Source organism: Bacteroides sp. AR20 (assembly GCF_964250605.1).
Taxonomy (GTDB): domain Bacteria; phylum Bacteroidota; class Bacteroidia; order Bacteroidales; family Bacteroidaceae; genus Bacteroides; species Bacteroides uniformis.
This window is the reverse complement of sequence record NZ_CAXUGK010000006.1, coordinates 1-57,671: the sequence shown is the minus strand read 5'-3', so window position 1 is coordinate 57,671 and position 57,671 is coordinate 1. Positions and strand designations below refer to the sequence as shown.

Here is a 57,671-nt window from a genome sequence, read left to right as displayed (position 1 = left end):
AAAAATATTTTCTTTGAAAAAGTAATATATCATACAGTCACAAGACTTTCCAAACGGATGTTGACTAAATTTATACTAAATGAAAAGACAATATTCGTAAGAGAAGAGATTATGGAGGTAATGACTGCAAATACCGAAATGACGGCAGTAACCTACAGTACATAATGACAATATAAGAAACTAAAAGTCCGTATCATCTCAGTGCCCATAAAGGCTGCAGATGTACGGACTTGATGAAAAGTAGGCACAAAGGAGATTACATGAACTGCATGAAGAAAAGCTATGACGCGGGTACTCCCGTCACAATTCCCCGGCCATGTGTCCCTATATAAACCCGTCCATATTCCTGCATGTCACCGCAGATATGCAATACCAAGCCATATTGATGGGCATCATCGTTGATACGTACCCAAGAGTTAGCCGCATCGTCAGAACGGAAGAAACCATATTGCCCGTTGATTACGCCTATCAGATAGATGGCAGGATAATCATTACCCGGCTTTGCCTTGCCGAAGCCAAAAGCATAGATGGTACGTACCTTATCCAAAACACGGAAATCAAATTTTTCTGAAGTGACAGAGTGGTACAAACCATCATAAGCTGCAATCCACAAATCTTTTTCACGACCGGGAGTAGCATAGATACGGTCTTGCCCTCCACGCAGATCTCCTCTTCGTACAGCGGCACCGGCATTACCGCGTTGGGACCGTTTAACCGTTAAATTCAATGTGTCGGCATGAAAAGTCGCCCCACCATCCTCGCTGCTATACAATATTTCGGCCACAGCATCTACAGCATAAAAACGTTTGGGGTTCACCTTATCTGCTATGACGCGGATATTCTTAGGCAAACCACGGCAAACTTGCCAAGAAGCCCCCTTATCACGGGTCAGATAAGCCTTCGAGCGGTCGGGTATCCAAATCCAAGAAGAGCCATCTGCTGCCACGGCGATATGCCCATTACGAGACTTCTCTGTTGGAACGGTGGCACACATAGTCCAGTGCCTGCCCCCATCTTCTGAATATGAGATAGTCTTTGCATCCGGCTGATGGCCAAACAGTGTACCAACCCTGACTACCAAATCCTGCTTCAGCCAAGCGCCTGTCACTCCATTCGTATTTCCGAAATGAGGATTGGCATGGCTGCCCAACGAATCGGGTCGATTGAGGTCGAAATGCGTAAAGCCACCATAATCACCGATACCGGAAATCAGGCGCGCCCCTTTTTCGGGAGCATAAAGTTCGAGAGGCACGGTCTCTTCGATACCGGCAGACATGATACTCCATTTCACCGGTTCCTCGCGTTCCACGGCAGAGAGATTAAAAGTTTCCCAGCCACCGAAACCGGTGGTAAACATGGCATGTTCAGCGTCGGTAGGGTCTATCTCTATGTCGAACATCCAGTGTAGGGGCGCTACCTTTGTATAGGGAGCTTTGGAATAATCATACTCATATCCCGTCTTGAAAATCGGTTTCCAGCTCTTGCCACCGTCAGTCGTACGGAACATCTCATCACTTTTATAACCGTGCTTGCCCCCTAGACTGTGTGTACTGGCAATCAGATGCTTCGGATTACGAGAATCTACAGATACGGCTGCATAGCCAAATCCTGCCTTTTCGCCACCTGGCAGTCTGACGGGAGAAATGTCTGTCCATTTGCCTTTACGGATATCGTATTTCCACACACCTCCATCCCCCATCTGGCTTGGACCGGGAGTATCTCCATACGTCAGAACCAATTGCCCGTCACCGGTCAAGACCATATGCGTGGGGCGATACTGCATCGGCTGTCCCCCGACCGGCTGCCAACTTTCACCATAGTCGTGACTCACAAACAGATTTTCCCTGCCCATCAATGACACTGCCACATAAATGTCACGGGTGCCACGCTCGTCGCGAGTGCCTTGTGCATCATAGGCAACACAGACAATACCACTGCCGCGATTCCCCCATGCGGCACGGTCGACGGGATTAAGCTTCTCGGAGACATTCGGGAAAGACGCTACCCGTGCCCAGCTCCTCCCCTTATCCGTACTGCGCCATAAGCCATGCAAACGGGTTCCCATATAAATGATATTCCCATTCTGCGGGTCCACCATCATCCGTTCCCCATTACCACGCCCATTCTCGTTGCCACCCATCGTAAAAGGCACATCAACGCGAGCAAAGGTTCTGCCGCCATCATAAGAACAGAGTATGGCCCCATTGGAGCTACTGGTATACGTACCGCAGGCAATATACACGTTCTGTGGATTCTGCGGGTCAATGGCAATGCTCTCCACTCCCTGCAGATTGCTTTCATCCAGACTTATCCAGTCCAACAAGGGCGTCCACTGGCAGGAAGCAGCATCCCACCGATAGGCCCCTCCCATATCGGTGCGGCAATAACGGATACCGGGAGCTTCTGGGTGAAAAACAATACCGTCCACAAAGCCTCCTCCCACTATCGGTACGCTCTTCCATTCGTAAGAAACGGAATTCACCGGAGATATATCTTGGGCAAGCATTGACATGCCCCCCAGCATCAAACTTATTCCTGCTAAAAACAACTGTCTTTTCATAAGCATCAGAGTTCTAAAACAAACGTTCTTGATATTTTCTTCAAAGATAGGAATATTTCATTGATATTTCAGACTGAAACTTTTGCTCAGTGCACATATAATCCTAACAACCAACGTTTTAATAAAAACAAGAAACTAAATCAAGCCATAAAAAGATTAAAACGGCACCTATCACAGTTCTTCTCTCTAACAGTTTTTGTAACAACAATGCAACATATATGACACAAAAACACAACACGTATGTCCGAACTTTGTCGCCGACAAATCATTCGACAACAACAGATTATGAAAAAAAGTGCATTGACAGTACTGATTGCCCTGCTGCCGTTGGCCGCAATTGCCCAAACGCCCTCCATCAACGAGGACGGAAAAAAGATTGAAAAGGAGAAGATGGAAACCAAAGACTACCTGCCGGAAGTCCACGGAACCATCCGCGCCAAATACGAATATCAGACCACCATGGGTGCAGGACGTTTCGAAGTACGCAATGCCCGCGTCAGCGTGACGGGTAACGTATTGCCCAGCGTAGCCTACAAAGCCGAGATAGACCTCTCCGACGAAGGTCAAATCAAGATGCTGGATGCCTACGCCCGGCTTTTCCCGACAAAAGGACTGACAGTCACCGCCGGACAAATGCGCGTCCCCTTCACCATCGACGCCCACCGCTCACCGCACCAGCAATACTTCCCCAACCGCTCGTTCATCGCCAAGCAAGTGGGCAATGTACGGGACGTGGGGTTCACAGTAGGATATACCCTGCCTACCGGTGTACCTATCACTGTGGAAGGAGGACTTTTCAACGGTTCCGGACTGACTAACCAGAAAGAATGGCACAAGGAAGTGAACTACTCCGCCAAAGCCCAATTTCTCTTCACCAAAGGACTGAACCTAACACTGAGCGTGCAGAGCATCCAGCCGGAAGAAGTACGTATGCAATCCTACGACATCGGTGCCTACTATGAAACCGGCCGTTTCCATATCGAAGGCGAATATTTGTACAAGCAATATTCCGACAACGCTTTCAAAGATGTACACGCTGTCAACACCTTCATCAACTACGATCTGCCGTTACGGAAAGTATTCAACAAAATGTCTTTCCTGCTGCGCTACGACATGATGACCGACCAGAGCGACGCCAAAACCGCCGATGAAGAAACCGGCAGATTGACGGTGACCGACTACAAACGCCAACGCCTAACGGGCGGCATCACCTTCAGCCTCAGCAAAGCATTCCGCACAGACCTCCGGTTGAATTACGAGAAATACTTCTATGCCAAAAACAGCATAGCGAAGGAGTCGGAACAAGACAAAGTAGTATTGGAATTGATGGTACGCTTCTGATATTTCTTGGCTTCCCCTTGTTTCTTTCATTCCAAAAATGTATATTTGGAATAAATTATTCCGAGCTATGGCAAATCCAATCATACCCGGTATACCGCAGACTGAACAAGACTTATTGTATAGTAAACTGAATGCATACAATCAAGGGAGAGCCTCTTATAAGGAAGTAGGGGCCTATCTTATCGTACTGCCCCGGCCTGAGTATCTCCAATATACTTTGTGGATTTACTCTCCACTGCCCGGGAGACAGTCCATCTTCTACATTTGCGACCTTTCCACCGACATTCACGAAACGTTGCGGATGGCAAGCACGCTATGCTTCTACTCACCGCGCAGCCTGCTGCTTGTGGAGTACAATGCCAAAAGAATGCAGAGCAAAGGGGACGACATTATCTCCATAGGCAAATACCACGGACATTTCCTGCACGAAATTCTCCGTATAGACCCTGCCTATCTTACGTGGATAGCCTTCAAATTCCAGCCACGCATCCCCAAGCAGGAACGTTTCGTACAGATTGCCAAGATTTACCATTCAGTCCACCTCGACATACAACGAAGAAAAACGTACCAAACCACCGGCGGACGTTTCCTGGGGAAGGAAGGGGAAAAAGTGGAGAACCTGACACTGACCGTACTCAGCGTGCGACTGGAAGACAACCCCTACAAGACGCAGCTCAAAGGGACCACTCCTTATTTCTATGTACGCCAAGTGTTGAAACTGAAAGACTCCATCGGCAACTTCGTCAGCATCCGGCTGAATGCACGCACGGCAAGCCGGAAATCATGCCAGCTGCCCGCCGTGGAACATGCCTACCAGATGGGAGAAGTAATGAAGATAGCATCGGCACGCATCGCGCGTACCTATATAATAGGAAGTACGAAATACACCCGATTGACACATGTAAAGTTACACGTCCCTACCGGGTAAAAGATTTTCTATCAGATACGAACCACACGCTGCATACGGCTGCTTTCCCAGGCTGCCTCAATCAAGCGGATGACTCCGACCACCTCGCGGGCATCGCTCTGCAAAGGTTCGCCGTGGTGGATATGCCGATAGATATTCTCATAAAAAGCTGCATAATCACCGGGAAGACTTGGATAGGGTTCATAAACAATTCTACCGTCTTTTTCCGTATAAAGCAGTCCCCAAGAGGATTTGTCCTCCTCGCCCCAGTGCGAAGTGCCGGGCAATACGCCCTCGGTCAAGGCGGCTTCCTGCGGGTCGAAACCATATTTCACGTAAGAACCTTCCCTACCGTGGAGGACGAAACGGGGTTCGCTCGCACACATCAGATAGCTGGATTTCAGCGTTATCTTCACTTCGGGCGCCTTTGAGGGACGTAGCAAATGGATGATGAAATAGTCGTCTACCTTGCTGTCCTTGCGCAACGTGGCAATATCTGCAAAGACGGCTTCGGGCATACCGAACAGCTGCACAGCCTGGTCTATGACGTGGGCACCCAGGTTATAGGTCAAGCCGCCCCCATCTTGTCCGGTTTCCTTCCAAGTATTCGGCTTGATAAAATTACGATAACGGGGGAAGGTGGATTCAAACTCCACCAGATGCCCCAGCAAGCCTTTGGACAGTATTTGCTTAACTGTCAGGAAATCGCAGTCCCACCGGCGGTTCTGGTAAACGCTCAAGGTCAGCCCCCGGCTTGCGGCAAATGCCACAAGTTCCTCAGCTTCTGCCACGGTGGTGGTGAAAGGCTTCTCCACAACCACATGCTTACCTGCTTCGAGGGCGCGGCGGGCATACTCATAATGAGTGCTGTCCGGCGTGTTGATGACAACCAAATCCAGCTCTTCCACTTCGATAAGTTCCTCAAAACTCCGCACAATACAAGCGTCGGGATACTTCTCCCGGGAGAGTTCCTTACTGCGCTCCGTAACGGCAGTCAATTCAAAATGAGGGTTAGTGGAGATGAAGGGGGCATGGAAAACACGTCCCGACATTCCGTAAGCGGCTAATCCGGTCCTTATCTTGTCCATATCGTTCTTTTTAAGTTCACCATTATTCCGTCACCAACGGACGCTTACGCCAATCGTCCTTCATATAGCTGTCTGGGTAGACCGTCTTATCAATAATTTCGCCACCTTTCAGACGAATCCAGGTGGTGAAAGTACGGGCACCTTCCTTCATCAAAATGACACGTGCACCGTTGGACAAATGGTTGTACTCGGTATTACCACCGGTGAAACGGCCGTAAGCCAGCAGGATACCTTTCCACATTACGGCATAATCGTTGTCATGATCGTGCCCGACAAACATACCCATCACATCACCAGCCTCTTTCATGGCAGTGAACATGCCCGTATTCAGTTCCGGAGCGCAAGCCTTTTCCATGCGGGTACCTATCAGTATGGCGTTCTCGTCGGAAGCGGCTTCGTTATATTCCGGCAAAGGAATATGGAAAAATGCTAGTGCAGGCAAAGGTTGCCCACCGTTCTTTGCTTTATAAGTGGCACTCTGCTGGCGGTACCAGTTCACCTGGTCGAAAGTGAGCCAGTCGTACCCCTTTACGTCGGGTAGTTTGGAGTAGGAATGGGAATCCAGACAGTAAAGCAGGGCTGCATCCTTCTTGCCGTCCGAGGATTTCAGTGTGAGGACATAGTCGGGAGATTCTACTCCGCCACGGTCGGGCTGGATATTGAAAGGCATGGAACGGATAACGTCATAAAGCTCAGCACGTGTTTTTCCCTGCTCGTTGTCGTGGTTGCCAAAGGTTACGACAAAAGGAATCTTACGGTCCGTAGCATAGGAAAGCACCTTGCGCATGGCTGTATCGGCAGGTGCGGCATAAACCACATCGCCGGTAAAGACTACTAAATCGGGGCACTCAGCATCAAGCACCTCGCCAATACGCTTCAAAGCAATGTCTGAAGCCGGATTACCATACTTAAAGTGGATGTCTGTAAACTGGACGATTTTAAACTCTCCATTCTTGTTGAACTGTAAAGGCGATACTTGTGCCGGGCAGAACAAGGAGGATAAAAGTGCCAGACAAAAGGTCAAGGAGATTTTCTTCATATAAGTGGATGATTAAATTGAGTTGATATTATTTCATGTCATTCCTTCACTATCAATACAGTGGCATAGGCGGATATACCTTCCTCCCTGCCCGTAAAGCCGAGTTTCTCCGTGGTGGTGGCCTTGATGGAGATGTCATCCTCGTCTATTCCCATCACCGCGGCAAGCGTACGTTGCATTTCGGGAATATAGGACTTCAACTTAGGCCGCTCAGCGCAGATGGTAGCATCAATATTACCCACCAAATAGCCTTTAGCAGCTATCAGTTCTATTGTTTTCTTTAACAGAATCTTGCTGTCTATATTCTTGAACTCACCGGCAGTATCGGGAAAATGATAGCCGATGTCGCGCATATTCGCCGCTCCCAGCAATGCGTCACAGATAGTATGGATGAGCACGTCTGCATCCGAGTGCCCCAACAATCCCTTTTCATGTTCCAGGCGGATACCGCCCAGCCAAAGCTCGCGCCCTGCCACCAGTTGGTGGACATCAAAGCCGAAACCTACACGTATCTTCATATCGTTACTTCTTTAAGTTGATACGAAAGTACGGAAAAAATAGGAACAAGAGAAGGAACAAGACACAAATTGCACGGATTACGCCGTTTTTTGCTCCCCTTGTGGAAAGAAAATCGAACGTAAACCGTGCAATCGGTATGGAGTATGAAGAATATGTTACGGTCTGTCGGGCAGACTGTCTACAATTCCTTTATAAAAAGCTCTCACATCTTGCCAGTGATAGAAAGGAGCCATATCCGTCTTCACCGGGATACTTACTTCATGCTCGTGCAGCAACAGTTTTACAATCACATCTTCCGGCGAGCCTTTCTTGCGGAAGAACACCAGCTGTATATTTCCTGCCATCGGCGCAACCTTGTAGTTGCACCACGCCTGATAGAACTTATCGGGGTCGGCCTCCTCGTTATAGCAGTTCTCCAACTTCATCAATCCTGCCAGGGGGATAATGTTTCCATCATGTGCAAAGCGGAAAGTAGCCGAGTTTCTACCCGAAGCAATAGCCTCGTCGGCAGCGGCAATGATGTTCTCCAGTGTCGGTTTGGCGTTTGCCACCATCAGTCCGTTGGTCATGGGCGAGGGACCGTCGCACACGTAGTTCTTGTAGTTGTGTATCTGCCAAATGTCGAATAACTCTTGCTTCTCAAAAATATCATAGAACGATACTTCCTGCTCCACGTCCTGCATGTCCGAGGCTATCGCATAAAGACCGCGCATCAGTTCCTCCGGATTCACACGTTTATGGACAAACTCTTTATCGGAGAAAAGTGAGTTCATCAGACGTTCGGGACGAACATGGCTCTTCTCGAATTTGCGGAACTCCTCGTACCAAGGGCCCTTGTGCGAAGTGAACTTCATGGCTTCCTGCGTATGAAAGTTCAAGTAAGGCATGTATTTGTTGCTAGATTCACGCTCAATCTTCAGTTGGGGATTGAATTCCTTCAGACGTTCGCAGAAGGCATCCATACTGAGTACGCAACGTATTACGAGTGTAGCACATGCCGACATCTCCGGCGCACCTTTAAAGACTTCGGGAAATGCCTGATACATACGTTCGGCAATACCGCGCTGCTGATCCACGCCCACTGGGCTCAAGTCTCCACCGCGTCCTTCGGCATCTGCCCAGACAATAGCCAACCGCTTGCGCACATCTTCGCCCAGCGGAGTAAGTTTACCTGCCTGATGTGCCTTTTCAAACACTTCCATCACACGGATATACTCCTCGTCAGAAATCAGCCAGCGCGAGCCATGACGTCCGAAGTGACTGATATAGAAAGGCTCGTAACCCTTCGGTGCCTTGGTCTGTACACCCGGTGCCAGATAGGCATAATACACTCCTCCGGTAACGGCAATGTTATCGAAGATTTCTTCGCGCGTGGCTTGTGCATACGACGATGTATGCACAGCCGATGCGGCAAAAAGAATGGTAGAAAAAACGATTCGTTTCAATCTAAAATTCATAGGATAATAAAGCTTTTCAGTTCAAGAAATCAGGATTTTGTGTCAAATTAGGATTGGTGGTAAACTCGTCCTGCGGAATGGGGAAGAGGTTGTATTTGTCGTCCACATCCTTACCTATGTAAGAACCTGCCACGCCATTGTCACTACCTTTCCAGTCCCAGTTATATCCCTTGGTGAACTTACCAAAACGAATCAGGTCTGTACGGCGAACCAACTCCATGTGCAACTCGCGGGCACGTTCATCCAAAAGGAAATCAAGATTCAACCGACTGTCGCTGATGCGTCCCGATACGCCATTACCATATTTGCCGGACATGTAAGCACGGTCTCTGATTTCATTCACATACTCCAACGCTTCGGTACGCGAACCACCTTCGGCGCCACGCAGAATAGCCTCAGCCGCCATCAAGTAGGCATCTGCCGTACGGAACATCGGATAATCGACAGAGGAGTACTTCGTGCCGCCTGGTTCCAGTTCACTGCCGTCTTTGCGCACGTTTCTCCACTTGATGCAGGCGTAGCCGTTATTGAAATCGCTCTGGAACTCCTTGCCTTCTACCCAAGTTTCTTTGGTGTGGCCAATAGAGAAGAATTGGGCACGCTTGTCTTTCTTGCCGTTCCCCCAGATGTCGTCTGCCACAAAAGTCTGGTCTTCTTCTTCGAACATATCCACCAGCTGTGTCTTTACGCGGGCATTGCCCCAGGTGCCGTTCACACCTATCCGGATATAGTTGCCCATATCTCCATTCATCAACGCCTTAATCAGGAAGTTAGTACCTGCGCTGCCTTGCGCATAGTCTGCATCCTGCACCAGCGGCCAGATGATTTCGGAACAAGTTTCATTGTCTGCCAAGAAGATGTGGCGATAATCGGAAGCCAGCGGATAATTACCTTCCGTAATTACCTTTTTGGCATATTTGTATGCGTTTGTGTATTCATTCTTTCCTACCCAAGTTTCGGCATTCAAGTAAACACGTGACAGCAAGAACCAGGCTGCTACACGGTCCACACGGGCATATTCGTTCTTTTTGGGTTCTTTCAGCAGGGTGGTCAATTCTTCCAGTTCGGACACCACAAAGTTGTAGATTTCCTCGCGAGTGGCTTGCTCGGGCATGTCACCTACTTCCATCGTTTCGTCCACGAAGGGTGTAGAACCGTAAAGGTCGCAGAGCATACTGTAACTATAAGCACGGATGAAGCGGGCTTCGGCACAATAGTATTGATACTCGTCTTTCAAGGCTTCATACACACCTCTCTCCTGCAATTTGCTCTCTGTACATTCACGTAGGAACTCGTTGCAATAGTTAATGGTCATGAAAAGACGGTAATAAGGATAACCCACAATCTCAGTAGAAGCATCCCAATTCAAGTAAAGCATGGCACGTACACCCTTGCTGCCACCGGACTGGAATACGATTTCATCCGTACAAGCTTCCTGCAAGTAGAACAAGGCACGAGTATAACCAGAATATCCTTCATCGATGCCCGACACATCGCCGTCTCCTCCGTCACCACCCTTCTGCCCTGTCTGTATCAGGGCAGCATAACACTTGGCAATCATGCCGATATAGCCTCGGGAGTAGAGTACACCATCTCACCGGTCAGTTCGTTATCATCCAGCGGCAATGTATCCAGGTCGCCCAGGCAAGAAGCAAAAAGTGACACAGCCAGCAAACATACTGTTACTAATTTGAAATATCTAGTTTTCATAATCATGTATCTGTTTTTAGTCATTAAAAATTAAGGTTAACTCCCAGCATGAACGTACGCGGACGCTGATAGATGTTTTTATCGATTCCGTCATAAAGCTCCGGATCAAGACCGGAGTATCCGCTCAAAGTGCATACATTCTGTACGGCGAAGGAGAGACGGAGCGATGTCCCGTCGTTCCACAGTTTATTGAACGTATGACCGATGGTGATATTGTCTATACGGAAGAAGTTGCCTCTCTCCAGGAAATGGTCGGTAAACTGGCGGTCTTGCGTAAACTTGTTTTCGAGCGTAGAACGCAGGATGTTGCTGGAAACGCCGTTGCTGCCATAGAGTGCATCCAAGGAGTTGGAAGCAGCCACATAGTTATAGACATAGAAACCGAAGCTACCGTGTCCGTTGATGCCCAAATCCCAATTCTTGTAGGACAGACGGGTGGACAGACCGCAATAGTAAGGGGCCTTGGAACTCTTACCAGTGACGTACTTGTTAGAGTCTTCTTCGCTAGAAGTGATGGAGCCGTCTTTGGCAATGTATTTACCGTCCAGCGGCTGTCCGTTTTCGTCATAAGCTTGCTTCAGTAGATAGTAGGTATTCGGAGTCTCTCCTACCATGTGTACTTGCAGATAGCGGCCTGTACCTCCGGCGTTACCTGTCTTTACGTAGTTGCTCTCGTTGTCGATGGTGTTCAGCTTGGTAATCTTTGAGGCATTCCAAGTGAAGTTACCGCTGATGTTCCATTCCCAATCTTTGGTCTGGATGGGAACCAAGTTCACACCGATTTCAAGACCTTTGCTTTCCATATCACCGATGTTGGTTTCGATACGGTTGGTGAAGTTACTGCCGGCAGGTACAAAAATGTCGTTCAGCAGGTCTTTCGTGTTACGCCAGTAGTAGTCAATCGTACCCGAGATGCGGTTGTTCAAGAAACCGTAGTCGATACCGATGTTGTAAGTTTCCGTAGTCTCCCATTTAATGTTGGGATCGTAGCCGTTGGGGCGGTAGGTGGTGTACCACTTGTTACCGAACAAGTATCTGGACTCATCGTAAGATGCAGTATAGGTGGACAAATGCTGGTAGTAGGAACCGATGGACTGCTGGCCGGTCTGACCGTAGCTCAAACGGAGTTTTAGGTCGGACACTACTTTGTTGTCTGCCAAGAAAGCCTCATCGTTCACACGCCATGCAGCGGCTACGGAAGGGAAGTAGCCCCAACGGGTCTCGGGCGAGAAGCGAGAAGAAGCATCGGCACGTAACGTAGCAGTCAGCATATAACGCTGTTTCCAAGAGTAGTTCAATCGACCGTAGAAGGAGAGCAGGTAGAGTTCAGCTTCCTCGTGCTTGGGAGAGGTAAGATCCTCACCCTTGGTGTCGGTAGTGGTATCATGGTTCTTGTACCAGAAACGTTGCCAGCCGTAACCAGCCATGGCATTGAGGTTATGGTCGTTGAAGTCTTTGGCATAGTTGGCGTAGAAGTCGAGTAGTGTATTGCGTTTGTCGTTATGATATGTATAACGCTTTCCGGTACCATCCTGTTCGTTGCCGGTGTACATGGCGGGGGCCAAGTCAGGCATGTTATCGTGTTTGTCTTCCGTCAGGAAATCACACCCCATGTTCAGGTTCAGTCGAAAGTCTTCAAAACCGTGTATTTTATAATCGAGGGCAATATTACCGATGGAGCGTTTGGTCTTGTTCTGCTTGTCGGCAAGTTCCAAGTCGGAGACGGGGTTTGAGGCAGCTAGCGTGATGGGGGTATTACTTACACCCATCCACATATAGTACCCCAAACCTACATTACCGTCATAGTTCTGATATACAGGGCGTGTAGGGTCGAAACCTACGGCACTTCCGATGACACTGGTGGAAACCGGCTTTTCGTCCTCGATGCTACCCTTGATATTGATGTCAACAGAGAGATGCTTGTCGAAGAACTTGGGCGACAAACCGATACTGGCATTGAGGCGCTGGTAGTTGTTGTTTTTCAACGTACCGTTCTGGTTGGTATAGCCCACGGACACGCGGTAAGGCATATTCTTCAAAGCACCAGTCATGGAGAGGTTGTGGTCTGTACCCATTGCCACGCGGTAGATTTCATCCTGCCAGTCGGTATTGACATCACCCAGCTTGAAAGCCTCCGGAGCATTGGCATACTTGGCAAAGGCTTCGCGATATTCGGAAGCGGAAAGTACATCCAGTTTCTTATACACATTGCCCACCGTCACGTTGGCACTGTAGCTGAAAGAGGGACGTGAAACACCGTCGGTGTTTCCTTTCTTCGTAGTGATAATGATGACACCGTTGGAGGCACGCGAACCGTAGATGGCTGTTGCCGAAGCATCTTTCAATACCGTAAACGAAGCAATGTCATTCGGGTTGATAGAGCTGATGGAGGCGTTGCTGACAGGCACACCGTCGATAACTATCAGTGGGTCGTTGTCTGCTGACAAAGAAGCTCCCATACGGATACGGATGGTACCGCCGCTGCCCGGAGCACCGCTGCCCGGTACAATGTTCACACCGGCAACCTTACCCACCAGAGCGTCTTCGGCAGTCAATTGCTTTCCTTTGTTCAGCTCGTCCGGCTTCACAGTTAGCAGAGAACCAGTGACATCTCCTTTCTTCACTTGACCGTAACCGATTACAACGACTTCGTCCAGCATCTCCGTGTCTTCCTGCAAAGTGATGACGAGCGGTGTATTGCTGCCGGTAACCGTCAGTTCCTGGCCCTTAAAACCGATACATGTAATGGAGAGAATATCATTGACGGCAGCTTTCAAAGTAAAGTTACCGTCCACATCAGAGATAGTTCCCACAGAGGTACCCTTTATCAAGATGTTAGCCCCAATCAGTGGTTCACCTGTGTGGTCTTTCACATGTCCTTTCACTGCAATATCTTGTGCCGAAAGTGACAAAGACAAGAGCAATCCCAGCAACGGGAGAATACTCTTTGCGATTTTAATCATGCTTTTCATATAATACAATATATAGTTAATAAAAATAATGTTTGCCAAGAAAAGGAACCAAGCACGCCCGGTTCCATGCAATCCTTATACCCAATCTTCTTAACTAATACTTATCAAAAAACTACAGTTAACTTTAATCTTTTGTCGATGTTGCAAAGGTATATGATTAACTGTCCCGCGAAAAAGGCGAGTAGAAGCTTAAAGTAGACGCAAGCAGATTAGCTTTATCTATAAAACATTAAAAAACAGCATATTGTGAAAATCAGCAGAAAGTAAGAAAGTAGATTCACATAAAGGGCATAGGAGGAGTTTTACCCTATTTTCTGCACCATATTCAGGAAATCTTCTTTAGAAAGAAAGGATTTGCTCCGCACTTTCAAGCGGTAATTATATACGGTCTGCGAAGAGTAATGCAGGAAGGTGGCAATCTTTCCGCTATCTGAAATTCCCAACCGAATCAAGGCAAACACACGGAGTTCCGGAGTCAGCAGTTCGCCCTCTTTAGGATAGATGCGCTCGTTCTCCTGCAAAAGGTTATTAAAGTCGTTCACAAACTTAGGATAGAGTTTCAGGAAGACGCTGTCGAACGTATGGAAGAATTCTTTCAACTCGCCGGTGACAAAGGTGGTGGAGTGGATGGTTTTCACCAGGTCGTCCAGCTGCCCGGCCTTCACTTTCCTTGCCAGCATCTTGCGGAATTCTTCCTGCTTGTCTATATAGACGGAACACATGTTGAAGACGTAGCCGATGTACTCCTCCTTCACACGGTTCGACTCCTGCAACCGAGCATTCAGTTCCTGCAAGTCACCGTTGATGTGCTTCAATTCCTTGTTCATGTCATCCATGGTCTTTCTGGCAAGGGAAAGGCGCTTCATCTGATGATAAATATAGACCAAGGCCACCAGCAATACTGCCGCCAGGATGGATATCCATATAAATAAGGTGACCAGCTGTTCTTTTTCCTCATGCAACTTGGCCTCGTAGGTGGAGTTGATGACGGGCAACATCCCCGAAATCTCCATCGTACGGTAGCGAGCATTACAGAAGGTAGCATCTTGCATGGAGCATTCCATATAGGTATACGCACGTTCTATGTCGCCCTCGCCATAGAGCAGGTTGGCAAGTTTCCAAAGCGAAATGTATTCCTTTGTTCCGCTTTGCACGTCGGCTATTGCCGAGATGGTAAGATATTTCTTTTCCTGCTTGTGGTCTCCTTTGGCACCATAAACGCTTGCCAATGCAACAGAAGGAATGGCAAGGCTGAAGTCCTTCTGGCTATGGATATCATAGCAACCCTCCAAAACACCTATGGCTTCGTCATACTTACCCTCATACAGTAGTTTGTCGCCCAAAGTTAGTTGATAGCCTTGCGAATCGGGACGCTTCACACGCAGAATGGAGTCTTTGTACTGATATGCCAGCCGGGAGTATGACGCCTGCAATTCTTCTGAAAAAGCATAGGATGCCATCAGCGTGTACACTTTATGATAAAGATTATAGTAGTAGAACATATCTATCGCACCCAGTTCCTCCTGGGGAATGTCTTCCAAAATTTCCAGTCCTTCCTTATACATTCCTGTACCAATCATCACCTCTGCCACACGCATACGGGCAGAGTAGAGATGCGATGCTACGGACATACGCTGGGCTACTTCCACGCAACGATTTGCTGCCCACAAGGCAGAGTCCATGCGGTAGGCGCTGTATTTGCCGAACAACTCCTGGTAGATTTCCAGTAATTCCGCATCGGAACGGGTAGCCTTCAGCTGGCACTGCAAGGCATTGATTTGAGACTGACGTTCCAGTGTATATCGTTCACGCCCCTGCACAGATGCATCAAGCACCCGAAGCAATGAATCCACCTCTCTATCTTGGCAGAATAAAGGCATAGTGCAAAACAAAGCGAAAAGGATGGCAAACAAACGTTTCATGCAGTACGGTTTCTCTGTCTATAGTTCAAGATTACATCACAAAAGTAAACATTTACCCGTTGATTACAAAGTTCTTTGGACAAAAGATGTTTGGACGAAATTAGTAAAGGGGTACTTTAGCTTTATAAAGCAGAAGTTTAGTAAGCTAACATAGAGGTTTACGGACAAAAATCCCGAATGCCGCTCAGCGGATATTGAAGTCGAGTACTTTCTCTTCCCCAAGATAGCCCTGCAAGTGCTGTCCGATGCTGACGGGACCTACTCCCACAGGGGTACCCGTGAACAGCAAGTCACCGATTTTCAAGGTCATGAAGCGGCTGACATAAGCAATGATTTCATCTACCCGGAACAGCATGTCCGCTGTATGACCGCGTTGCACCTCCTTATCATCAATCGTCAAATGGAAGTCCAAATTCTGTACATTGCCGCCCACTTGTTCCAAAGGGACAAAGGTGCCGATAGCTGCCGAATTGTCGAACCCTTTGCAAAGCTCCCACGGATTACCCGCCTCACGGAACTTACGTTGCAAGTCGCGTGCCGTGAAGTCGATGCCCACCGTCACCGCATCGTAATAGCGATGGGCAAAGCGAGGAGCAATATTCTTGCCCAAACGGCAGATGCGCACCACCACTTCCGTCTCATAATGCACTTCGTTGGAAAAGTCGGGGATAAAGAAAGGTTTGCCATCTTTCAGTATAGCCGAATCGGGTTTCAAAAAAATAACCGGTTCCTTATTCTCATGTGTATGTCCCAGCTCCTTGTTGTGCAGAGCATAGTTCATTCCTACAGCAATAATCTTCATTACTTGATCTCATTAAAGTTCAGTCTGTTAAACATCACGGCCAGATGGGCATAAAGGGAAGTGTTCTGCACGACAATGTTCTCGGGAACACGGATACGGAACGGGGTGAAGTTCCATACGGCCTTGATACCGCCCTCTACCATGGAATCCGTTATCTGCTGGGCTATTTCGATAGGTACCGTCAGCACGCCTATATTGACATCGTACTCCTGCATCTTCTGCTTGAACTTGTCCGAGTGATAGATGGGGATGCCGCTCAGTGTCGTACCCACCAGTTCGGGCTTCACATCGAAAGCAGCTACTATCTCCAAACCGAAATGGCTCAGACCCGAGTCGCGCAGCAAGGCACCTCCCAAGCTTCCGACACCGAACAGAAAGGCTTTGTGTATATTGGTAAATCCCAGGAAATCCTCCAGCACAGCTATCAGTGTGTCCACCTCATAGCCTACACGCGTACGTCCCGAGATATTGACATACGAAAGGTCTTTGGCAATTTGTGAAGCATCAATATTGATTTCCTTGGAAATCTGGGTGGATGATACGAATCGTTCCCCCTTTTGTTTCAGCAACTTTACATTGGAAAGGTACCACGGAAGCCGGCGCAAGGTAGGTTCCGGCACCTTCATGGTTTCTTTTTTCTGTAACGGACTGCTCATAGTTTCTTATTTAAGTTCTCAATATTGCGATTGGCAAAAGTAGTGCTTTTTTTCTAATCAGTAACACGGATGCAACAAAAGCTTAACATAATTTCTAATTGCATAATTCCACATAATATCGTACTTTTGGGAAGTTTAAAAGAAAGAAGTATGAAGAATAATGATTGGAAAGAACGGTTGAATATAGTCTATTCCACCAACCCGGACTACAACTATGAGATGAATGACGATGAGGAGCAAGCTACCCTCCCCCCTGCACAACAACGCCTGCGTGTACAGCTGGACCGCAAGAACCGGGGTGGCAAAGTCGTCACTCTTGTCACCGGTTTCGTGGGCACCGACAATAATCTGAAAGAACTGGGCAAATTGCTGAAAAGTAAATGTGGAGTAGGCGGAAGTGCCAAAGATGGAGAAATCATCGTGCAAGGCGACTTCAAACAACGTGTCATCGACCTCCTGAAGGCAGAAGGATACACGCAAACCAAGCCCGTGGGATAAACGCATCATCCGTCTCACTGCAACTGTAGAGGCATAAAAAAGTGACCGTTTAGGAATTCAACTCCATATACGGCCACTTCTTTTTATAGAATCGTTTCTAAGCGGAATTATTCAGCGCGCAAAGTAAAACGTTTGAAGTCAACAACCTTCAATTCAGGATCAGCTTCTTTCAAGACTTCTCTAACTGTCTTCTTGCCGTCCATGATGTCTTCCTGGTTCAGCAAGCAAACTTCTTTCAAGAACTTGCCAAGACGGCCCTTAGCAATATTCTGAATCATTTGTTCAGGCAGATGTGCAGCTTTCTCGGCAGAAACAGTAGCAATGATTTCCTTTGCCTTTGCCACGTCTTCAGCAGTAATCCAGCCTTTGGCCATGTTGCTTTCCATGTGGTCTTCGCTGTCCACGTGAGCCGGGTTGATACCAGCCTTCTTCAAAGCGGCCTCAACAGCCTTCTGTACCTGTTCAGCTTTTGTCTTCTCGATAGCAACATCTATTTCCTTCTGCTTGATTTCTTCAGATACGCCATCTTCGTCTACTGCAATCGGGTTCATGGCAGCAATCTGCATGGCAATCTGCTTAGCCAGTCCTTCTTCAACAGCCTTGTTGAAAGCAACAATAGTGCAGAGGCCATTTCTGTTCATGTGGTTATAAACCACAGTGCTTGCACCTTCTACAGTCATGTAACCATCCAACTCCATCTTCTCGCCAGTGATACCGCTACGGTCTGTTACAGCATCCTGTACAGTACCGTTGCCCATCGGCAGAGCTTTTACTTCGTCCAGAGTCTTGCACTTGTTAGCCACGGCAAGGTCCAGAATGTCCTGAGTCAATTTCACGAAATCAGCATTCTGAGCCACGAAGTCAGTTTCGCACTTCAGAGCGATGATAACGGCAAAGTCACCCGTAGTCTTAGCCAGCACACAGCCTTCAGAAGCCTCGCGATCTGAACGCTTAGCTGCAACAGCTTGTCCCTTCTTACGGATAATTTCCATTGCCTTGTCGAAATCGCCTTCAGCTTCAGTCAAAGCATTTTTGCAATCCATCATACCAGCACCGGTCATCTTGCGGAGCTTGGTTATATCAGCCATACTTACAGCCATAATATCTTTTTATTTTAATTGTTAATAATATCCTTACAAAGTAATTGAGAGTTGAGAATAGAGAATTGAGAATTGCCGTAAAGTAACTCTCAACTTTCAATTCTCAACTCTCAACAGTATGATTAAGCCTCTTCTTCCTTCATGAAAGCAGCAGCCTTAGCGGCATTGATTGCTTCCTCGTCGGACTTGTCGAGTCTTGCTTTTGTAGCTTTCTTCTTACCTTTGTTGGCAGGAGCTTCACCGGCAGCTTCCATGTCTACCTTTTCGGCCTTACGTTCTTCCAGACCTTCCTGCATAGCAGCGCAGCAAGCATCAAGAATAACTTCTACTGACTTAGTAGCGTCATCATTTGCCGGGATTACGAAATCGATATTCGTAGGATCGGAGTTTGTATCAACGATACCGAATACGGGAATCCCCAGACGGTTAGCTTCACGAACTGCGATGTTTTCCTTCATTACGTCGATAACGAACAGAGCAGACGGCAGACGAGTCAGGTCAGCGATAGAGCCCAAAGTCTTGTCCAACTTTGCACGTTGACGTGAAATCTGAAGAATTTCTCTCTTGGAGAGGTTTGAATAGGTACCGTCGCTTGTCAACTTGTCGATGGTAGCCATCTTCTTGACAGCCTTACGGATAGTCGGGAAGTTAGTCAACATACCACCCGGCCAACGCTCGATTACATAAGGCATATTTACAGATGCAGCCTTATCGGCAACCACCTGCTTAGCTTGTTTTTTAGTAGCAACAAACAGGACTTTCTTTCCTGATTTAGCGATTTGCTTCAAAGCTTCAGCAGCTTCGTCAATTTTAGCAACCGTCTTGTTGAGGTCAATGATGTGAATACCATTGCGCTCCATGAAGATGTAAGGAGCCATTGCAGGGTTCCACTTTCTTTTCAAGTGACCGAAGTGGCAACCGGCTTCTAATAATGTATCAAAATTTGTTCTAGACATTTTCTTTTAAATTAATCGTTTACTTTCTTTTTTGTTTCTTCTAAACCAACCGCCGGGTAGTCTGAATCTGAAGAGTCCCGGTAGTTTAGATACTAAACGCTTTTTCAGTTGAGAGTTGAGAGGTGAAAGTCGAGAATTAAGCAACTTGTCCGCCCCAACCGTTCTCCAACTCTTAACGTTTACTGAACTGGAATCTACGACGTGCTTTCGGTTGTCCCGGTTTCTTACGTTCAACAGAACGAGGATCACGAGTCATGAAACCTTCAGAACGGAGAGCAGCCTTGTCCTCAGCATTGATTTTCACCAGTGCGCGGGCAATTGCCAAACGCAAAGCCTGAGACTGGCCGGTGAAACCGCCACCGCAGAGATTAACTTTGATGTCGTACTTTTCAGCAACACCCAGCTTATTCAACGGCTGTTTAACTACATACTGAAGAATGCTTGATGGAAAGTACTCTGCGAGGTCTCTCTTATTAATAGTAATCTTTCCAGTACCTTCGCTTACGAAAATACGTGCAATTGCACTTTTACGTCTGCCTAATGCATTTACTACTTCCATTATCTCTTATTTAAGTACGTTAATATCAATCATTTTCGGGTTCTGAGCATCGTGTTTGTGCTCGCTGCCGGCATATACATACATATTGCCCAGCAATTTTGCGCCCAACTTGTTCTTAGGCAACATACCCTTTACTACTTTTCTCAGTAACTTGTCATCACCGTTCGGTTTTGCCTGCAAACGGGCAGGAGTGATTTCTCTCTGGCCGCCGGGATAACCTGTATATGACAGATATACCTTGTCATTCCACTTGTTACCGGTTAATTTTACTTTGTCGGCGTTGATAATGATTACATTATCGCCACAATCTACGTGAGGGGTAAAGTTAGGTTTATACTTTCCTCTCAACAGTTTCGCAACTTTTGCGCCCAGACGACCCAATACCTGGTCTGTAGCGTCAACAATGACCCATTCTTTAGTCACTGTAGCTTTGTTTGCAGAAATGGTCTTGTAACTTAAAGTATCCACTCTTAATTGTTTTTTAAAATGTTACTACTAAAATTTTTTCTTCACCGCAAGCCAGTCATCCCGGACAATGGAAGATTAACTCGCTATGAATTAAATGCTTATCCTTTTGAGATAATAATCGGCTTGCAAAGGTACGGTTTTTCTTAGAACTGGCAAAAGTTTTCCACTTTTTTTTAGAGAGCCACTTGGCTGATATACAACAGACAAAGTTATCCTGCGGAGAAAGGGAAGAATCTCCGCAGAACAACTCTTTATGATGCGGCCTTCATCGGTCGGTGCCGTCATAGAAGGCTTTCAAAGCTGCATGAGAAAGAAACGGGAAAGAGAAAGAAATATCAACGGACAAGGTCTTCGGGAAATTTTGCAGGCATGCCCACCCGCTTCCATGTTTCATGGAACCATGTATTCAGTTCATTACCATTCAAGTCCTTAGCTATAAAATACTTCAGGTACATTACCCCGTCGTCCCCTATTTCAAACTCCAGTATATTGTCTTTATGGTCCAACATGGGCAAATGGATGTTTTTCTCAATGCTTTCCTTATAGGAATTATCCGTCAGCTGCTGATAAGTCCCATATCCAGTGATGATGGCATCTTTGCCTGGAATAATTGTAAAATTGACAATACGGCCGTCATCACTCAGCACTTTAAAGGTGTTACTCGGTTTCAATATCCCGGGAACATCCGGGATTTCAGACACATAATGACATAACTGCCAAATTCCTGCCAGTTCCGCAGGCCTAAACTCTGCGCTCTCCTGCGCATTGGCTCCCGCTACCGCAAGCAGCACCGCTGCCAGCATGGTAAAGAAATAGTTCCGTTTCATATTCGTATGATGTTGGTTAACGTTATGTCGTTCCGTTAGACACAAATATAAAGATTTATTTTGAGATTATAACATTTTTGGGTATAAAAAAACCGCACAAACAACAGAATGTTTGTGCGGATGATTTTATCCAGTTTGTATATTCCGAAACTTAGAACTCGGCGTTGCGCGGCGTACGCGGGAACGGTATGACATCACGGATATTCGTCATGCCCGTAACGAACAGCAGCAAGCGCTCAAAGCCTAAACCGAACCCGGAGTGGGGACATGTACCGAACTTACGGGTATCGAGATACCACCACATATCCTTCATCGGGATGTGAAGTTCGTCAATGCGCGTCATCAGCTTGTTGTAATCCGATTCACGTTCGGAACCGCCAATGATTTCTCCAATCTTCGGGAAGAGTACATCCATGGCACGCACGGTCTTGCCGTCTTCGTTCTGCTTCATATAGAACGCTTTGATTTCCTTCGGATAGTCAGTCAGGATAACCGGACGCTTGAAGTGGTCTTCCACCAGATAGCGCTCATGTTCGGAAGCCAAGTCAACTCCCCAGTACACCGGGAATTCAAACTTATGCCCTTTGGCAACAGCCTCTTCCAATATCTTGATACCTTCCGTATAAGGCAGGCGCACGAAGCTTTCTTTCAAGACACCTTGCAGACGTTCAATCAAGCCCTTATCAAACATGTCATTGAGGAACTTCACATCGTCGGCACAGTTGTCCAAAGCCCACTGTACACAATATTTAATGAAATCTTCCGCCAGGTCCATATTGTCCGTAATATCATTGAACGCTACTTCCGGCTCAATCATCCAGAACTCTGCCAAGTGGCGGGGAGTATTGGAATTCTCGGCACGGAACGTAGGACCGAATGTATAGATGGCTCCCAATGCAGTAGCGGCAAGTTCGCCTTCCAACTGTCCGGAAACAGTCAGGCTGGCCTGCTTTCCGAAGAAGTCATCATCGTAAATAATGGAACCGTTCTCATCTTTCTTCAAGTCGTAAAGGTTCTTCGTAGTCACCTGGAACATCTGGCCTGCGCCTTCGCAGTCGGAAGCCGTGATAATCGGAGTATGAAAATAGAAGAATCCTCTGTCATGGAAGAACTTGTGGATGGCAATCGCCATATTATGACGAATACGGAACACAGCCCCGAACGTATTGGTACGGGGACGCAGATGGGCTATCTCACGGAGGAACTCCATGGAATGACCTTTCTTCTGCAACGGATACGTGTTATCGCAAGTTCCCAGCACTTCGATTTCGCGGGCCTGCACTTCGGCCTTCTGACCGGAACCGACAGATTCCGTCAGCACACCGTTTACGCTCAAACAAGCACCGGTAGTAATCTCTTTCAGCATCTCCTCATCGAAGTTACCCAAGTCTACTACAATCTGCACATTATTTATTGTAGAACCGTCATTCAGCGCGATAAAGTTTACTTGCTTACTACCTCTGCGGGTACGAACCCAGCCCTTCACGTTGACCATAGCGCCAAAATCTTCACGCTTCAGCAGGTCAACAATCTTTGTTCTACTAATCTTTTCCATAAAACAGTTATTATACCTTATTATATATTACTCAAAAGAACCCATGCGCAGGAAGTTCACCTCTTGTTCCGTGAGGTAACGCCATTCGCCGCGGCGCAGGCCTTTCTTGGTTAAACCGGCAAAATACACACGGTCCAGTTTCATCACCTTGTATCCCAGCGATTCGAAGATACGACGCACGATACGGTTCTTGCCGGAGTGGATTTCAATACCGACATCATCTTTCTTGAAGTCATCCGTATAGCTGATGGCATCTGCATGGATTTCCCCATCATCCAGTTGAATGCCGGCTGCAATCTGCTCCATATCGGCTTTTGTCAGGTTCTTGTCCAAATGCACATGATATATCTTCTTCTTCAGATACTTGGGATGCGTCAGCTTGGAAGCCAGGTCACCATCGTTTGTCAGCAGCAATACACCTGTAGTATTGCGGTCCAGACGACCTACCGGATAAATACGTTCGTCGCATGCGCCCTTCACCAAATCCATCACCGTGCGACGTGCCTGGGGATCATCCGAAGTAGTCACTGTATCTTTCGGCTTGTTCAGCAGGACGTAAATCTTACGTTCGATGCTGACCGTCTGGTCGTGGAACTTCACTTCATCGCCACGCTTAATCTTGGTTCCCAATTCCGTTACCACCTCTCCGTTTACAGAAACGACTCCAGCAGTGATGAATTCATCAGCCTCGCGACGGGAGCAAACACCGGCATTGGCCAGGAATTTGTTCAGGCGGATAGGCTCGTTCGGGTCCACAAACTGCTCCTTATATTCTATCTGTTTCTTCTTGCTGTACTTAGCATTGGGGTCATAATCGGCCGAACGACGGACTGGACGGCTATAGCTGTCTCTGTTGCCGTATCCGCCAGGTCTTCCACCACCCGAATTGAAGCGTGGACGATAAGGACGGTCACCACCCTCATTATTGTAGCGAGGACGCTGCGGACGGTCGCCATCTTCGCTGTTGTAGCGCGGACGATAGGGACGGTCCGTATTATAAGAACGGTCGCTGTTGTAGGAGCGGTCGCCGTTATAAGGACGTTGCGGACGGTCACCACCTTCATTACCATAACGCGGGCGCTGCGGACGGTCACTATTATAAGGGCGTTGCGGACGGTCGCCACCTTCGCTGTTATAGCGCGGACGGTAAGGACGGTCACCCGAATTGTTTCCATAAGGGCGTTGCGGACGGTCGCCGCCTTCGCTGTTATAGCGCGGACGATAGGGACGGTCGCCATTATCGTTATTGTAACGAGGACGCTGCGGACGGTCGCCATTGTCCGCACCAGGATTAAAGCGCGGGCGATAAGGGCGGTCACTGTTATAAGGACGCTGCGGGCGGTCCCCGTTTTCACTGTTAAATCTAGGGCGATAAGGACGGTCGCCATTATCACGGTTGTAAGACGGACGGCTGTAGCCACCTTCCTTGTTAAATTGGTTACCATCGCGGCCGGCACCTGAGTTCTCCTCTGCGGAAGAAGCATCACGCCAAGTTTCGTTTTCTGTACTCATTGTTTTTTATTCGAATAAAATTAAACCTTGGCCTCACGGCCATTCATTGTCTCTATTATACCTTGAATTTTATATGTTTCTATAACAATTGCCGGAGTAAAAAGTTGAAATTCCTCCGGTACACTTCTGTGGTTGCTTAAATTCCCGTATAAGTATGGGGGGTAATCACCTGCAATTCTTTCTTTATCTCTTCACTTACATTCAGTCCCTCTATAAATTCCTTGATAGACGCTTCCGTAATGGCCTGATTGGTACGGGTCAACGCTTTCAACGCTTCATAAGGATGCGGATAGGCCTCGCGGCGCAGAATGGTCTGGATAGCCTCGGCCACCACGCTCCAGCAATTGTCCAGGTCACGGTAGATGGCCGGTTCGTTCAACAGCAACTTACGCAAACCCTTCAAAGAACTTTGTATGGCAATAATGATATGCCCGAACGGCATACCCACATTGCGGAGCACGGTAGAGTCCGTCAAGTCACGCTGCAAACGGGAAACCGGCAGTTTTACCGCCAAGTGCTCAAGAATAGCATTCGCCATGCCCAGGTTTCCTTCCGCATTTTCAAAGTCAATCGGGTTCACCTTGTGCGGCATCGCGCTGGAGCCCACCTCACCGGCTTTAATCTTCTGCTTGAAATATTCCATAGAGATATATTGCCAGAAGTCACGGTTCATATCAATCATCACCGTATTGATGCGCTTCATGGCATCAAAGATGGCAGACAGATTATCGTAATTGGATATCTGGGTAGTATACTCCTCGCGTTCCAAGCCAAGCTTTTCGGAAACGAACTTATTGCCGAATGCCTTCCAGTCATATTCCGGATAAGCCACATGATGGGCATTGTAATTACCCGTAGCGCCACCGAACTTTGCTGTCACCGGACAAGCCTTCAGCGTTGCCAACTGGCGTTCCAGACGGTAGACAAACACCATTACCTCCTTGCCCAAACGGGTAGGCGAAGCCGGTTGTCCGTGTGTCTTGGCAAGCATGGGGATAGCGACCCACTCTTCCGCATAAGCACGGAGCTGCGCTATCAGTTCCTCTATTTGAGGATAGTACACCTGCTCCAACGCCTCCTTTACAGATAAAGGAACAGACGTATTGTTGATATCTTGTGAAGTCAGGCCAAAATGGATGAACTCCTTATAGTCGTCCATACCACCCAACTTGTCAAACTCTTCTTTTAAGAAATACTCCACAGCCTTCACATCATGGTTCGTCACGCTCTCAATGTCCTTAATGCGTTGCGCGTCGGCTTCGGAAAAGTTACGGTAAATGTTTCTCAAGGTTTCGAAAACACCCTTATCCACCCCTTTCAGCTGCGGCAAAGGCAGCTCACACAGCGTGATAAAGTATTCTACTTCAACTTGTACACGGTATTTAATCAGTGCAAATTCTGAAAAATAGGCAGCCAAAACATCCGTTTTGCCTCTGTATCGACCGTCAATCGGAGAGATTGCGGTAAGTAAATCAAGTTTCATACGTCGTATTTATGATGATAATTATCGGACTGCAAAATTACTGCTTTTTTCTGAGTAACAAGACATAAAGGATAAAGATTTTAAGAAAAGGAAGTTAACGGATAAAAAAATGGCCTTACAATCACTTGCAAGACCACCTTCGAATGAAAATTTCCAGTGGGCGTTGACGGATTCGAACCGCCGACCCTCTGCTTGTAAGGCAGATGCTCTGAACCAGCTGAGCTAAACGCCCTTTTGATGAACGAAAGTGCTTGGATTTTGTGTGGGCGTTGACGGATTCGAACCGCCGACCCTCTGCTTGTAAGGCAGATGCTCTGAACCAGCTGAGCTAAACGCCCGTACACTTCCGTTTCAAAAGCGATGCAAAGGTACAGCTTATTTTGACATTACCAAAACTTTTGCATAATATTTTTCGATATTTTTTTAGTCATTTAGCGACACGCTCTGTTTCTCAAGCATTTAGTACGTTCACTTTTTTGTCTCATTTTTCCGGATGACCTTTGCCGGATTACCAACGGCTATGCTATCGGATGGAATATCTTTCGTCACCACACTACCCGCACCGATGATACAACGGTCGCCGATGGTGACGCCTGGACACAGAATGGCACCGCCGCCAATCCAGCAATCCTCTCCTATCGTCACCGGATAGGCATATTCCTTTTCCGTACGACGCTCGATATAATCCATCGGATGATGGGGAGTGTATATCTGTACGCATGGACCGACCAACGTATGGGCACCAATCGTGATATATCCCCCGTCCAGGAAAGTGCAATTGGCATTGACAAAGACATGCTCACCCAGCCGGATCCCATCCCCGTGGTCGCAATGGAAGGGCGGGCAGATGATGGAAGTAGCGGGAATACCTGGCACCAGTTCCTCCAGCAAACTCCGGTAATCCTCATCGTAAGTACTCATCACACGCATTTTTGCCAGCAAGCGCTTGGCATGCTCGAACTTCACCTGTATCTCCGGAACGGACATATCCGCCAACTGGGAGCTACGCATTTTTTCCACTTCATTCATATTATTTCTTCTTTTGATTCATACAGAGACTCAGCCCCGAACAAAAATACGGAAATAAACGCAGTATACCAAAAGAGCGGAAAACCTTTCGGCTTTCCGCTCCTGCAATCGTTTATAGAGCAAACAATTTATTTGTACTCCTGCCAGCTCTTAATCTGGATATCTTCCAGCTTCATTTCGCAGAATGCCTCGATAAAGGCACTTGCCAGGCGGGCATTGGTAATCAACGGAATGTTGTGGTCGATGGCACCGCGACGAATCTTGTAGCCATTGGTCAGCTCGCGTTTCGTATGGTTCTTCGGAATGTTGACAATCAGGTCGAAGGCATGGTCGGCAATCATCGTCATCACGTTGTTTTCCGCATCCGGGCGTTCATCCGGCCAGTAAACGGCTTCCGTCGTCACGCCATGGGCGTTGAGGAAAGCGGCTGTACCTGCCGTAGCATAAATCTTATAGCCTTTGGCAAAGAGCATGCGGCTGGCATCCAGCAAATCCACCTTGGACTTCATGGCTCCGGAGGAGAACATCACGCCCTTCTCGGGACGGGGGATTCTGAATCCGGTAGCAATCATGGCATTCAGCAATGCTTCGGAGAAGTCGTCGCCAATACAGCCTACCTCGCCCGTAGACGACATGTCCACACCCAATACCGGGTCTGCCTTGTGCAGACGGGAGAAGGAGAACTGGCTTGCCTTCACACCGATACGGTCGATGTCGAATGCCGACTTGTCCGGTTGTGTATAGGGAGCGTCCAGCATGATACGGGTAGCAGTCTCGATGAAGTTACGCTTCAGCACCTTGGATACGAACGGGAAGCTGCGCGATGCACGGAGGTTACACTCGATAACCTTCACCTCGTTGTTGCGTGCCAGGAACTGGATATTGAAAGGACCGGAAATATTGAGTTCCTTCGCAATCTGGCGGCTGATTTTCTTGATGCGGCGTGCCGTTGCAAAGTAAATCTTCTGTGCCGGGAATACCAGCGTAGCGTCACCGGAGTGTACACCGGCAAACTCTACGTGCTCGGAGATGGCGTATTCCACCACTTCACCGTTTTGGGCAACAGCGTCGAACTCGATTTCCTTGGTGTTCTGCAAGAACTGGGATACCACCACCGGATATTCCTTAGATACCTCAGCAGCCATCTTCAAGAAGTTTTCCAGTTCTTCTTCATCGTAGCATACATTCATCGCAGCACCGGAGAGTACGTAAGACGGACGCACCAGTACCGGATAGCCCACCTTCTCTACAAAGCCTTTCACATCTTCCAGGCTAGTGAGTTCCTGCCAAGCCGGTTGGTCGATGCCCAGCTGGTCGAGCATGGCAGAGAACTTGTTACGGTTTTCGGCACGGTCGATGGAGATGGGGGAAGTACCCAACACGGGAACTGACTGGCGGTGAAGCTTCATTGCCAGGTTGTTCGGTATCTGTCCACCCACGGACACGATGACACCGCGCGGCTGCTCCAGGTCGATAACGTCGAGCACACGCTCGAAGGAGAGCTCGTCGAAGTAGAGACGGTCGCACATGTCGTAGTCCGTAGAAACGGTTTCGGGGTTATAGTTAATCATGATGGACTTGTAGCCCAGCTTGCGGGCAGTCTGGATGGCATTCACCGAGCACCAGTCGAACTCTACAGACGAACCGATGCGGTAAGCGCCCGAACCAAGCACAACCACTGATTTTTCATTCTTATAATAGTTCACATCATAACCTTGAACGGCATACGTCATGTAGAGGTAGTTCGTCAGTTCCGGATGTTCGGAAGCCACCGTATTGATGCGCTTCACGGCGGGCAGGATGCCCAGCTCCTTACGACGGGCGCGTACGGCAAGGTTTTCCTTCTCCATATTGCCTTGCGGATTCAGCACGAAGCGGGCAATCTGGAAGTCGGAGAAGCCAAGCACTTTGGCTTCGCGCAGCACGTCGGCGGGGATGTCTTCCACCTTATTATATTGGGAAAGTTTCTGCTTGTAGTCTACGATGTTCTTCAGCTTGCCCAAGAACCAGGGGTCAATCTTGGTCAGCTCAAAGATGCGGTCGATGGCATATCCCTTTTCCAGAGCCTCGGCAATGGCAAAGACGCGCAGGTCGGTGGGATGTGACAGTTCGTAATCCAAGTCATCGAACTCCACTCCCTCATTGCCCACGAATCCGTGCATTCCCTGACCAATCATACGCAAGCCCTTCTGGATAATTTCTTCAAAGGAACGTCCGATAGACATGATTTCGCCTACCGACTTCATGCTGGAGCCAATTTCGCGGCTGACACCTACGAACTTTGTCAAGTCCCAACGCGGAATCTTGCAAATCAGGTAGTCAAGCTGCGGAGCTGCATATGCCGAGTTGGGAGTTCCCATCTCGCCGATTTGGTCGAGCGTATAGCCCAACGCAATCTTGGCAGCCACGAATGCCAGCGGATAACCGGTAGCCTTGGAAGCCAATGCGGAAGAACGGGACAGACGGGCGTTCACCTCGATGACACGATAGTCGTTTGTCTCGGCGTTGAACGCATACTGGATGTTACATTCGCCCACGATGCCCAGGTGGCGGATACATTTGGTGGAAAGCTCCTGCAACATTTTCACCTGCTCGTCGGTCAATGAGCAAGTGGGAGCCACTACGATGGACTCACCCGTATGGATGCCCAGCGGGTCGAAGTTTTCCATGCTTGCCACCGTGAAGCAGTGGTCGTTGGCATCGCGGATTACCTCGAATTCAATTTCCTTCCAACCCTTCAGAGACTCTTCTACCAGAATCTGCTTGGAGAAAGTGAAAGAGCTTTCGGCCAATTTAATGAAGGCTTCCTCGTCCGGACAAATACCGCTTCCCAGTCCACCCAGAGCATAAGCCGAGCGCACCATCACGGGGTAGCCAATCTCGCGGGCTGCCTTCAGTGCGTCTTCCATGCTCTCCACAGCGTGGCTCTTCGGAGTCTTCATCGGAATCTCGTCCAGCTTCTTCACAAAGAGGTCACGGTCTTCGGTGTACATAATCGCCTCAACGGAAGTACCCAGCACGCGCACGCCATATTTCTGAAGAATTCCGTTCTGGTAGAGTTCCGTACCGCAGTTCAGCGCCGTCTGTCCGCCGAATGCCAGCAAAATGCCGTCGGGACGTTCTTTCTTGATGATTTCTTCCACGAAATAAGGAGTTACCGGCAAGAAATAAACTTGATCGGCGATACCTTCCGATGTCTGGATAGTAGCAATGTTCGGGTTTACCAAAACAGAACCGATACCTTCTTCGCGCAACGCCTTCAGCGCCTGCGAACCGGAATAGTCAAACTCTCCGGCCTGACCAATCTTGAGCGCACCAGAACCCAAGACAAGCACTTTCTTTAAATTCTTTTCCATATTCTCTTGTTGTCTATTAAGTTACGAGTTACAAGCTACGAACTACGAGTTGTAGCTATTTCACAAAAAAAATGCGTCACCCAATAAAGGATTAACGCATTACCAAAGAACTAAAAATATCTTTCTCGAAAAAAGAGAAACTGACGGCTCCCGAATGAAATTCATTCGAACGGAGGTTATATTTGCTTCTCATTTCCTGCGATTGCATAGTCTCTTTAAAATTTGTGCAAAGTAACGACTTATTTACGAAAAGAGCAAATTGTGGCATATTTTTTTGTATAAAAGAAACGTCATCCTCCATAATAGAAGAGCGGCCGTCGCCCGCAACCGAAATCTTTTTCCGAAAAATGCGATTCCATATAAAAAAGAAAGACTATATCTCAGTAAAGGCATTTGCGGATAAATATGAAGATTCTCCCCACCAAAACTTGCTTTTCTCGCCACGGAAACTTACCTTTGTGCCTATACAAAAATAGAACAAGGATTCTGTTTCTACAAACAAAGCCTTTATTCTTAAAAATAAAATTTCTATTCCTTGGAATAAAGGCTTTATTCTAAGATTTCTCCGCCACCAAAAGAACTTTGCTCCGCAGGGAAAAGGACTTTGCAACGAAGGAAAGAAAAGAAAGGAGAACGCAACAATGACCACACGCTACCAAATGAAAGAAATGCCCGACTTGCAAGGCACGGGCGAACCAATCACCTACCCCAAGATGGTGATGACCGGACAGACCGGCACGCGCGAACTGGCGGAATACATCGCCATGACCTCGGGATTCTCGAAAGGCGTAACCGAAGGAATTATCTGCGAACTGGGCGAAGCCCTGGCCCACGAAATGGGAATGGGACGCTCGGTGAAGATAGAAGGATTGGGCGTATTCACCCCCGCACTGTCCATCTACCCCGACAAGGAACGCGAACAGCCCCAAGAAAGCACCACGAAGCGAAACGCGCGGAGCATCTACGTAAGTGGCGTGAACTTCCGCACGGACAAGGCCTTGATTAGAGAAACCAACCATTGGTGCGAACTGGAACGTGCCTCCTGGAAACCCGCACGTTCGTCGAAGAAATACACTCCCGAACAACGTCTGGCTCTGGCGCATCAGTATCTGGACAAGCATGCCTTCCTTACTGTCAGCATCTACCGGCAACTGACCGGACTCGTCCGCTCCACCGCCACCGTGGAACTGCGCAAATGGGCACATACTCCCGGCAGCGGAATCGATACAAGCGGCATCGGAAGCCATAAGGTATACGTGAAAAGGAAAGAAAGCGTCATCCCTTGAGGTTTCGATAATTATAGGTATCTTTGCCGGTCCTAATGGCTTTTATACAATGAAGAAACTAAAAAATACATAATATGGCAAAAGAAAAAATCATCCTTACGGGCGACCGCCCCACAGGACGCCTGCACATAGGACACTATGTAGGCTCATTGAGAAGAAGAGTGGAACTGCAAAACTCCGGCTTATACGACAAGATTTTCATCTTCATCGCCGACGCACAAGCGCTGACGGACAATATGGAGAATCCGGAAAAGGTGCGCCAGAACGTCATCGAGGTGGCACTGGACTACCTGGCTTGCGGACTGGACCCGACGAAGAGTACCATCTTCATCCAATCCCAGATACCGGAACTCTGCGAACTGACCTTCTACTATATGGACCTGGTGACCGTGAGCCGCCTGCAACGCAACCCGACGGTAAAGACCGAAATCCAGATGCGTAATTTCGAGACAAGCATCCCCGTAGGTTTCTTCACCTACCCCATCAGCCAGGCAGCGGACATTACCGCCTTCCGCGCCACTACCGTGCCCGTGGGCGAAGACCAGGAGCCGATGATTGAACAAGCTCGTGAAATCGTACGCCGTTTCAACTATATATATGGTGAAACCCTCGTGGAACCAGAAATCCTGTTGCCCGACAATGCAGCCTGCCTGCGCCTGCCGGGAACGGACGGCAAAGCCAAGATGAGCAAGAGCCTCGGCAACTGTATCTATCTTTCGGACTCCGCCGACGAGGTGCAGAAGAAGGTGAAGAGCATGTATACCGACCCCGACCACCTGCGTGTACAAGACCCCGGAAAATTGGAAGGCAACACCGTATTCACTTACCTGGATGCCTTTTGCCGTCCGGAACACTTCGGCCTTTATCTGCCCGAATATCCGAATCTGAACGAACTGAAAGCCCACTACCAACGTGGCGGTCTGGGCGATATGAAAGTGAAGAAGTTCCTCAACGAAATTATGCAGGAGACACTGGAGCCTATCCGCAACCGCCGCAAGGAGTTTGAAAAAGACATCCCCGCCATCTACGACATGCTGAAGAAAGGTTGCGAAACTGCCAGGGAAACCGCTGCCGCAACCTTGGACGATGTACGCAAGGCTATGAAGATAAACTACTTTGATGATGCGGAACTGATTGCAGAGCAAGTAAAGAAATTCGGCGGAGAATAAGGGATAGGAGATACGAGTTACAGAAGTTACGAGTTACAAGGAGCTACCTGTTACAAGTTACTGGTTACAAAAAATGAGGGGCATGCGTCATAATAACGCATGCCCCTTCTCATTTCTATAACTCGTAACTCCTTGTAGCTTGTAGCTCGTAGCTTTCTAATTGGCAGATTTCACCAATACCACACGGTTCAGAATCGGCTGTCCGAACTTATCGACACCACCACCGGCATCCACCTTCAGGCGGTCAGCAGGAATTCCGTATTGTTTTACCAATACATCGACCACGGCTTGTGCACGCTTCAAACTCAACTCTTTGTTGAATGCCGGCGTACCGGTTGCAGAGTCTGCATATCCGTTTACAGTGTAAGTGGCGTTCGGGAACTGTTTCATCTGGTCTGCCAGATAAGACAAGTTCATTGCTTCACGTGGAGAGACTTCGGCAGAACCGATATTGAAGAATACGGTACGCGGTGCTATATCCGGATCGGGAACAATCACTTCGGTTTCCGTAACTTCGGCCACCGGCTGGTTCTGTGCAGCCACCAATGCATTCTGCAGCTGCTGGTTGGCAGCTCCCATCTCTGCAAGCTGTGCCTGCATGGCAGCCAGCTCTACCTGAGAAATCAACTGAGGCATCGGGCGACGGAATCCACGGGCGGGGAAACGGTATGTCAACCCTACCGTTGCACTCAGCACGCCATCATATCCATGATCGCCGCCAACTTCGCCATCGAACTTATCTTCAACGCCCATTGCGCTCAGCTCCAGGTTAATATCTATCGCATTGGAAATACGGAAGCGATTGATGATACCCGCGTTTACAGACAGAGCTTCGCGGTGAGGCTTTGTGTAGTTGTGAGTGAAGCCAGCACCTACATAAGGAATGATTTCATACACACGGTGCTGGTTGTATCCTCCAAACAGCGCATTCAGATTGAACATCACATCTCCGTGCAGATTCATATAGTCGAAACGCTGTTTGTAGTAGCCGTCATCCATCTGAGTGCCTTTCACGTAGTCAGCACCTGCATCATACGTATATCCTCTTGCCTGAAGGCCGCTATATTGCAGACGTACTCCCAGTCCCGGGGTGAACCATTTGCCGATGGCAAAATTCAGCGTCGGACTGATACGCTTGCCAAAACTTCCTGCCTTATCATTATCTCCAAAAGTTGCTTCGGCACCACCGCCTATAGAGAAAAACCAATTACTCCAGAACGGATTAGTGATTACCTGATATTTATCCTGAACCTGGATAACACCAAATTCTTCCACAACTTCAGTCTTTTGCTGCGCCATGGCAACAGAAGACACACCAGCTAAAGCCAGTAACATTAGAATCTTTTTCATATACCTTAAAATAGTTAAGTGGTTAATTAAACTCTTTATCATTCAAACTGTCTAATTAACGCCAACAGAACTAAAAGGTTCTGAATATTTGTACTTTTTTTGCCTTGATGCAAAAGAAAGTACTCTTCCTTATTTGGAGAAAAGCTTTTCTATGTCGTCTTCTTTAATGGTCGCCAGCACCGTCTTTCCGTCCGGAGTATAATTCGGGGATGGGCATGCAAACAGATTGTCCACGAGATTGGACATTTCCTCGTTGCTCAGCACTTGTCCATAGACGATGGCCGCAGCACGTGCCAAGGTCGATGCAAGAATTGTCTGCACCTCTTCCTTAACGTCATTCCCTTTTTCCATAGCAGTATGTACCATATTCCGGACCAATTCTACCGGGTTCAACCCCTCTATGCCCGAAGGTATGCCGTTGATGGCATAGCTGCCGCCACCCAGCGGGCTCAAATCGAAGCCTACTGCCGACAAATCTTCCAATATACTTTCCAGTACGGCAGCTTCCGAAGCCGGCAACTGGATAATCTCCGGAAACAATACCCCCTGGGATACGCCTTGTTTCTGTCGAATCTGGCTCATATAGCGGTCGAACAATACCCGGACATGCGCCCGGTGCTGGTCTATCAGCATCAGACCCGATTTAACGGAAGTCAGAATAAAACGCCCCTTGAACTGGAAGTGTTGCGCTCCTTTCTCTACCGTTGCCTCATTGCCATAGAAAGAGGCGCTTGCCCCGGAAGGAACCGTTTCCTGGAAATAAGGAACCCTCTCCTCCTCTCTTGGAGCCGTACCGGTAACCGTATCCTCTACAAAAGGCTCTTCCTCCATCGGCTCGTTCATCCTGCTGGCTTTTTCCAAACCGGAATAAAGCCCCTCCCACTCCACTTTGGGGCGCGAATAATTGCCACCGCCTCCATAGGAAGAAGCGGAAGACGTCTTGAAGGGATTGAAATCCGTGTTATAGTGTACCTTCGGAGGCTCTATCGGACGAGCCTGCTCGAATGCAGGAATATCCGGCATGTCCTCGGTATCAAAATCGATAGTAGGTATAGCGCTAAACTTGCCTAAGGATTCCTTGACCGCAGCCGACAGAATCTGCCAGATAGCCTGCTCATTCTCGAACTTAATCTCCGTCTTCGTCGGATGGATGTTCACATCGATATTGGCAGGGTCTACCTCGAAATAAATAAAGTAGGAGATTTGCTCACCGGCAGGAATCAGCTGCTCATAAGCGTCCATCACCGCTTTGTGGAAATAGGGGTGACGCATATAACGCCCGTTCACAAAAAAGTATTGGTGCGCTCCTTTCTTGCGCGAGGTTTCCGGCTTGGCAACAAAACCGGAAATCTTTATCATCGTCGTATTGACGTCTACGGACAGCAACTGCTGATTCAGTTTCTTTCCGAAAACTGCCATGATGCGTTGCCGCAAAGGCATTACCGGAAGATTGAACAATTCCGTATCATTACTATACAGATAGAAGGCTACCTCAGGATGCACCAGCGCTATACGCTCGAATTCCGTAAGGATATTGCTCAACTCCGTAGAGTTGGCTTTCAGGAATTTACGCCGGGCAGGAATATTGAAGAATAGGTTCTTGATGGAAAAATTGCTTCCCTTAGGGCAGGAAACGGCTTCCTGGCCCTCGACTTTAGAGCCGGCAATCAACAGTCGCGTCCCCAGTTCCTCGCTGGCTGGGCGTGTTTTCAACTCCACTTCAGCTACCGCAGCAATGGAAGCCAACGCTTCTCCACGGAAGCCCATGGTGCGTAGGGCAAACAAATCGGCAGCTTCGCGTATCTTTGAAGTTGCATGGCGTTCAAAAGAAAGACGCGCATCCGTTTCGGACATCCCCTTTCCGTCATCAATCACCTGGATGCAGGTCTTGCCCGCATCGGTAATCAGCACATGTATTTCCTCTGCTTCGGCATCAATTGCATTTTCCACCAATTCCTTCACAACAGATGCCGGACGCTGAATCACCTCTCCGGCAGCAATCTGATTGGCAACCGAATCGGGCAGCAAATGAATGATATCGCTCATGATAATGTTTAATGATTAGAGATTAATGATTAATCATTATTAAATGATTCCGTTACTGATGGCATACCACAGATAAATCAGCACAGCTATGACAACAAGGATTATGCCCAAATGCATCGGCTTACGTCCGCTCTCCTTGCGCCGCTTCAAGTGAGTTGTTCCTTCTATGAATTTGCCCCGTATATCCTCGGGCGAGAATTCCTTTTCCGGCAGCATACCCAGGTCACGCTTGGCATTTTCTTCCATCTTCGCCAACTTCTCTTTCCGCTCATCCACATAGATATAGCTATGATTGAAGCCACGAGGCTTCCGCATTGCAAACATTCCCATGACGCTACTTATTATTTCGTTTAATATGCATATTCCTTGGCGAAGTTACAGGTTTCCGGTCACTTTTCTTCAATACTTCACCTGCTTTTTTAGCCCTCCACTCGAAGATGTCCTCCTTGTTGAGCGGACGGATGTAGTCGAACCAAACAAAAGAAGGCAGCCTGCTCTTATCTGGTGGAATCTGGTCCAAAGGATAGGCTGTACCGGTAGTCTTTCCAACAAAGACTCCGCGCTCCATTCTTCTCTCCTTCAAGTACATTTTCAAAAGTCCACCTTCCGAATAGTTCATCATAATCAGCGAACTGTCCTTCTCCTCTACCGGATAATACACCACCAATACATTGCCGTTTACCTCCACCAGACGCATGTCTCCATCTATGAAGAAAGCTTTCATCTCCTTACCGGAAACTTGGTTATAGTGAATACTGTCCTTTTTCTCTACCGTCAGGGCCTGATTGATGATATGTGCCCAGTCGATGGTACTATCGTTCATGTAAATTTTAATTTCCTCGCCCAACAACTGTTGTTCCCCGTGCCACAAGATAGGGTCGGTGTACATCGTCATGCAAGAGTCCTTGGAATTATACACCAACGAATCGCATACGGCCTGCACATCCGTGCGATAAGCACGCACCTTATGATAGGCACGCATCTCCCGGTACATGGAATCGGTATTCATATGGTAGGTAATCAGCCGCAAAGTATCACCGTGCATAAACAGACTGTCGCCCTGCGAATAGTCGATAGCTACGGCACGTTTGGTGGCAACGGCGCTTCCGGTCAGTTCGTTGTAGAAACAATAGTCGCCAGTCAACATGTTCCGGTTGACCGTATCATTCATCTGTACATTGTCAAAAGCCTCGCCGTATCCCAAGATGCGGTCGTAGAAAAGGCTGTCACCGGTCAGTTTCTTGCCTTCGTTAGTCAGTACGGAACGGTCGAGCAGTTCTGCCTGCTCAGTAGTCGTATTGTACACGCCACGTTCGGAATAAATATGATTTTGGTCACTCACAATGTCGGAGGGTCCTAAAATTGTGGCAATCTTAGTAGCTGTACTATACTTCAAGGTATCCGAAGTCAAAACAAACTTCGGGTTGACCAGCTTCACGTCGTGGTTGAAGACAGCCAACTTGGTGGCAGGGCTATATTCTCCCCATTCGGAAGTCAGCACATTATCCTCGTCGGTCAGCGTACCGCCTTCGAAGTAATAGCCCAAATCGTACAGACGGTCATAGTTCAAACTGTCGGTTGTCAGCACCGTATTACGATTTATCATACGTACATTCTCACGCAGCATGGCCAGCTGCGACATGCCGTCATAATACAGATAGTCTCCATAGATAAACAAGGTGTCACCCTGCTCCATACGCACATTGCCGAATGCCTCCACAGAATTTATCTTTTCGAATATCAGCGCACTGTCACAGAACATGTACATACTGTCATGCTTCATCCTCACCGAGCCGATGAGTACCTGCACATCAGGACGCAACTGTTTGTCCGCCTGCGCCTCATCTGCGTACAACAAATCGACGCGCGTCTTCTTCTTTTCCGGCGTCTCCGTCTTTTTCTGTTCAATCGAGTCCACTTTCTTCTTCTCTGGTGCACCAGTACTCTTCTTCTTGTCCTGCGCACTCAGCAGACAGATACCAAACAAGCATAGAATACCTACCAGGAGGTATCTATGCTTGTTCAGGAAATGATTTTTTGTATTCTTCTTTTGCATACAAATCTATGTAAATTCTTCCGGATTATTCTTTAATCCAGCCCGGATACTTGAACGTACAGTTATTCTTCCAATTATCCTTGATACGGACATATGTGTGCTTCTGCTTCTCACGAATCCACTTGTCCAGCACTTCGTCGCGGCGTTTCTCCAACACAATCTCTTTCAAGTTCTGATAGTCATCGGCAATGGTAGCCTTGTGTCCCGTCGTACGGCTCTTCAGTTTCACAATCACACACTCTTCTTTTCCGGTCTTTTGCGGAATCATGGTGAAGGCTTCGGAGATTTCGCCCACTTTCATCTTATCCACCACCTTGGCTATTTCAGGGGGAAGTTCCTGCATCTCAAAACGGGAAGTGTTCGTATTGGGATTCGGCAACAAACCATGATTGTTACGCGTATCCTTATCCTGCGAAAGCACTGAGGCAGCCTCTTCAAAAGAGAACTTGTTATTGCGGATATCATCGGCAATAGAATCCAAACGGGCACAACCGGCAGCCAGAGCTTCTTCCGGAATATGCGGTTTCAACAGAATGTGGCGTGTTTTAATACGGTCACCGCGCTTCTCTATCAACTGAATGATATGGAAACCATATTCAGACTCTACAATCTTGGAAACCTTGCTGGGGTCTTGCAAGTTGAAAGCTACATTGGCATAAGCGGGGTCCAGCATACCGCGTCCCGAAAACTCTATTTCACCGCCACGCATGGCCGAGCCACGGTCCTCGGAGTACAGACGAGCCAACATGGAAAAGCTTTCGCCCTTATTGACACGGTCGGTATACTCACGCAGACGCCTCTTTACATCTTCTATTTCCTCCAAAGGAACCTTGGGCTGCTGAGTGATAATCTGCACCTCCACCTGGGTAGGGATATAAGGAATGCTGTCCTGCGGCAAATCCTTGAAGTAACGGCGCACCTCAGCCGGAGTTATCTTAATCTCACCCACCAGTTTCTGCTGCATCTTCTGAACCTTCAATCCTTCACGGGCATTCTCGCGCAGCGTTTCACGAATCTGGCTGGAAGTCTTGTTGAAGTATTCCTCCATTTTCTCGCGCGAACCGATGTTGGCGATGTACATGTTCGTCATATAGTCCACACGCTGGATAACCTCACTCTCGGATACTTCGATACTATCGAGGGCAGCCTGGTGAAGATACAGCTTCTGCACGGCTATCTCCTCCGGTATCACGCAATAAGGGTCACGGTCAAATTTGCGTCCTTCATACAATGCACTCATACGTGCCTCTTCCACTTCGGACTTCAGTATAGCCTCGTCACCTACTACCCACACTACCTCGTCAATCACGTTGTCTTGTCCATAAACGGTAGAACCGACTAATAGCGTCAAGGCAAATAAAATTACAAACTTAAAGTTCATACACTGTTTCATTCTTGGTGTCTTATTCTAAATAATATTTAATCTTGTCTCTTTTCACCGCCCGTTGGTACAAATCATCCTTCACTTGCTTCATGAATTCCACCTGCTTCACGTTCAGCAGCATATCCTTCACTTGCCCACGGGCAAACTCATAGGGTTCCTGCTCTCCCATCGGGCGATAATCGCTCACATTCAGGAAATAATGGAAAGCCGTATCCTTCAGCTCTACATGGCGATTCTTGTCCAGATACTCGTCCACATCAGGAACCTTCAAGGGCAGCATATCCAGCACTTCCGATACCGGCACCCATTTATCATAAAAATACTCATACTTCACAGCATTCTGCAGACTGTACTTTTCCAGATGTTCCACCGCCTCACGGGTTTCCGTCTTGTACCAGCGACGAACATTACCCAGCTGCGGGGCTGTCAAAGGAACTTTGATGAACAAGCCTTTCATCAACGGACGTTCCACCTTGAAGAGCGCCTGGTTCTTCTCGTAATACTCCGTCAAGTCTTGTTCTGAAATCTCCTCTGATAGCCGCTGATGTATTAAAGCCTGCTGATAGGTATGCATTATCAATGCTTTGCGATAATTCTCCACAAGTTTATCAATCTCACCGTTATTGGGAATATTGCTCTGCGCTTTATCGTACAGCAAAATATCTTCCACCCAATTACGGATATAATGTTCTGCAAACAACAGACTGTCGTCTTTGGACAAACCGGCAGGAAGTACCGATTGCAAATCTTCCCGGTAAAGGAAATTGCCGTCCAACTCCACTAACGGTGTCCGCCCTTTATGGTCGTGCTGCTCGCTGCACGCCGCACAGAGAAGGAAAATTAAAAGCCCAAAGCAGGTTGTTCGCATCACCAACTGATATTTACTTCGTTTTGAGGTACGAAGATAGTGTTTTAATCGGTTGCATCAGTGATTATTAACGGTTTTTAAAACCTCTTGGTCAATTTCAACCTTACCGGCAGCACGCAACTTTGCCACCCAATGCGTTTCCAAATAGTTCCGATAAGCGGTTACGAGCGGCTCTCGCACCTCTTGCCAACTATCTGGTCCCTTCTGCTTACGACCTTGTACAGCAGTAAAGGGAAATGACAAAACCGGGGTTGCATTCTTCCCTTTGAACACCAATTCATCCACATATGCATTATCACCGGGAGCAAATAATCCTTGCTCTGCCCGCACCTTGGGAGTATCGCCGGCATTGAAAGTGAGACGGATGGCATCCATCCACTCCTCTTCCGGAATCTGTTTCAGAAATTTCCGTACTTGCTTCGCCACCCGCTTGGTAGTACAATGCAGCACAATACCCTTATAACGCGGTTCGTCCCAATGGAAGTCCGAACGGTGCGCCTCAAAATATGCTTTCAATCCCGCTTCATCCACCACACTCCTCTTTCCCACTTCACGGTCAGTGATTTCGGCAAGCAACATGCTGTCACGATACCCCTGCACCAACGCACAGAATTCGGGATGCTTCAATTCCAGACGGGAGTTTTCATAGTCCAGAATCGTTTTTACTGTAAAAGCCTCCAACTGTCTGCGCGTCCCTGCCGGATAAACAGCGGCAAATCCGGCAAACTCTTTTCCACCGTATGCCTTGCCATCCAGTGTAAACAATACACGGGAAGTGCTTCCTTTGGCCAGCAGTTCGTCGATACCGGCTTTATCCGGCATATAGTGATATTCTTTCTTCAGTTTATCCACAAAAGCCCGCGTTCCTTTATCCATTCCATGACGACGGGTTTGACAACGGATTATCTTGTCCTTCATCCTCTCAAAAGGAAGGATTTCCTGCTGTTCGAGTACTTTCACGATATGAATGCCTTGAGGAGTGAGGAACGGACGGGAAATCTCTCCGGCATTCAACCCGAATACAATATCCTCAAACTCCACCGGCATCTGCAGCCAACCCACCCAAAACGCTTTCTTCTCATCGGAAAATTGCTCGACGCAAGCATCGAAAGACGGCACAGCTCCCCCTTCCTTTGCAAGAGCCCTGTAGATAGAATCCATCCTGGACTCCATCTCACGCAAGGTATGACCGGAAATATTCTGGGGGAGATATTTAAAAATATGCTTCACATATACCCGGCCCGCACGCCGGCCGGATTTCATCTTGTCATAATACTGCCGTGCCTCCTGCTCTGCCGTCTCCTCATCTGTCAAGTATGATTTAATCAGACAGCGGCGATACTCATCCTGCTCCTTCTGGAAGACACGGGAAGTATCCAATCCCACAACTTCGGCAGCCTCTATTTTCAGCCTGAAGTCTATAAACTTATTCACATATGCATCCAATGCCTTCCGGCCTGCACCGACAGAGGTACCGCCCTTATTATAGCTACGTTCGAATTCAGAACGGAAGACCTCCTTTCCATTGATACGCATCAGTACCGGATCGTCCTGGGCCGAAACAGCCAATCCGAACCCGAGGAAGAAAAACACCCAAAACAATCTAACCATAAGCACCATCCGTTCTTTTTATACGGCTGCAAATATAAACAAAATGCCCGGAAAGCGGCAATCTCTCTCCAGGCATTCACTATTATTTTGTTATTATCTTACTCAGGACGGCTATAGTTCGGTGCCTCACTGGTTATAGACACATCGTGCGGATGACTTTCCAGTACACCTGCATTAGTAATGCGGGTAAACTTGGCATCGTGCAGTTTCTCTATATTGGCTGCACCGCAATATCCCATACCGGCACGCAGACCGCCAACCAACTGATAAATCACTTCATACAAAGTACCTTTATAAGGAACGCGAGCAGCAATGCCCTCCGGAACCAATTTCTTCACATCACTGGTACCGCTTTGGAAGTAGCGGTCCTTAGAGCCATTTTCCATAGCTTCCAGCGAGCCCATACCCCGATAGGACTTGAACTTACGACCGTTGAAAATAATCGTATCGCCCGGAGACTCTTCCGTTCCGGCAACCAGCGAACCGATCATCACGCTGTAACCACCGGCAGCCAACGCCTTCACCACATCGCCCGAGTAACGCAAACCGCCATCGGCAATCAAAGGAATACCCGTGCCCTTCAGTGCCTTTGCCACATCATAAACCGCAGACAACTGGGGAACACCCACACCGGCAACTACACGGGTAGTACAGATGGAACCCGGACCAATGCCCACCTTTACTCCATCAGCACCAGCCTCGACCAATGCCTTTGCAGCTTCACCAGTAGCAATATTACCAACAACAATATCAATATGAGGGAAATGCTCTTTGGCTTCTTTCAATTTTTCAATAACCCCTTTGGAATGTCCGTGAGCCGTATCAATGACAATGGCATCCGCCCCTGCATCCACCAAAGCCCGCATGCGCTCCAAAGTGTCATTCGTCACTCCCACTCCGGCAGCAACGCGCAGACGACCTTTGCTATCCTTGCACGCCATAGGTTTATCCTTTGCCTTGGTAATATCCTTATAGGTAATCAGACCTACCAATTTGTTGTCTTTATCTACTACCGGCAACTTCTCGATTCTATGTTCTTGCAGAATTTGAGAAACGGCCTCCATATCCGTCGTAGGATTGGTAGTAATGATGTTCTCCTTAGTCATCACCTCGTCGATACGCTTATTCATATCTTTCTCAAAACGAAGGTCACGATTGGTAACAATGCCTACCAAATATCTTTCATCATCTACCACCGGAATACCACCAATCTTGTATTCAGCCATCAAAGCCAGCGCATCAGCTACCGTAGAACCTCTCTTGATAGTCACCGGGTCATAAATCATACCGTTTTCGGCACGCTTCACAATAGCTACCTGACGTGCCTGCTCCTCAATGGACATATTCTTATGAATAACTCCGATACCACCTTCGCGGGCAATGGCAATAGCCATCTTCGCTTCGGTAACCGTATCCATGGCAGCAGTTACAAACGGGATTTTTAACTCAATGTTTCGTGAAAACTTAGTCGAGAGTTCGACTGTTTTGGGCAAGACTTCAGAATAAGCGGGGATTAACAGTACGTCGTCATAAGTTAATCCATCCATTACAATCTTATCAGCAATAAATGACATAGGGCTATGCGTTTAAAATTTATTGCGTGCAAATATACGGTTTTTATTCCATTCCGTATACTTGCACGCAACATTTTTTTCTTTTTTATCAACTAAAACCAATCAGTTTGCCATCTCTGAAATAAACTTGATGCGTACCAAACGTACCTCTTCTTCCGTAAAGTCATCACCCAACTCATCCAGAGCATCGTCAATCTTATCAGTGGTAGATTCCTTGAAATAATCATAGATATCCAGCAAGTGGTCTTCATCCATAATATCCTCCAAGAAATAGTCGATATTCAATTTCGTTCCGGAGTAGACGATAGCTTCTATCTCATCCAGCAGCTCTTCAAACTCAATGCCCTTTGACATGGCAATGTCATCCAATGCCACCTTACGGTCAATGGCCTGAATGATGGCCACCTTCATTTTTGACTTATTGGCCACAGTACGCACACGCAAGTCCTCGGGACGTTCAATCTCATTCTCCTCACAGTGCCGCTTAATGAGTTTACAGAATTCCTCGCCGTAGCGTTTTGCCTTTCCGGCTCCTACACCCGGTATGTTCTGCAACTCGTCCAAAGTCACCGGATATATGGTCGCCATCGCTTCCAAAGACGGGTCTTGGAAAATGACATAAGGAGGCACTTCCAACTTCTTGGACAACTTCTTTCGTAAGTCCTTCAACATGGAGTACAATGCCGGGTCTACCGCACACGCACCGCCTCCACGTGCAGGTGCTTCCTCTTCCACATCCTCAAAGTCATTGTCTTCCACTATTTTGAATGATTTGGGATGTTTAAGGAACTTCTTACCGTCATCTGTCACTTTCAGCAAGCCATAGTTTTCGACATCCTTACTCAGGTAACCGGCAATAAGTGCCTGACGGATCACAGCATTCCACGTTTTGTCTTCTTCGCCCATACCAGAGCCGAACACTTCGAGATCTTCATGCAGATGCGCCTGCACTTCTGAAGTTTCCTTACCTTGTATTATGTCTATAATATAGTCCGCTTTAAAATTTTCTTTCACCGCGAGAATAGCTTCAATCACGGTACACAATAATTCTTGAGCTTCCACTTGTTTTTTCGGATTTAAACAATTGTCACAATTACCACAATTTTCTTCTATATATTCTTCGCCGAAGTAATGAAGCAATGCTTTTCGGCGGCATACGGAAGATTCGGCATACGCAGCAGTCTCCAGCAGAAGCTGCTTGCCAATTTCCTGCTCTGCTACAGGTTTGCCTTGCATAAACTTCTCGAGCTTCTGCAAGTCTTTATTGGTATAGAAAGTAATACACTGCCCTTCTCCTCCATCTCTTCCGGCACGTCCGGTCTCCTGGTAATATCCTTCCAGACTTTTGGGTATATCGTAATGGATGACATAGCGCACATCCGGTTTGTCAATCCCCATACCAAAAGCAATGGTAGCTACAATCACATCAATTTTTTCCATCAGGAAATCATCCTGGTTCTGTGTTCGTGTAGCCGAATCCATTCCGGCATGATAGGCACGGGCATTGATTCCGTTTGCCTGCAGGATTTCAGCAAGTTCCTCCACTTTCTTCCGGCTCAGGCAATAGATAATGCCTGACTTTTCGGGATTGTTCTTAATGAACTTGATGATGTCCCGGTCTACATTTGCAGTCTTGGGGCGTACCTCATAATAGAGATTCGGGCGGTTGAACGATGACTTGAACACCTGTGCATCCACCATACCCAGATTCTTCTGGATGTCATGCTGCACTTTCGGTGTAGCCGTCGCAGTCAACGCTATCAGAGGGGCTTTTCCTATTTCATTGATAATGGGACGGATGCGGCGATACTCAGGACGGAAGTCATGACCCCATTCAGAAATACAATGGGCTTCGTCCACGGCATAGAACGAAATCTTCACCGTTTTCAGAAACTCCACATTCTCTTCCTTCGTCAGTGATTCCGGAGCTACATACAACAGCTTTGTCTTACCACTGAGTATGTCGGACCGGACCTGGTCTATCGCGCTCTTGTTTAGGGAAGAATTGATGAAGTGGGCTATCCCATCCTCTTCGCTGAAGTTACGCATCGCATCGACCTGATTCTTCATCAAGGCAATCAGAGGAGAAATCACGATACCCGTGCCCTCCATCAACAAGGACGGCAGTTGGTAGCACAAAGATTTTCCACCACCGGTAGGCATCAACACGAATGTATCATTACCCGCCAACAGATTCTCTATGATTGCTTCCTGATTTCCTTTAAATGTATCGAACCCGAAGTATTTCTTCAGCTGGTCTATCAAATTAATCTTCTTCCCTGCCATGATTCATTAGGTTGTTGTTTATTGAGTTAACTTTTAATAGTGGTACTCCGCCTTGTTTTCACAAAGAACCCTAACAAAGTTATAAACAACTTCTTAAATTTCAAGCATAATCCATCGAATATTTTTCAATAAAAAGTAAAATAGTCGGTTTTACCCCGTATTACCATCTGATTCTTAAGCACTTTGCAGTCGTGCTATATTTGCCTTTTCAAGCTGGCGCTTGGCGTAGTCCAACGTCACAACAAAATTGTCCTTCTGTTCTGACGGAATTTCGAACATGGCATCCATCATAATTGTCTCCACAATGGAACGCAAGCCGCGGGCTCCCAACTTATATTCTACCGCTTTATCCACGATATATTCAAATACAGCATCTTCAAACGTCAGCTTCACATTGTCCATCTCAAACAGTTTGATGTATTGCTTGATGATGGAATTCTTCGGTTCCGTAAGAATGGAGCGCAATGCCGCACGGTCCAACGGATTCAGATAAGTCAGCACCGGAAGGCGGCCGATAATCTCGGGAATCAGTCCGAACGACTTCAAATCCTGCGGAGCAATGTACTGCATCATGTTGCTCTTATCAATGGTTGCCGTATTGCGTACAGCGCTATACCCGACAACGTGCGTATTCAGCCGCTGGGCAATTTTCTTTTCAATGCCATCGAAAGCCCCACCGCAAATGAACAGAATATTCTTGGTATTGACCGGAATCATTTTCTGGTCGGGATGCTTGCGCCCACCCTGGGGAGGCACATTCACCACAGAACCTTCCAGCAGTTTCAGCAATCCCTGCTGCACGCCTTCACCACTCACATCACGGGTTATGGAAGGATTATCACCCTTGCGCGCTATTTTGTCTATCTCATCAATAAACACGATACCTTGCTCTGCCTCGGGCACGTTATAATCCGCCACCTGGAGCAGACGTGTCAAAATGCTTTCAATGTCCTCACCCACATAACCTGCCTCTGTCAGAACTGTTGCATCTACAATAGTAAAAGGAACATGCAGCAACTTTGCGATAGTACGCGCCAATAACGTCTTTCCCGTACCGGTACTGCCTACCATGATGATGTTCGATTTTTCAATCTCCACATCATCACCGCCGTCCTTCTGGAGCAGACGTTTGTAATGGTTGTACACCGACACAGACAAGAAACGCTTGGCATCGTCCTGACCAATGACATATTGATCGAGGAACTTCTTTATTTCTACGGGTTTAGGAAGTTCTTTCAGATTCAGCTTCGTGGCACTTGCCTTCTTGCCAGCCCCCAAAGCCTCCTGAGTAATCTCATAAGCCTGGGTGGCGCAACTGTCGCAGATATAGCCATTCATCCCCGTTATGAGAAATCCGACTTCATCTTCGGTGCGACCGCAAAAACTGCATCTATTTTTATTCTTTCTTGAATCTGCCATATTTATTTTTTAATCAAAACCTCATCTACCATACCATATTCTTTGGCTTCCTGGGCTGTCATCCAGTAGTCACGGTCAGAATCTGCCCATACCTTGTCAAAGGGAGTGTGGGAGTGGTCGGCGATAATGGTATAAAGTTCTTTCTTCAACTTCTGGATTTCACGTGCCGTGATTTCAATATCCGAGGCCTGCCCCTGGGCACCTCCCATCGGCTGGTGTATCATCACGCGGGAGTGGGTCAATGCGGAGCGTTTGCCTTCGGCACCGGCAACCAGCAATACGGCTGCCATGCTTGCCGCCATTCCAGTACAGATGGTAGCCACATCACTACTGATGAACTGCATGGTATCATAAATACCCAGACCGGCATATACCGAACCGCCCGGCGAATTGATATAGATGGAAATATCCTTGCCCGGATCCACCGAATCCAGATAAAGCAACTGAGCCTGCAAAGTATTGGCTGTATAGTCATCAACCTGCGTACCGAGGAAAATGATGCGGTCCATCATCAGACGGGAAAACACGTCCAACTGCGTTACATTGAGCTGGCGTTCCTCGAGGATATAGGGATTCAAATAGCCGGCTTGTGATTTAATCACATCGTCCAGCACCAAACTGTTCATACCAAGATGCTTGGTAGCGTATTTTCTAAAATCATCCATTTCTTTCTATTTTTTAATTTATAAGGATACAAAGAAACAAAAAAGAACACAGAGACACAAAAAAACACAGAGTTATAGTTTGTCAAACTCTGTGTTTCTTTATAAATTTTAGCCGTAGGCTCACATTACTCTTATGCAAACATCTTATTGAACTCTTCAGCAGAAACGTTCTTATGCTCCAGTTCCACCTGAGACTTCAATGCTGTAGCCAATTTAGATTCAACCACACGATTAACCAAGCCTTCTATGCTCTCTTTCTTCTTAAGCATTTCCTTTGAGTAGTTTTCCAGGATTTCTTCAGGCACACTCATCATACCATATTGTGCAAACTGTGCGCGGGTAGCTTCCTTAGCCATGTTTGTGATGTCTTCCTGCTCAACCTTGATATCATTGGCTTTCACCAGCTGTTCTTTAATCAGGTGCCAAGTCAGCTCTTCGATGCTCTTGTCATAGTTGTCCTCTACAAAGCTTTCTTCCTTGTCAGGATTGTTCAGACGCATAATGCGCTTCAGTAATGCATCCGGGAATTCCAGCTTGCCTACTTTCTCTGTCAGCATCTTACGTGCGTCAATCAAGAACTTATAGTCACTGTCTGCCACGAACTGGTTGGCAATAACTTCCTTCACTTTGGCACGGAATTCCTCTTCCGTTTTCACATTACCTTCGCCAAATACCTGGTCGAAAATTTCCTGAGTCAAGTCACCCGGAACGAAACGTGTGATTTCTTCTACCTGGAAGCTGAAATTGGATTTTACTTCGGGAGCAGTTTCCTTGTCAATCTTCAATAAAGAAGACAATTCGGCAGCATTTCCGTCCCAAGCTGTATTCGGATTGAATACAAGCACATCGTTCACTTTTGCACCGGCAAAGATAGCTTTCTGTTCATCATTTTTCATGTACGAAGGCATCATTACAGCACCTTCCACCTGAATACCACCCTCTTTGGTATTACCTTCTTCATCCAGTTCAGCAAGCAAACCTTTCAGCATGTCATTGTCCTCGTAAACGTCTACCTTGTCATACTTGCCGTTACGTTGAGTGTAAGCCTTGACCTGGTTATCCACCATTTCGTCTGTAACTTCAATAGTATAGTAATCTACCTTATCTTTTGCACTGACTTCAGCTTTAAATTCCGGAGCCAAAGCAATATCAAACAAGAATTCGAACTCTTCCATAGTATCGAAATCAATTTCCTGCTGCTTGTCTTCGTTGGGCAAAGGCTCGCCCAATATATTTACCTTATTGTCCTGGATATACTTATATACTGTTTCTGAAAGCAGCTTGTTCACCTCTTCAGCCAATGCAGACTTACCATACATTTTCTTAACTAAGCTCATAGGAACCATTCCCTTACGGAAACCGGGAATCTGTGCCTTCTGACGGAAGCTCTTCAATGATTTGTCTACTTTTTCCTGATAATCTGCTTTCTCAAGCTTTACAGTAAGCAGTGCGCTTACTTTGTCAATGTTTTGTAATGAAACGTTCATTCTGACAATTATTTATTTGATTTATACTTTGTTCCATATCTCAAATGGGCGTGCAAAATTAGCGTTATTCTTTCAATTATCAAAAGAACATTGCCGATTTATTTCAGTTTAATTCTTGGATAGAGCGGTAGAAGAGCCCAACCATCGGACTGACAACGGAGGACGTTTATGGGAAAGATACTCAGGGAAAAGACGATGATAAACCGAACCGTCCAGTTTCTATGAAGAGAAATGGGAGTTGCCCGAAGGCACGACAATCTACAAAAATAATTAAGGAAAAACATTGTTTATCCGAATTTTATGCGTTTCTTTGTCGCGGAATGATGGCGCATTAGTTTTTCGATTTCCATTACATGGTTTTTACTTCCGTTTTCAAGAACGCTTTTGTAAACTCTCTGTCGTTGTAATCCATTTATTATTCAGCCTTCCTTCCAAGAGAGTTTTATTCATTATATTTATTTTATCAATTTCATTATGAACATTTATGTTGGAAACCTTAACTACCGCGTTAAGGAGAGTGACCTGCAGAAGGCAATGGAAGATTACGGTACAGTATCTTCTGTAAAATTTATCAATGACCGCACCACCGGACGTTTCAGAGGCATCGCTTTTGTAGAAATGGAAGATGACGCTGCTGCAGCTAAAGCTATTGCCGAACTAGACGGTGCTGAATTCTTCGGCCGCCAGATGGTAGTGAAAGAAGCAAGACCTCCAAAATATTAATCATAGAGATTTAAGGAGAAATAAAAAAAGGCCACTGAATGAGTGGTCTTTTTTTATTTCTATCAATCGACAGTATCCGGGATTACTTCATAAAATCCTTGCGACGAAGTACGAAGCTATTACTCAGATACTTTTCACGTACAATCTTATTCTCGGCCAACTCTTCCGGCGTACCCTGGAACAAAATTTTTCCTTCAAATAGCAGATAAGCACGATCGGTAATGCTCAGCGTCTCCTGCACATTGTGGTCAGTAATCAAAATGCCGATATTCCTATCTTTCAACTTCCACACAATCTGCTGAATATCCTCCACTGCAATCGGGTCTACACCGGCAAAAGGCTCGTCCAACATAATAAATTTGGGGTCAATGGCCAGACAACGGGCAATTTCTGTACGGCGCCGCTCGCCACCTGACAACTGGTTACCCTTGTTCTTCCTTACCTTCTGCAAGCGGAACTCTGCAATCAGGCTCTCCAGCTTGTCTTTCTGATACTCCAAAGGCTTGTCGGTCATTTCCAGTACAGATGCAATATTGTCTTCCACACTCATTTGACGGAACACGGAAGCCTCCTGCGCCAAATAACCGATACCCGTCTGCGCACGCTTGTATACCGGATATTTCGTTATATCCAAATCATTCAAGAAGATACGTCCCTCATTGGGAGTAATCAGCCCTACGGTCATATAAAACGAAGTTGTCTTACCGGCGCCATTCGGCCCCAGCAAACCGACAATCTCCCCTTGCTTCACATCAATGGACACATGGCTCACTACCGTACGCTTTCCGTACTTTTTCACCAAATCCTCCGTACGCAGCACCATGCTACCTTCCTCCCGTGTCTCTGCCCCGGCAGTCAAGCTTGGTCCGGCCTGCAGATTTTCCTTAACTTCCTCTACATTGTCCTTTATGCCTTTTTCTTCTTCCATACTCTAAAGGTTTTCGCCGCAAATGTAGCAAAAATAAGCCGAAATAGTGTACATTTGCATTCAAATACTTATATGTCATGTTTAAAGCACTTAAGACAGTGGGACGATATATCATACTGATGGGACGCGTATTTGCCCGTCCCGAACGTATGCGTATGTTTTTCCGCCAATATGTCAACGAGTTGGAACAGCTCGGCGTGAACTCTATCGGCATCGTATTGCTGATATCGTTCTTCATCGGAGCTGTAATCACCATACAGATAAAGTTGAACATCGAGAGTCCTTTCATGCCTCGATGGACAGTGGGATATGTAACCCGAGAAATCATGCTGCTGGAATTCTCCTCCTCCATCATGTGTCTGATTCTGGCAGGAAAGGTCGGGTCAAACATCGCCTCGGAGCTGGGCACCATGCGAGTCACCCAGCAGATAGACGCCCTTGAAATTATGGGTGTCAATTCCGCCAACTATCTCATCCTACCGAAAATTGCCGCTATGGTGACAACCATTCCACTGATGGTGACGTTCAGTATATTCGCCGGCATCATAGGTGCCTTCTGTACTTGCTGGTTCGGCGGCATCATGTCGGCGGTAGATTTGGAATACGGCTTGCAGTACATGTTTGTCGAATGGTTTATTTGGTGCGGCATCATCAAGTCACTGTTCTTTGCCTTTATCATTGCCAGCGTATCGGCATTCTTCGGTTACACCGTCGAAGGCGGTTCCATCGAAGTGGGCAAGGCGTCCACCGACTCCGTAGTATGCAGCAGCGTACTTATCTTATTCGCCGACCTAATATTAACTCAACTTTTAATGGGATGATTGAACTGAAAGGACTTTGCAAATCATTTGAAGAAAAAGAGGTACTGAAAGATATCAATGCCACTTTCGAGAATGGAAAGACCAACCTGATTATAGGGCAGAGCGGTTCGGGAAAAACCGTACTCATGAAATGTATCGTGGGTCTGCTGACACCGGACAAAGGAGAATTGTTGTATGACCACCGCAACTTCCTCGCCATGGGAAAGAAGGAAAAGAAAGCGCTCCGCCGGGAAATGGGAATGATTTTCCAAAGTGCCGCGCTGTTCGATTCCATGACGGTACTGGACAATGTGATGTTTCCACTGAACATGTTCAGCAACGATACCCTGCGCGATCGGACTCGTCGTGCCATGTTCTGCTTGGAGCGTGTAAACCTGATTGAAGCCAAAGACAAATTTCCCGGAGAAATCAGCGGCGGTATGCAGAAACGCGTAGCCATTGCCCGTGCCATTGCCCTAAACCCGCAATACTTGTTCTGTGACGAGCCGAATTCAGGACTTGACCCCAAGACCTCGCTTGTCATCGACGAACTGATACAAGATATAACCCGAGAATACAATATGACTACTCTCATCAACACTCATGACATGAACTCTGTAATGGGTATCGGAGAAAAAATCATCTATATTTACGAAGGACACAAAGAATGGGAAGGCAATAAAGACGATATCTTCACTTCCACCAACGAGCGGTTGAACAGTTTCATATTTGCATCTGACCTATTCCGGAAAGTCAAAGAAGTGGAGATACAGAACCTTGAAGGATAAAACCACACCTCATTTTCTAACCTATTACATAAGAAAGCGTCCGGAAGCTATGTTCCGGACGCTTTCTCTTCATAAAACCAGTTAATAGAATCGACTATATCATCACGATATATTTTACTTCTGCCGGATATAGATATTTATCGGAGTTCCGGTCAACTTCCATTTCTCACGCATCTTATTTTCCAGGAATCGTCTGTAAGGCTCTTTCACATATTGTGGAAGATTTGCAAAATAAACAAATGACGGTACCTGGGTATTGGGCAACTGCGTAATATACTTTATCTTGATATACTTACCCTTAATTGAAGGGGGTGGATACGCCTCGATAAGCGGCAGCATTTCCTCGTTCAAACGAGCTGTCGGAATACGCGTCATACGATTTTCGTACACATCACGCGCCTCTTCCAATACCTTCAGAATACGCTGTTTGGTCAGTGCCGAAGCAAAGATGATAGGAAAATCCACAAACGGAGCGAAACGGTTGCGGATAGCATCTTCGAAAGTCTTCATCACCTTCACAGTCTTGTCCTTCACCAAGTCCCACTTATTCACCACAACCACCAGCCCCTTGGCATTCTTCTGTATCAAGGAGAAGATATTCAAATCCTGGCTTTCGATGCCACGCGTAGCGTCTACCATCAAAATACATACATCTGCATTCTCAATGGAACGAATGGAACGGATTACGGAGTAGTACTCCAAATCCTCATTCACCTTGTTCTTCTTACGGATACCCGCCGTATCTACCAGGTAGAAATCAAAACCGAATTTATTGTAGCGGGTATAGATAGAATCGCGCGTGGTACCGGCAATCTCCGTCACGATGTTGCGGTCTTCTCCAATAAAGGCATTGACTATGGAAGACTTTCCGGCATTAGGGCGTCCCACTACTGCAAAGCGGGGAATATCCTCGTCCAGAATTTCATCAGATTCCTTCTTGAACTTGCTGACGATAAGGTCCATCATATCGCCCGTACAGCTACCCGTTACAGCAGAAATACAATAAGGGTCACCCAAACCCAAGCTATAGAACTCAGGGGCATTGTATTGCAGTTCATGATTATCAGTCTTATTGGCAACCAGCAACACAGGCTTCTTGGCACGACGCAAGATGGCAGCTACCTGCTCGTCGAGGTCCGTAACCCCATTCATCACATCCACCACAAACAGTATCACGTCGGCTTCGTCCACCGCCATCAATACCTGCTTACGAATCTCTTCTTCGAAAATATCATCAGAGTTCACTACCCAACCGCCGGTATCTACCACGGAGAACTCACGTCCCAACCATTCGGTCTTTCCATATTGGCGGTCACGGGTGGTTCCCGCTTCCTCATTCACAATTGCCTGACGTGTCTTGGTCAGACGGTTAAATAATGTAGACTTTCCCACATTGGGACGTCCTACGATTGCAACTAAATTTCCCATAGTTCACACTCTTTGTTTTTTGCGACTGTCACAGTCGTATGAATAACTCTTAATCCAGCTGATAACCAAAATTACGCAGTTCCTTGTCCGAACTCCGCCAATCCTTATCAACTTTCACAAACGTCTCCAGGAATATCGTTTTCCCGAAAAACCTCTCCAAATCACGGCGCGCTTCAGTAGCCACTTTCTTCAAAGCCTTCCCCTGCTTGCCTATGATAATACCTTTTTGCGAATCACGCTCCACATAGATTACGGCACTGATATGAATCTTCTTTGCCTCCTCCTTAAACTGTTCTACCATCACCTCCACCGAATAAGGGATTTCCTTATCGTAGTACAACAGAATTTTCTCACGGATTATTTCGGTCACGAAGAAACGCGCCGGCTTGTCCGTCCACTGGTCCTTGTCGAAATAGGGAGGAGAGTCGGGCAACAGCTCCTTCACCCGCTTCATGACATAATCCACATTAAATTTCGAAGTAGCAGAGATAGGAATAATTTCCGCCTTCGGCAGCAATTCCTTCCATGCTTCCACCAGTTCCACCAGCTTTTCCTGGTTGCTTAAATCAATCTTATTGATAAGCAGCAATACCGGAACGTCCAAGTGTCCTACTTTCTCCACAAAATCATTATGCTTGTCGGGAGTCTCAACCACATCTGTCACATACAGCAACACATCTGCATCCGCCAATGCCGAAGTGGAGAAATTAAGCATGGACTCCTGCAACTTATAGTTTGGCTTCAATACACCCGGAGTGTCCGAAAACACAATTTGCATGTCATCCGTATTATAGATGCCCATAATCCGATGACGGGTGGTCTGCGCCTTGAAAGTGGCGATAGAAATACGCTCACCTACCAAAACGTTCATCAATGTGGATTTGCCCACATTCGGATTTCCCACGATATTTACAAAACCTGCTTTGTGCATGACTTCAGTATTTGAATTGAGACAAAAAAACGCATCGAATCGAAATAGGATGCGTTTTATCATATTATATTTAGCAATAGTATGTTACTGCTTCTTTCCGTCGTATCCCCACTTCACATACACGGCTCCCCAGGTAAATCCTGCGCCGAATGCAGTGAAAATAAGATTGTCGCCTTTCTTCAGCTTATCTTCAAAGTCCCAGATACAAAGAGGCAACGTAGCAGCACTGGTATTGCCGTAACGTTCGATATTAATCAGTACTTTCTCACGAGGAACTTCCAGACGATGTGCCACAGCATCGATGATACGAAGATTGGCCTGGTGCGGAATCACCCAGTCAATACTATCCTTTGTCAGACCGTTTTTCTCGGCAATGGCCGCGCTAACATCCGACATATTGGATACGGCATACTTAAACACAGTACGTCCTTCCTGATAAATGTAATGCATGTGGTTGTCTACGGTAAAATAAGAGGGAGGACAAACCGAACCACCCGCTTTCATATGCAGGAAAGGCAAACCTTTGCCGTCGGTTCTCAGAATAGCATCCATAATACCTACATCTTCTGTTGTCGGCTCGAGCATGAAAGCTGCAGCGCCGTCTCCAAAGATAGGACAAGTAGCACGGTCTGTATAATCAACCATTGACGACATCTTGTCGGCTCCCACAATGATAACCTTCTTATATCTTCCAGAACGGATGAAATTGGCCGCCGTCTCCATCAGATAGAGAAATCCGCTGCAGGCTGCCTGCAAGTCAAAAGCATATGCATTTTTCAGCCTTAACTTATCACATAAAATAGAAGCTGTAGAAGGGAAATGATAATCCGGAGTGGAAGTAGCTACAATCACCAGATCTATATCATCCGGATCCGCGCCAGTACGTTGCATCAGCTGTTTGGCAACTTTACGCGCCATATAGGAACTACCTAACCCTTCTTCATTCAGGATACGTCTTTCCTTTACTCCGATACGAGTCATAATCCATTCGTCATTCGTATCCACCATTCTTGAGATTTCGTCGTTCGTCAAGACGTAATCAGGTACATAACCGCCGACTCCTGTAATTACTGCATTTATTTTTTCCATTAAAATCTTGTTTACTTATAGAACTACTGAAACAACGGTAGTCTAAAAAGGTTTGCTTATTAAATTACAAATCTTTTTAGACGCCCGATATTCAAGTATAAGTTTTAGTCAAACTGACCGTAATTATACGGCAGCTTCCTTTTCAACTGCAAGCTTACCTCTATAGTAACCACATGCACCACATACAGTGTGATATACATGCCACTCACCACAATTCGGGCAAATAGCCAGTGTAGGAGCTACTGCTTTATCATGAGTTCTTCTCTTCGCAGTTCTTGTTTTTGACTGTCTTCTCTTAGGATGTGCCATTTTCTTTAATCTTTAATTGTTATCTAATATTTTCTTTAATTCGTCCCAACGCGGGTCTACCTGCGTTTCTTCTTCATTCATCAGCTCCACCTCTTCTTCCGGAGCAAATGTGTCCTCAGCCATATCATCATCCGGAGTAGTGCGCATATGCTTACTCAATTTGCTGGTCATTGCCTTGTTACACTTACCCGGAGCATGCACATGCTTCATGGGGATGGCCAAAGCTACAAACTCGTACATAAACCATGCTACATTAATCTCACCTTCCTCTTCGGGAATTACAATGAGATTGTCACCTTCTTCGGCATATTCATGACCGAACTTAACCAGCAGCTTATCTGTCGAGCTGACAAGCTGTTCCATATCGTCCAAACAACGGTCACATGGCACCCACACCATTCCGTCTGTCTGGAAGTTCAATTCGAAAGCACGAGATGTTTTCTTTACAACTAACACCACATTGACTTTACCCTTCTGCACTTCCGGTCCATCAATATTGGCAAAGAAAAGGTTGTCTAGCACAAACTCATATTTGCATGAATCTGCTTGCATACCTTTCAGGTCTATTTTGTATTTATCAAACTTTCCCAAAGCTTCTTTTGTTTATTCGGGCGACAAAGATACGAATAATTATCCTCATTATGTAGTATTTAGAGTAAAATATTCATTTTTTTATGTTCATTTCACCCTGATATCACTACAAATCAGCAGAAAACTCATGGCCTAAAACACAAGAACAATCCATGCCGGCATCCAAGTATATGTAAAGATATAAAACGAACAAAGCCTCCGTATCCTTATCAGACACGGAGGCTTCTTCTGAAAACGGCGACTACCTACTCTCCCACTGTTACGCAGTACCATCGGCGTGACCGGGCTTAACTTCTCTGTTCGGAATGGGAAGAGGTGGAACCCCGGTGCTGTAGTCACCTGAATAAGGCAGACATGATGAGAAAAAAGTAAAGTGTCCATACATTGCTGAACGTATATACCTCCATACACGGAAGGCAAAAAGTGGACGGGCAATTAGTAATGCTCGGCTATGACATCGCTGCCTGTACACCTGCATCCTATCAACGTCGTAGTCTACAACGACCCTGAGAAATCTAATCTTGTGGCTGGCTTCGTACTTAGATGCTTTCAGCACTTATCCAATCC

At 47.1% G+C, this 57,671-nt stretch carries 45 protein-coding genes, 2 tRNA genes, 2 rRNA genes and 1 pseudogene; 8 read left to right on the top strand and 42 right to left on the bottom strand.

Annotated elements, in window-relative coordinates; translation table 11 throughout:
• Window positions 1-280: 280 nt before the first annotated feature.
• Window positions 281-2,560: an exo-alpha-sialidase gene (locus tag ACESTD_RS05170; protein WP_227203983.1), complete on the bottom strand. Its 2,280-nt coding sequence runs from the start codon at window positions 2,558-2,560 to the stop codon at window positions 281-283.
• Window positions 2,561-2,845: 285 nt separating this feature from the next.
• Between ACESTD_RS05170 and ACESTD_RS05165 the strand changes: the two genes are divergently transcribed.
• Window positions 2,846-3,901, top strand: a complete 1,056-nt coding sequence (locus ACESTD_RS05165; protein ID WP_061411227.1) for a porin — start codon at window positions 2,846-2,848, stop codon at window positions 3,899-3,901.
• 67 nt (window positions 3,902-3,968) lie between these two features.
• The gene (locus ACESTD_RS05160; protein ID WP_061411225.1) at window positions 3,969-4,829 is read left to right on the top strand and encodes a hypothetical protein; all 861 of its coding nucleotides are present in this window, start codon (window positions 3,969-3,971) and stop codon (window positions 4,827-4,829) included.
• A gap of 11 nt (window positions 4,830-4,840) precedes the next feature.
• Here ACESTD_RS05160 and ACESTD_RS05155 read toward each other — a convergent pair whose 3' ends face one another.
• The 9 genes and pseudogenes from ACESTD_RS05155 to ACESTD_RS05115 form a co-directional block, all read right to left on the bottom strand.
• Entirely contained in the window at window positions 4,841-5,896 is a 1,056-nt protein-coding gene (locus tag ACESTD_RS05155; RefSeq protein ID WP_057097605.1) for a Gfo/Idh/MocA family oxidoreductase, read from the bottom strand.
• 22 nt (window positions 5,897-5,918) lie between these two features.
• A complete protein-coding gene (locus tag ACESTD_RS05150; protein ID WP_195288565.1) occupies window positions 5,919-6,935 on the bottom strand; it encodes a metallophosphoesterase family protein in 1,017 nt (338 codons plus the stop codon).
• A 38-nt stretch (window positions 6,936-6,973) separates the two neighbouring features.
• Window positions 6,974-7,453, bottom strand: a complete 480-nt coding sequence (ispF, locus tag ACESTD_RS05145) for a 2-C-methyl-D-erythritol 2,4-cyclodiphosphate synthase (protein WP_005833434.1) — start codon at window positions 7,451-7,453, stop codon at window positions 6,974-6,976.
• 156 nt (window positions 7,454-7,609) lie between these two features.
• Complete coding sequence (locus tag ACESTD_RS05140) at window positions 7,610-8,911, bottom strand: histidine-type phosphatase (protein WP_195288566.1); 1,302 nt, start codon at window positions 8,909-8,911, stop codon at window positions 7,610-7,612.
• A 16-nt stretch (window positions 8,912-8,927) separates the two neighbouring features.
• Window positions 8,928-10,621, bottom strand: a pseudogene (locus ACESTD_RS05135) (RagB/SusD family nutrient uptake outer membrane protein).
• A gap of 23 nt (window positions 10,622-10,644) precedes the next feature.
• Window positions 10,645-13,593: a TonB-dependent receptor gene (locus ACESTD_RS05130; RefSeq protein WP_195288567.1), complete on the bottom strand. Its 2,949-nt coding sequence runs from the start codon at window positions 13,591-13,593 to the stop codon at window positions 10,645-10,647.
• Window positions 13,594-13,895: 302 nt separating this feature from the next.
• A complete protein-coding gene (locus ACESTD_RS05125; RefSeq protein WP_016274428.1) occupies window positions 13,896-15,515 on the bottom strand; it encodes a DUF6377 domain-containing protein in 1,620 nt (539 codons plus the stop codon).
• A gap of 184 nt (window positions 15,516-15,699) precedes the next feature.
• Entirely contained in the window at window positions 15,700-16,317 is a 618-nt protein-coding gene (locus ACESTD_RS05120) for a fumarylacetoacetate hydrolase family protein (protein ID WP_022401793.1), read from the bottom strand.
• Window positions 16,317-16,973 (bottom strand): redox-sensing transcriptional repressor Rex, encoded by a 657-nt coding sequence (locus ACESTD_RS05115; RefSeq protein ID WP_016274430.1) that lies wholly within the window; start codon window positions 16,971-16,973, stop codon window positions 16,317-16,319. The genes ACESTD_RS05120 and ACESTD_RS05115 overlap by 1 nt, the downstream gene beginning before the upstream one ends.
• A gap of 150 nt (window positions 16,974-17,123) precedes the next feature.
• On the opposite strand from ACESTD_RS05115, the gene ACESTD_RS05110 reads away from it, so the two are divergent.
• A complete protein-coding gene (locus tag ACESTD_RS05110; RefSeq protein WP_005833443.1) occupies window positions 17,124-17,471 on the top strand; it encodes a translation initiation factor in 348 nt (115 codons plus the stop codon).
• A 107-nt stretch (window positions 17,472-17,578) separates the two neighbouring features.
• Here ACESTD_RS05110 and tsf read toward each other — a convergent pair whose 3' ends face one another.
• The 12 genes from tsf to carB all read right to left on the bottom strand — a co-directional run bounded on the left by tsf (window position 17,579) and on the right by carB (window position 30,316).
• Window positions 17,579-18,571, bottom strand: coding sequence for a translation elongation factor Ts (gene tsf, locus ACESTD_RS05105; protein ID WP_005829605.1), 993 nt, complete (start codon window positions 18,569-18,571; stop codon window positions 17,579-17,581).
• Window positions 18,572-18,693: 122 nt separating this feature from the next.
• On the bottom strand, window positions 18,694-19,527 hold the full coding sequence (gene rpsB / locus ACESTD_RS05100) for a 30S ribosomal protein S2 (protein ID WP_005829604.1): 834 nt from the start codon (window positions 19,525-19,527) through the stop codon (window positions 18,694-18,696).
• Between the two features lie 172 nt (window positions 19,528-19,699).
• On the bottom strand, window positions 19,700-20,086 hold the full coding sequence (rpsI, locus tag ACESTD_RS05095) for a 30S ribosomal protein S9 (RefSeq protein WP_005829603.1): 387 nt from the start codon (window positions 20,084-20,086) through the stop codon (window positions 19,700-19,702).
• A gap of 6 nt (window positions 20,087-20,092) precedes the next feature.
• Window positions 20,093-20,554 carry a 50S ribosomal protein L13 gene (gene rplM / locus ACESTD_RS05090; RefSeq protein ID WP_005829602.1) on the bottom strand — a complete coding sequence of 154 codons (462 nt, stop codon included), beginning with the start codon at window positions 20,552-20,554 and terminating at the stop codon, window positions 20,093-20,095.
• Between the two features lie 335 nt (window positions 20,555-20,889).
• Entirely contained in the window at window positions 20,890-21,381 is a 492-nt protein-coding gene (locus ACESTD_RS05085; RefSeq protein ID WP_035450126.1) for a DUF4488 domain-containing protein, read from the bottom strand.
• Window positions 21,382-21,532: 151 nt separating this feature from the next.
• Window positions 21,533-22,936 (bottom strand): asparagine--tRNA ligase, encoded by a 1,404-nt coding sequence (gene asnS, locus ACESTD_RS05080; protein ID WP_005829597.1) that lies wholly within the window; start codon window positions 22,934-22,936, stop codon window positions 21,533-21,535.
• A gap of 27 nt (window positions 22,937-22,963) precedes the next feature.
• Window positions 22,964-24,448, bottom strand: a complete 1,485-nt coding sequence (locus ACESTD_RS05075; protein ID WP_008664272.1) for a pseudouridine synthase — start codon at window positions 24,446-24,448, stop codon at window positions 22,964-22,966.
• Between the two features lie 136 nt (window positions 24,449-24,584).
• Window positions 24,585-25,931: an adenylosuccinate lyase gene (gene purB, locus ACESTD_RS05070; RefSeq protein WP_057281544.1), complete on the bottom strand. Its 1,347-nt coding sequence runs from the start codon at window positions 25,929-25,931 to the stop codon at window positions 24,585-24,587.
• A 157-nt stretch (window positions 25,932-26,088) separates the two neighbouring features.
• Window positions 26,089-26,163, bottom strand: a tRNA-Val gene (locus ACESTD_RS05065).
• A 31-nt stretch (window positions 26,164-26,194) separates the two neighbouring features.
• Window positions 26,195-26,269: transfer RNA gene (locus ACESTD_RS05060), tRNA-Val, on the bottom strand.
• A gap of 130 nt (window positions 26,270-26,399) precedes the next feature.
• The gene (locus tag ACESTD_RS05055) at window positions 26,400-26,960 is read right to left on the bottom strand and encodes a sugar O-acetyltransferase (protein WP_057281543.1); all 561 of its coding nucleotides are present in this window, start codon (window positions 26,958-26,960) and stop codon (window positions 26,400-26,402) included.
• Window positions 26,961-27,088: 128 nt separating this feature from the next.
• Entirely contained in the window at window positions 27,089-30,316 is a 3,228-nt protein-coding gene (gene carB, locus ACESTD_RS05050; RefSeq protein WP_005833447.1) for a carbamoyl-phosphate synthase (glutamine-hydrolyzing) large subunit, read from the bottom strand.
• Between the two features lie 641 nt (window positions 30,317-30,957).
• Between carB and ACESTD_RS05045 the strand changes: the two genes are divergently transcribed.
• Together ACESTD_RS05045 and trpS are read left to right on the top strand one after the other, a co-directional pair.
• Window positions 30,958-31,602 carry an HU family DNA-binding protein gene (locus tag ACESTD_RS05045; RefSeq protein WP_005833449.1) on the top strand — a complete coding sequence of 215 codons (645 nt, stop codon included), beginning with the start codon at window positions 30,958-30,960 and terminating at the stop codon, window positions 31,600-31,602.
• A 74-nt stretch (window positions 31,603-31,676) separates the two neighbouring features.
• Window positions 31,677-32,771, top strand: a complete 1,095-nt coding sequence (gene trpS, locus ACESTD_RS05040; protein WP_057281542.1) for a tryptophan--tRNA ligase — start codon at window positions 31,677-31,679, stop codon at window positions 32,769-32,771.
• A gap of 156 nt (window positions 32,772-32,927) precedes the next feature.
• Here the strand turns inward: trpS and ACESTD_RS05035 are convergent, their stop codons facing one another.
• The 12 genes from ACESTD_RS05035 to tig form a co-directional block, all read right to left on the bottom strand.
• Window positions 32,928-34,121 (bottom strand): OmpA family protein, encoded by a 1,194-nt coding sequence (locus ACESTD_RS05035; protein WP_009037822.1) that lies wholly within the window; start codon window positions 34,119-34,121, stop codon window positions 32,928-32,930.
• Between the two features lie 129 nt (window positions 34,122-34,250).
• Window positions 34,251-36,167, bottom strand: a complete 1,917-nt coding sequence (mutL, locus tag ACESTD_RS05030; RefSeq protein WP_005829573.1) for a DNA mismatch repair endonuclease MutL — start codon at window positions 36,165-36,167, stop codon at window positions 34,251-34,253.
• Window positions 36,168-36,206: 39 nt separating this feature from the next.
• On the bottom strand, window positions 36,207-36,497 hold the full coding sequence (locus tag ACESTD_RS05025) for a hypothetical protein (RefSeq protein ID WP_005829571.1): 291 nt from the start codon (window positions 36,495-36,497) through the stop codon (window positions 36,207-36,209).
• Between the two features lie 4 nt (window positions 36,498-36,501).
• The gene (locus ACESTD_RS05020; RefSeq protein ID WP_022401785.1) at window positions 36,502-38,223 is read right to left on the bottom strand and encodes an OstA-like protein; all 1,722 of its coding nucleotides are present in this window, start codon (window positions 38,221-38,223) and stop codon (window positions 36,502-36,504) included.
• Window positions 38,224-38,248: 25 nt separating this feature from the next.
• Window positions 38,249-39,616: a peptidylprolyl isomerase gene (locus ACESTD_RS05015; protein ID WP_005829568.1), complete on the bottom strand. Its 1,368-nt coding sequence runs from the start codon at window positions 39,614-39,616 to the stop codon at window positions 38,249-38,251.
• A gap of 10 nt (window positions 39,617-39,626) precedes the next feature.
• Window positions 39,627-40,475, bottom strand: coding sequence for a peptidylprolyl isomerase (locus ACESTD_RS05010; RefSeq protein ID WP_022401784.1), 849 nt, complete (start codon window positions 40,473-40,475; stop codon window positions 39,627-39,629).
• A 57-nt stretch (window positions 40,476-40,532) separates the two neighbouring features.
• Entirely contained in the window at window positions 40,533-42,095 is a 1,563-nt protein-coding gene (locus ACESTD_RS05005) for a peptidylprolyl isomerase (protein WP_373158707.1), read from the bottom strand.
• Window positions 42,096-42,184: 89 nt separating this feature from the next.
• The gene (gene guaB / locus ACESTD_RS05000; RefSeq protein WP_117600772.1) at window positions 42,185-43,660 is read right to left on the bottom strand and encodes an IMP dehydrogenase; all 1,476 of its coding nucleotides are present in this window, start codon (window positions 43,658-43,660) and stop codon (window positions 42,185-42,187) included.
• Window positions 43,661-43,762: 102 nt separating this feature from the next.
• Complete coding sequence (gene recQ / locus ACESTD_RS04995) at window positions 43,763-45,946, bottom strand: DNA helicase RecQ (protein ID WP_005829559.1); 2,184 nt, start codon at window positions 45,944-45,946, stop codon at window positions 43,763-43,765.
• Between the two features lie 174 nt (window positions 45,947-46,120).
• The gene (gene clpX, locus ACESTD_RS04990) at window positions 46,121-47,365 is read right to left on the bottom strand and encodes an ATP-dependent Clp protease ATP-binding subunit ClpX (RefSeq protein ID WP_005829557.1); all 1,245 of its coding nucleotides are present in this window, start codon (window positions 47,363-47,365) and stop codon (window positions 46,121-46,123) included.
• Between the two features lie 2 nt (window positions 47,366-47,367).
• Window positions 47,368-48,030, bottom strand: a complete 663-nt coding sequence (clpP, locus tag ACESTD_RS04985) for an ATP-dependent Clp endopeptidase proteolytic subunit ClpP (RefSeq protein ID WP_005829555.1) — start codon at window positions 48,028-48,030, stop codon at window positions 47,368-47,370.
• A gap of 131 nt (window positions 48,031-48,161) precedes the next feature.
• Window positions 48,162-49,517, bottom strand: a complete 1,356-nt coding sequence (tig, locus tag ACESTD_RS04980) for a trigger factor (protein ID WP_373158706.1) — start codon at window positions 49,515-49,517, stop codon at window positions 48,162-48,164.
• A 474-nt stretch (window positions 49,518-49,991) separates the two neighbouring features.
• Between tig and ACESTD_RS04975 the strand changes: the two genes are divergently transcribed.
• Window positions 49,992-50,240, top strand: coding sequence for an RNA-binding protein (locus ACESTD_RS04975; RefSeq protein WP_005829545.1), 249 nt, complete (start codon window positions 49,992-49,994; stop codon window positions 50,238-50,240).
• An 82-nt stretch (window positions 50,241-50,322) separates the two neighbouring features.
• Here the strand turns inward: ACESTD_RS04975 and lptB are convergent, their stop codons facing one another.
• Entirely contained in the window at window positions 50,323-51,063 is a 741-nt protein-coding gene (gene lptB, locus ACESTD_RS04970; RefSeq protein WP_034523256.1) for an LPS export ABC transporter ATP-binding protein, read from the bottom strand.
• A 182-nt stretch (window positions 51,064-51,245) separates the two neighbouring features.
• On the opposite strand from lptB, the gene ACESTD_RS04965 reads away from it, so the two are divergent.
• Window positions 51,246-51,989 (top strand): ABC transporter permease, encoded by a 744-nt coding sequence (locus ACESTD_RS04965; protein WP_005829541.1) that lies wholly within the window; start codon window positions 51,246-51,248, stop codon window positions 51,987-51,989.
• A complete protein-coding gene (locus tag ACESTD_RS04960; protein ID WP_005829539.1) occupies window positions 51,986-52,756 on the top strand; it encodes an ABC transporter ATP-binding protein in 771 nt (256 codons plus the stop codon). Before ACESTD_RS04965 ends, ACESTD_RS04960 begins: the two co-directional genes overlap by 4 nt.
• Window positions 52,757-52,870: 114 nt before the next feature.
• Here the strand turns inward: ACESTD_RS04960 and der are convergent, their stop codons facing one another.
• From der to ACESTD_RS04925, 7 genes are all read right to left on the bottom strand, one after another.
• The gene (gene der / locus ACESTD_RS04955) at window positions 52,871-54,184 is read right to left on the bottom strand and encodes a ribosome biogenesis GTPase Der (RefSeq protein WP_373158705.1); all 1,314 of its coding nucleotides are present in this window, start codon (window positions 54,182-54,184) and stop codon (window positions 52,871-52,873) included.
• Between the two features lie 49 nt (window positions 54,185-54,233).
• Window positions 54,234-55,115: a GTPase Era gene (gene era / locus ACESTD_RS04950; RefSeq protein WP_016274452.1), complete on the bottom strand. Its 882-nt coding sequence runs from the start codon at window positions 55,113-55,115 to the stop codon at window positions 54,234-54,236.
• Window positions 55,116-55,199: 84 nt separating this feature from the next.
• Window positions 55,200-56,204 carry a beta-ketoacyl-ACP synthase III gene (locus tag ACESTD_RS04945; RefSeq protein ID WP_373158704.1) on the bottom strand — a complete coding sequence of 335 codons (1,005 nt, stop codon included), beginning with the start codon at window positions 56,202-56,204 and terminating at the stop codon, window positions 55,200-55,202.
• A 123-nt stretch (window positions 56,205-56,327) separates the two neighbouring features.
• Window positions 56,328-56,513: a 50S ribosomal protein L32 gene (rpmF, locus tag ACESTD_RS04940; protein WP_004288267.1), complete on the bottom strand. Its 186-nt coding sequence runs from the start codon at window positions 56,511-56,513 to the stop codon at window positions 56,328-56,330.
• 12 nt (window positions 56,514-56,525) lie between these two features.
• Entirely contained in the window at window positions 56,526-57,104 is a 579-nt protein-coding gene (locus tag ACESTD_RS04935; RefSeq protein ID WP_005829530.1) for a DUF177 domain-containing protein, read from the bottom strand.
• A gap of 232 nt (window positions 57,105-57,336) precedes the next feature.
• Window positions 57,337-57,447, bottom strand: a 5S ribosomal RNA gene (gene rrf, locus ACESTD_RS04930).
• Between the two features lie 72 nt (window positions 57,448-57,519).
• Window positions 57,520-57,671: ribosomal RNA gene (locus ACESTD_RS04925) — 23S ribosomal RNA — on the bottom strand; the annotation flags it as partial.

What these genes read in the sequence shown, in the direction of transcription:
- ACESTD_RS05170 (WP_227203983.1), bottom strand. Translation starts at nt 2,560, where the DNA reads ATGAAAAGACAGTTGTTTTTAGCAGGAATAAGTTTGATGCTGGGGGGC.
- ACESTD_RS05165 (WP_061411227.1), top strand. Translation starts at nt 2,846, where the DNA reads ATGAAAAAAAGTGCATTGACAGTACTGATTGCCCTGCTGCCGTTGGCC.
- ACESTD_RS05160 (WP_061411225.1), top strand. Translation starts at nt 3,969, where the DNA reads ATGGCAAATCCAATCATACCCGGTATACCGCAGACTGAACAAGACTTA.
- ACESTD_RS05155 (WP_057097605.1), bottom strand. Translation starts at nt 5,896, where the DNA reads ATGGACAAGATAAGGACCGGATTAGCCGCTTACGGAATGTCGGGACGT.
- ACESTD_RS05150 (WP_195288565.1), bottom strand. Translation starts at nt 6,935, where the DNA reads ATGAAGAAAATCTCCTTGACCTTTTGTCTGGCACTTTTATCCTCCTTG.
- ispF (WP_005833434.1), bottom strand. Translation starts at nt 7,453, where the DNA reads ATGAAGATACGTGTAGGTTTCGGCTTTGATGTCCACCAACTGGTGGCA.
- ACESTD_RS05140 (WP_195288566.1), bottom strand. Translation starts at nt 8,911, where the DNA reads ATGAATTTTAGATTGAAACGAATCGTTTTTTCTACCATTCTTTTTGCC.
- ACESTD_RS05130 (WP_195288567.1), bottom strand. Translation starts at nt 13,593, where the DNA reads ATGAAAAGCATGATTAAAATCGCAAAGAGTATTCTCCCGTTGCTGGGA.
- ACESTD_RS05125 (WP_016274428.1), bottom strand. Translation starts at nt 15,515, where the DNA reads ATGAAACGTTTGTTTGCCATCCTTTTCGCTTTGTTTTGCACTATGCCT.
- ACESTD_RS05120 (WP_022401793.1), bottom strand. Translation starts at nt 16,317, where the DNA reads ATGAAGATTATTGCTGTAGGAATGAACTATGCTCTGCACAACAAGGAG.
- ACESTD_RS05115 (WP_016274430.1), bottom strand. Translation starts at nt 16,973, where the DNA reads ATGAGCAGTCCGTTACAGAAAAAAGAAACCATGAAGGTGCCGGAACCT.
- ACESTD_RS05110 (WP_005833443.1), top strand. Translation starts at nt 17,124, where the DNA reads ATGAAGAATAATGATTGGAAAGAACGGTTGAATATAGTCTATTCCACC.
- tsf (WP_005829605.1), bottom strand. Translation starts at nt 18,571, where the DNA reads ATGGCTGTAAGTATGGCTGATATAACCAAGCTCCGCAAGATGACCGGT.
- rpsB (WP_005829604.1), bottom strand. Translation starts at nt 19,527, where the DNA reads ATGTCTAGAACAAATTTTGATACATTATTAGAAGCCGGTTGCCACTTC.
- rpsI (WP_005829603.1), bottom strand. Translation starts at nt 20,086, where the DNA reads ATGGAAGTAGTAAATGCATTAGGCAGACGTAAAAGTGCAATTGCACGT.
- ACESTD_RS05085 (WP_035450126.1), bottom strand. Translation starts at nt 21,381, where the DNA reads ATGAAACGGAACTATTTCTTTACCATGCTGGCAGCGGTGCTGCTTGCG.
- asnS (WP_005829597.1), bottom strand. Translation starts at nt 22,936, where the DNA reads ATGGAAAAGATTAGTAGAACAAAGATTGTTGACCTGCTGAAGCGTGAA.
- ACESTD_RS05075 (WP_008664272.1), bottom strand. Translation starts at nt 24,448, where the DNA reads ATGAGTACAGAAAACGAAACTTGGCGTGATGCTTCTTCCGCAGAGGAG.
- purB (WP_057281544.1), bottom strand. Translation starts at nt 25,931, where the DNA reads ATGAAACTTGATTTACTTACCGCAATCTCTCCGATTGACGGTCGATAC.
- ACESTD_RS05055 (WP_057281543.1), bottom strand. Translation starts at nt 26,960, where the DNA reads ATGAATGAAGTGGAAAAAATGCGTAGCTCCCAGTTGGCGGATATGTCC.
- carB (WP_005833447.1), bottom strand. Translation starts at nt 30,316, where the DNA reads ATGGAAAAGAATTTAAAGAAAGTGCTTGTCTTGGGTTCTGGTGCGCTC.
- ACESTD_RS05045 (WP_005833449.1), top strand. Translation starts at nt 30,958, where the DNA reads ATGACCACACGCTACCAAATGAAAGAAATGCCCGACTTGCAAGGCACG.
- trpS (WP_057281542.1), top strand. Translation starts at nt 31,677, where the DNA reads ATGGCAAAAGAAAAAATCATCCTTACGGGCGACCGCCCCACAGGACGC.
- ACESTD_RS05035 (WP_009037822.1), bottom strand. Translation starts at nt 34,121, where the DNA reads ATGAAAAAGATTCTAATGTTACTGGCTTTAGCTGGTGTGTCTTCTGTT.
- mutL (WP_005829573.1), bottom strand. Translation starts at nt 36,167, where the DNA reads ATGAGCGATATCATTCATTTGCTGCCCGATTCGGTTGCCAATCAGATT.
- ACESTD_RS05025 (WP_005829571.1), bottom strand. Translation starts at nt 36,497, where the DNA reads ATGGGAATGTTTGCAATGCGGAAGCCTCGTGGCTTCAATCATAGCTAT.
- ACESTD_RS05020 (WP_022401785.1), bottom strand. Translation starts at nt 38,223, where the DNA reads ATGCAAAAGAAGAATACAAAAAATCATTTCCTGAACAAGCATAGATAC.
- ACESTD_RS05015 (WP_005829568.1), bottom strand. Translation starts at nt 39,616, where the DNA reads ATGAAACAGTGTATGAACTTTAAGTTTGTAATTTTATTTGCCTTGACG.
- ACESTD_RS05010 (WP_022401784.1), bottom strand. Translation starts at nt 40,475, where the DNA reads ATGCGAACAACCTGCTTTGGGCTTTTAATTTTCCTTCTCTGTGCGGCG.
- ACESTD_RS05005 (WP_373158707.1), bottom strand. Translation starts at nt 42,095, where the DNA reads ATGGTGCTTATGGTTAGATTGTTTTGGGTGTTTTTCTTCCTCGGGTTC.
- guaB (WP_117600772.1), bottom strand. Translation starts at nt 43,660, where the DNA reads ATGTCATTTATTGCTGATAAGATTGTAATGGATGGATTAACTTATGAC.
- recQ (WP_005829559.1), bottom strand. Translation starts at nt 45,946, where the DNA reads ATGGCAGGGAAGAAGATTAATTTGATAGACCAGCTGAAGAAATACTTC.
- clpX (WP_005829557.1), bottom strand. Translation starts at nt 47,365, where the DNA reads ATGGCAGATTCAAGAAAGAATAAAAATAGATGCAGTTTTTGCGGTCGC.
- clpP (WP_005829555.1), bottom strand. Translation starts at nt 48,030, where the DNA reads ATGGATGATTTTAGAAAATACGCTACCAAGCATCTTGGTATGAACAGT.
- tig (WP_373158706.1), bottom strand. Translation starts at nt 49,517, where the DNA reads ATGAACGTTTCATTACAAAACATTGACAAAGTAAGCGCACTGCTTACT.
- ACESTD_RS04975 (WP_005829545.1), top strand. Translation starts at nt 49,992, where the DNA reads ATGAACATTTATGTTGGAAACCTTAACTACCGCGTTAAGGAGAGTGAC.
- lptB (WP_034523256.1), bottom strand. Translation starts at nt 51,063, where the DNA reads ATGGTGCTGCGTACGGAGGATTTGGTGAAAAAGTACGGAAAGCGTACG.
- ACESTD_RS04965 (WP_005829541.1), top strand. Translation starts at nt 51,246, where the DNA reads ATGTTTAAAGCACTTAAGACAGTGGGACGATATATCATACTGATGGGA.
- ACESTD_RS04960 (WP_005829539.1), top strand. Translation starts at nt 51,986, where the DNA reads ATGATTGAACTGAAAGGACTTTGCAAATCATTTGAAGAAAAAGAGGTA.
- der (WP_373158705.1), bottom strand. Translation starts at nt 54,184, where the DNA reads ATGGGAAATTTAGTTGCAATCGTAGGACGTCCCAATGTGGGAAAGTCT.
- era (WP_016274452.1), bottom strand. Translation starts at nt 55,115, where the DNA reads ATGCACAAAGCAGGTTTTGTAAATATCGTGGGAAATCCGAATGTGGGC.
- ACESTD_RS04945 (WP_373158704.1), bottom strand. Translation starts at nt 56,204, where the DNA reads ATGGAAAAAATAAATGCAGTAATTACAGGAGTCGGCGGTTATGTACCT.
- rpmF (WP_004288267.1), bottom strand. Translation starts at nt 56,513, where the DNA reads ATGGCACATCCTAAGAGAAGACAGTCAAAAACAAGAACTGCGAAGAGA.